The following is a 50,907-nucleotide window of genomic DNA, read 5'->3' as shown; positions in this document are numbered from 1 at the left end:
TGAATTTTCGCCTTGTTGAACTGATATAGCGTATCCTTGGATAAGTGTGGAGCTTCGATGCTAAGTCCGGATTCTGTGATAGAGAGGTAGCCGTTGTTGTCATAACGTCGGTCGTAATACTCATCATAATCCGATCCCATACTGAAGGCTTCTTTCGGCGTGATATCCTTCCACGCTTCGTTCGCTGCCTGGTGCAGATAATCGGTGAATGTTTCCAGCTCTTTAGGTGTAAAAGGGTAGGCGAACCGGGACTGCGTCTCGGGTTTTCCGTCAGCATTTTCTAAAATAATGGCGGATCGGCGGTGCTTGACCACCAGTCCGTTTGAGAATGTTTTGGATTTCATAGGGTCAGGCTCCTTTTTTCAGTGATTTTTCCATACATGTACCGCAGGACACACGCCGAACGTTATCCTGGCTTTTTGCGATGAGCGTTTGGCCGCAGCCGTCACACTTGTACAGGACGTGTATTTTTCCAGACATGTCAGGTCATACCTCCTGTTCCAGTTCCGTTATTTCAGCTTGCAGGCGGGCAAGCTCCTTGCGTTTGCGGGCGAGTTTTTCTTTTCGGTTTTGCTTGATCTCGTCTGTGGTGATGACGGGTATGACGTGCGGGTTTTGGGACATATTCGCGCGACCGTCTTTATCGATCAGAACACCACCGCATTTGGCGCAGGGGACGTTCACAGATTCCGGTTTAAAGCTATTTAAAGGATACGTTTGCTGGCATTTTGGTGTTTGGCAGACCACATATGTCATAAGGCATTCCCACTTTCTCTTATATTCGTTGCGGTATAGCGTATCTCGTACTCGATGTCGACGTTGAACGTTTCGTCACAGACGTCACAGGTAATACGGTGAGTTCCGACCTCATGAAGTTCCTCGCGCTCGTTTACCGATGCACATGTCGGACAGATAATGCTGTCCTCATAAGAGCAGTCGATCTCGGAGTGGTTCTCCTCCCGGGCCTTGGCCAGCGCTTCGGCTTTTCTGTCGGCGTGTTCTTTCTCTGCACATGGTTTACACTGGAAGCCTGCAAGGCGCCCCCATGGGGCATCGGTCAAGTCTTCCCGATGTGTACCGCAGGTGACGCAGCGGTCATGGTCGTGGCAAACAATATAGGAATACACACCCGTATTTCCATGGCATACCTCACAACCGCATACCCAGTACCAGCCGCCTTCGAAGCGTACAGCGTATAGACCTTGTTCCGGAGGTGTGAGCGATATTTCTGGTTTGTTCGGATCATCTGAGTCATGATTCCAGATATTCCTGTGACCGGAGCGGGTGCGATCCGTCCAATGCTTCGGGATTTCCGGGATAAAGAGTTTCGTATCTTTTAATGCTGGTTTCATCATCAATTCTCCTTTGCTAATAAAATACCGGACAGTGAATTCACTGCCCGGTTTTCGTTACTATTTGTTGTACCATACTATTGTCAGGTTTCCGTGGGTCTTTTGAATGTCGAGAAGCTGCTCCCGCACACCTTCTTCCAGGTCACTCGGAGAAAATGGCTTATCCGAGATGATACGGCCGTCTAAAATAACTTCAGAAGCATGTCCGTCATAGTCGATAAACATACCGCCGTCACAACACTCCAGAAATTCATTAAGCGGCATTTTATCTCCGATGTTATCGGTATACCTCTCAGTACTGTTTAAATCTACTGGTAGTTGTCTCATTGCCAGAAACCCTCTTTCGATTCTATTTTTTCTGCCGCTTCGCGTTTTGCGCTTTGACGTACTCATACGCCCGTTTGGATGTGTACAACAGCCACGGAAGCCCGTCTCGGGTTTCATCGTGCTTTTCCCGGTGCGGTACGACTTCTTTTAAAATCAGGTATATAGCATAAGCAAGGTCTTGCTCGGTGAGGGACTTAGCCATGTCTTTAAATGACATCGTGTCTTTCGCCAGCTTATGTATACGGATCGTATGAAAGGCGATCCCGTTGGCGACGCTCATTTCATAGCGGGAAGCATCTCCTCCGAAGTCACTCACAGTTTTGCTCTCGGCTTGCTCTTTCGTCTTTTCGAACGGTTTAATCGAAATAAAGGATTCAATCACTTTCTCCTTTTCCTCATCGATAATGTTTTTCATCATCCCGATGCGGTACTGCTTGGCGAGTTCCCGCTCTTTCTTTCTCTGTGTATCCATCCGGACAATGTTGTCTAAGAAGTCAGCGAGCTTCTTCTTGGCTTCAGGGTCCTGGTTATAGTCTACACATGGTTTTTGTGTGAGCATGCGTTTAGTGAATGTCACGAAGTGATCGTTAAACAAGACTTCGAAGTGAGCCCCTCGCGGTTTTTCGTCCGGGTTTTCCGGTTTCGGAACAGGCTCTTTAAAGACAGATAGTTCCTCGAACATGTACCGGTTTTCTGAATGAATTAAGTCCTCCGGTACGAGAATTAAGAGGTGGACACCGCCGTTTTTAGAGAGTTCCGTGAAATGGGCCGGAAACTCTAACACTTCCTGTTTCATGGATTCCGGTGCGCTCGGCTCCACATCAATAGCAATAACGCGGTTTTCTCTTGCCCTTAAACGATACGCACGATTCACCGCCTGCAGGTTTTGGTCGGCGTCCAGTTCCTGGAGCGTAGTCAGCGGCCATTCTCCATCGAATTTCGCGTTGTATACGTTTCCCGTATCAAGCAGTAGCCGGGCGTTTACAGGGCGTTTATTATCATCCGAAACGGTCCAGTAGGGATCTTCAGATAAATGTTTAATCAGTGGGTTTTGCATGAAAGTGAATGGATGTACCATCGGGTATTGCATAAGTAGGCTCCTTTCGTTTCGGCGTAGTTCTCGTTTGTAGTTGCAGAAGCTGTTGTGTCGTTTTGCATTTGGTCACATTTTCCATTATATAAAAAAAACGAGAGGCAGTAAGCCCCTCGTTTAGTTATTTCTTACAATCACGCGTATGGGCTTTTGCCTCTCTGTCCGCTATTGCCGAACGGGGACCCTTGGTCTGACATAGCACCTTCTGGAACACCGAATGGGTTAGGGCTTGCGCCGTTTGGTTCTGGAGCCGGTTGACCGAAGCCAGCCTGACCCTGATCTTGCGGTGCTGCCTGTCCGAAACCTCCAAAACCGCCTTGATTTCCTGCAGGCTGGTTAGGATCACCAGCAGGTGCCTGTCCGAAACCGCCACCGCCGAAGCTACCTTGATCCGCTCCAACACCAGCACCAACTGGGGTCGGTTTTTCCTGTGGCTGTTGTGCTTCTCTTTCTGCGTTTGTCATGCTCTGTACAGGCATGTTCATTGCTTGACCGAAACCAGCAAGGCTGTTTCCTCTACCTTCATAGAACTGGATCGGTCCCTTTTCGAATACAACCGTGTCAAACGTGGAACCAAGGTTGTTAAATCCTTTCGCTTTGAAAGCGGTAATCAGCAGATAAACAACTTGTCCTTGAGCCGGGTTCTTTTCCGGATCAGCGATTTCCATAATCGTACCGTTTTCCTGTATGTGACCATAGGAAGGTGCATACAGAGATTTTGTCTCGAAGGACATTGTTGGCTTTCCTGTGGATTTGCTATTATACACTTCTTGGCCGTGGAACTGAGCAAGCGCTGTTCCGTCACCCTGCACGATTTCTGGTTCTTCAATGGTTACACTGCGGAACGGTTTCGTGTGGAGCATACCCATTCTCGCGCGGCGCTGGTTTTCACTTACAAGCGCCTCGCCGTCAACTGCTTTGTCCAGGCGAGCGAAAGTCACTTTTCCTTTCAGAACGATTTGATCTCCTTCTTTTACTCCTAATTGTTCGCGTGTCTGTTTTGCCATGATACATCTTCTCCTTTTGCATGGGTTTTCCATGCGTTTAATTTTTTTTGATTATGTTTTTGATAGGGACAATGTATCCTGTTATACGTTTAATTATACTTTAAAAACGCTGTATGCACAACGTTTTCAATAATATTTAAACAGGTTTTACATCATCATTGAGGAACTTTCTCTCAAACTTTATCTAGGCGAAAAGGTCGCTTTTCGCCCTGAAAGCAACCTGACCTTTATGAAAGGTCAGGTTGTCTTCTTTCCGTTGTATGCTTTTTTGTATCAAAGCGATTTTTGCATTTCTTTTTAAGTATCTACGCCTGATGGAGCGTACCGAACGTTTTGGATGCGTGAAGCGGGACGAACAGCCCGTTTTCGTCTAAATGTTGTTCAATATACACGCTGGCTTCCTGTTCGGAAATGTGTCTCAGGTTCCCATCGGCCCGCGCCTTTTTCCCGCGATAATCCGGATCGTCTTGATTTAGATTGTCATACCAGTTTTGCAGAATTGTCTCATCGTAGTTGGCTTCTAAAAACATACAGGTATAACGCCTGTGCTGATCGAGACCTGTGACATGCTGCGTGTTGCCGTAACAGTCGATGAATGATCTTTCTCCGCCCAAATTATCTAAATCTGAGGCATAGAGAAATTCGAATTCCAATTCCGGATCGCTGATTTGCACGGCAATATTTACGATATCCCCGTGCTTCACCGTGAGCGGCTCAAATAAAAACTTTTTCCCGTCATGGGTGGTGAGCGTCTCGGGGGCAGCTGTCCTAAATTTGGACCGATGCTTGAAAAACTCAGGAGCCCATGCGGATGGTTTCTTAATACGCTGTCCGCTTGTGTCTGTCCGGTATACCGGATCGTGACCGAATGGTACCATTTCTCCTTTTTCCCGCTTTTGGTATTCAGGTTTAAAATCATCCGAGGTAATCATGTTCCACATAAAATCAGACAGAATAATGCGGATGTGCGGGTAATTCTGAATCACACGATTAAGTGTAGACGGGTTCAGGTGATCCCCGTGATGGTGCGTTAAAACAAGGTAATCCACATCCAGGAAGAACGTCGGGCTGTACTCCTGATAAGTTTTATACGTAAGCCCCAGGTCAATTAGCGTACGGTATGGTTTGAGATACACTGAGTTCCCCTCGGACCCTGATCCAAAGACATGCACCGGAATGCGTTTTCCGAATTGGCGCTGGCGCCATTTGTTATAAATACTTTTTAATTCTTCATTCTCGGAATGATAAGCCGGGTGGTTAATATATGCGAATGACATTTCTTTAAAACCCCTCTCTGTTCAGTGATTTATAATTATATTTTAACTTATTTATATTGTTATTGCCAATATATTCCAGTATAATTAGCAGTAGGAAGGGAGTGATATCATGAGATCCAAAAGGACAAAAATCACGGATAAAACAAGTAAAAAACAGGACGAACCTGTCATGCAGAAGGGAGGCCCTGTCGAAGCGCAGGCAGACGAACTTGGCTTCCGCATGTTGTCGGGTATATCCATCGCCGCGGTGATCGGCTCGGTATTGATTCTCACATTTTTCTTTTCGTCGGATGTGCAATATAAAATTTTGGCTGCGAAAGCCACGCCCGTACAGGCGGAACGTGTCAGTGCTCCGGAAATCGCCGGGGGAGAAACCGATTCTGGTTTCGCACCGACGCCGGATCTTCCCTCTGCTGTCATTGACCAGAACGTGAGCAGGGAAGAGGTAGTGTCTCATATAAGCCGTATGAGCGAAGAAGATTTCCAGGACTTTATCCTAACGATCACAGAAAAATCAGGAACAGAAGGGGAGTCCGTGCAGGGAGATATTGAGTTACATGTCTCTCTCAAGCAGGAAGATTCCCCGGAGAAATCCGATATGATGGATCACCTGAACGAGATGGATAAAGCCGAATTCGATGCTCTGATTAACACGCTCATAGAGGTTGCAGGCCAAGAAAACCTTACGGAAATATCCTCATTAGAGGAATCACTTCATATGACGATCGAAGACGCTTATGCGGAAGCGGAGCAGTTATACCCGGGACAAATCGACGGTTCAAAGCGGTTGAAACTGGTGGAAGGCTTAAACGCCACGGGTTACATGTATTACGTAGCCGAAGAAGGGGACACGCTGATTAAGCTCAGCCGTGCCTTCCACGTCCCGCTCGGCCAGCTTATGGAACTAAACGGCATCCGAGATGCGGATGTGATTCCTGCAGGGATGATCCTGTTATTTCCGTCAGACACCGAACAGCCGGACATCAAGTAATAAAAACCCATCTGGACATCCAGATGGGTTTTTTTTTGTTTAGTAAAAAGAGGCTTCCGGCTCCGCTTTGACCTCGACGTCCTCATCATAGATGTCTGTTTCATCAAGGATGATTTCGGTCCGGTCGTAATATAATTTGAGCAGGCAGACTTCCAGTTTGTTCAAATCACGAAGATACCTCATAGGTGTCTCCATCCTGGTGAGGTCGTTATCTCCACGGAGTACCCGTGAAACTGATTCTTTGGTATTTACACGCTCAACACTCTCGATGTGCCAGGCATTATCCGATAAATCGGTCCAACGCTTAATGCCGACAATAACGGTCATGGATTCGTCTTCTTCACAGGTAAATGCCAGGGATTTCTTTTCAAGGGTGGCGATACTACTCGTATTATCTTCAGAGCTTAGTTCAGCTGTCAGGTTCCGGTACGTTGGTTTGTCATCATAATCAATGTCGAGTTTATTCGTATCGATATTTTCACTGATATAGGACGTGTACTTATCGAACAGCTCACTGGTGCTGACTTTCGCCACAGGTTCAGTTCCCATCATGTCACGTAAATTCCGAAGGAGTGTATCCTGATCTTTCGTTACTCCCGTAATGAGCTGGCTCAGTAAGTGTTCGAGCTTTATCGTATGCTCGCTAAAATCATACGCTTCGATATAAGGGTTCATGGTTTCTTTCAGTTTCGTTTTAATTTGTCGTGACACCTCCCCGTAATTGCCGAACAGATCGTCGACAACCTCTTTGACCATGTTATCAAAACGCTCATCGATGGCTTTTTCGATGGCGCCTTCGTTCAGTTTGCTCGTAATAATTTCCTCTGCGCTCCGTTTTTCTACACTCCGGTCATCCCGCACCGGTATTTCTTTATTTTCCTCCGGTTCTTCATAGATCCGTAGAAGCAAAATACCGATGACCACAGCACCAGCTGCGACGAGCGGGTAAGGGTAAACGTTTAAAATAGCTGCCAGTGTCCCGATGCCGAGCAAAAGGCCGATGTCCCGTTTTGTTAGTTTAATAAACCGTCTTTTTGATTGATTCATGAGTGTCACTCCTGTTCTGTGTGATTGGTTTCTTGTGTCAGCTGTTGGAGCGGGTCCTGGCTGACAGGTAAATCCTGCTGCTCTTTCCATTTTTCCAGCCCCAGCTGGTTCAATTTATTGATCGTGAACGCCTCCAGCTCTGCTTTCGCTTCCTGTGTCGTCTTGTCCATCTGCTCGTTATACGACGATGCGATGAAAGGCATATTCGAAGCAAGTTCCCGTTTCAGTGCGTTCAGCTCATTTAAGATAGTGTGTCGATCAGTTTTATTTACGGACTTTTTATTCCTGAGAATATCTTCGGCTTTCTCGGTCAAGCGGGCGAGGTGACTTTCAAGGTTTTCCATACGCTCTTTAAATTCCTGTTCAAACTGCATGCGCTTACTGGTAAAACTCGGTTTCTCCATCAATTTTCCGTTTAATTCACGAAGGGTGACAGGAACGCCAGACCCCATATTCATGCTGGTGATGGCTTCAGCGAATTGTGCTTGTGACATTTCCACTTCGATGTAAGGCTTTCTTTCCGCATAATAATGGTCGTGATTTAGACTTCGTTCCACGACACCGGGATGAATGGACAGCCGGATGGTGTTGCGGTGCGGGATGCTGCTGCCAAATAAAACGGTATCATGGCCTGAAAGACGGCTGATGCTCAACATGCCGTAGCTTTCATGGGATTCTTTGCTGTTTTCGTCCATAACGGATTCCTCCTTGCTGATATAAAAATAGGAAGGGTGCACATAGCACCCTTCCATCAAGATTTGCGTTTACGCTGTTACACCTTGCATGGTTCCAATTTCGGCTTTCACAGCGTCAATCAGTTCCTGCTGGACGACTTTTTTATCTAAAAGCGTACTGATAACCCGGTCTTCCACCGTCCCGCGCATTTTCAGATAATGGACAATCACCGGTTCCGTTTGCCCGTTACGGTCCAACCGTCCGATCGACTGCAAATAAAGCTCAAGGGAGGTGGGTACCACAAAGAACACCAGGATGTGACCGCCGTACTGGAAATTCAAGCCGTGACCGGCGCTTGCCGGATGGGCGAAGAGTAGCGGGATTTCTTTATTGTTCCAGCGCTTTAGCTGTTCGGGATCTCCGGTGAACACCTCGGCGTTAGGGAAATACTTTTCCAACCGGATGACGTCGTGCTTGAACCAATAGAAGCAAAGAATCGGCTGTCCGTTTGAACCTTCTACGATTTCCTCCAACGCCTTTAATTTATGATCGTGGAGCTCGATGACTTGCTTTCGGTCTTCATCAGCATAAATGGCGCCGTTAGAAAGCTGCAATAAGGCTCCGGATAACACCGCGGCGTTTGCCGCTTCAATCGCTCCTCCGTCAATAAGAGGGAGGACTTTTTCTTTCTTGAGCTGATTGTAAATCTCCCGCTCCTGTTTCGTCATCTCCAGCTCGATGACGTTATGTGTAACAGGAGGGAGGTTTAGGTAATCCTTTTTCATCATGCTGATGGCCACATCTTTAATGGCGTGATGAATAAATCGGTCATGTCCCTCGATCAACAACCACTCGTAAGGATACCCTTCTGGTGTTCGTCTCCCTGGGACAAAGTGACGGTTACGATATTCGGTGATGTTCCTGCCGAGCCGCTGACCGCCGTCAAGCAGGTGAATCAGCGCCCAGATGTCTAAAAGACCATTAGGGGACGGGGTACCTGTCAATTCAATCCAGCGCATCGTATAGGGCGCGATGGATTGCAAGGCTTTAAATCCGTTTGTGCTGTACCCTTTAAAACTCTGCGCTTCATCAATCACTACGTTTAAGAATGGCCAGCTCTCCCCGGGGAAGCGTTTCACCAGTTTCGGGATGAGTTCCCGGTTGATAATATAGATTGTCGGCGGGTCGGTAGCCACACGATCCAGTGCTTCATCTCGTTTTTTCTTGGATAGTCCGGACAGCTGGGTGTATCGACCGTGTTTTGTATGATCCCATTTTGTGATCTCATCGGGCCATGTATTAATGGCAATTCGCTTCGGTGCGATGACCAGGACATGCCCTTGAAGCCGGTTTTGCTGGGCCAGTTCCACGAAAGCGGTCAGGGTGATTAACGTTTTCCCAAGCCCTACATCCAGAAATAAGCCACACCGGGGGACTTTTTTTATAAATTCCGCACAGTACCTCTGGTAGTCATACAGCGTCGCTTGCATGCGGCATCCCCCGTTCCTCCTGACCCTCATTAGGGAGTAGGATGTAGGCTCGTATCTTACTTTTTATTTCCTTCAACGATTTTTCCCCGATGCTTCGCATACGCACCAGTTGTTCTTCCGGTGTACGGATGAGGTCACCGATCGTCAGAATACCAGCGCGAGCCAGACAGTTGTAAGTGCGAGTGGATAGGTTCAAATCGCCGACGTGTTTATCTAAGTGCTCAGGTCGAACCATGTTTGCCAGTAAAATCACGGCATGAGGGTCGATGTCACAACTACCCAGTGCTTCTAGCACTTCTTTTAATTTTTCATTTTCCTTTTCCGCCTTCTGGTGCTTTCTTTTGACGGCGTCCAGCTCGGCTTTCGTTACGGTTTCGTAGTGCTTGGCGCGGGTGCGGTGGCGGAGTTTCCGTAAAGCCTGGTTTTTGATTTGCGTGATCCGCTGGGCGGAAACACCGAAATATTTTTCGCATTCTTTATACGTGAGGCCTTCTTTATAACGCAAAGATAAGACGCGCTGTTCTTTTTCATTCAGCTTGTCGATCTGTTCGAATAATCCTTTAATATAGGTCGTTTCCGTGTGGGTCGTATCTGATTCTTTATCTCCGTATATCGCTCGGATCAGGTTGAACGGATAGGTGTTATCAGTCATGAATTTAGTCCTCCTACCAAAAATCTATTTAATTACTATATTTTACCATTTTATTATACAACAAAACCGCTGTCAGCACAGCGGTTTATAAAAAGAACGGTTATTGAGGGAAAACATTTTTTCGGTAAATTCACCAGCTTTGGTGTTTTCCAGCGCTTTAGATACAGTATTCATTTTCGCGTCGATATTGTCGATCATGTGCAGCAGTTCCGCTTCTTGAAGGAGCGGTGTGCGTGCGCTGCCCCATTCTGGTTTTCCGTGATGGGAAAGTACCAGGTGTTGCAGGAGAGTGACTTCTTCACAGTCCTTATCAATCCCCAGGTTATTTGCTACTTCCTTGATTTCCGCCGCCATGATAGGGATGTGACCAAGGAGATTCCCGTCCCTGGAACGTGTCGTGTCAGTTTCACTTACAAATTCATGAATCTTTCCCCAGTCGTGCAAAATCACACCGGCGTACAGCAGGTCTTTATTTAGGCCCGGGTAAATCTCTGACAGAGATTTTGCGATACGGAGCATGGTTACGGTGTGGTAGGCCAGCCCGGAGATAAATGCGTGATGAATTGTTGCAGCTGCCGGATAGACAAAAAATTCTTGATTGTAACGTTCAACAAAAGAGCGGGTGATGCTTCGGATCGTTTCATTTTTCATATGAAAAATGGTTTGGTCGATCTCTTCACGAAGCTCTGCTTCACTAACAGGGGCTTTTTCCATGAAATCCCCAGCAGGCATTTCTTTTGCAGCGTCACTGATAAAAATTTGCTGGAGCTGCAGCTGGCGAGATCCCCGGAAGTCAATAATCGTAGCTTTGAGTTCAACAACCGCTCCGTTTGTATAGTTGGCGATATCGTTATCTGTGACATTCCAGAATTTCGCGTCGATACTCCCAGTAGCATCACTGAGCTGTAAGTTTAAAAAGGGAGAACCTCCGCTGGTTGTTCCTTTCGTTGCGTTTTTAATTAACAGGAACCCTTCAAAGGTGTCCCCAACGTTATAGTTTGTAATTCCTTGTGCCATGATTTGTTACCTCTCCTTTTTAAACAGGTCATCGTTATTCCATACCTTTAAAAAGGTTTTTAGACTGGATGACTGTTGATTTTTGATTGGATGTTGCTGATTCTTTCGGTTCTGCTTTTAAAACATCTTTAATAAAGGCATCCACGGCGTTTTCCGTATCAACGGTGTATACAGGAACACCCTGCTTGTTGATTTGGCTGTGAATGAGCACCTGGTTTGCCCGTGGGACCTCACCGGGCCGTTTTACTTCGACAAGGTGCATCGTCTTATTAAAGATAACGAGCTGATCGGGGACGCCATTGATCGTACTTTTAAACTTGTAGCACAATCCGCCGATGTTTTTGATTTGTTTTTTCAAATAGGTTTCTATTTTGGATTCGAGTGGGTTTTTACTCATACATGTCGGCTCCTTATGCGTGAACTAAGAAATTTTCGTTTTCTCCATACCGAAGCTGCCTGGATTATCACAAAATGCTTCGGTGAGGCACTCTTCATCACAGAACAGGCGGTCCTGGAATTCCACGGCGTTATCTCCGTCTTTTAATGATTCACCGCAAGGGCACATCGCGATGACGTTTTCTTGCTGGGTTTCGCCAGGATAGCCGGTACGATTGATTCTTTCTACAGTCGGATGTTCGAGGTTTAGCATGCTGGTCACACCCCTTTATTTCGTTTTTAGTTGCTGTGAGCGGTTTCTATCAAGTAGGCGTAGTAGTGAGCCACACCGTCGTATTTTTCGCCAGTGAGGTTCTGAATCACGTCGTTCAGTGTTTGCTCGACTTGATCGGATGGTACGTCTTTGAAATACTCACCCTTTTTTATTCCTCGGATGATTGCTTTTTGCGAATAGGTGTCGATGGTGTAATAACGCTCGGCGATAATTTTGATGTACTGAATGAGTTCATGATTGACCGCACCATAGTTGATTTTTCCTGTGACGGTCTTTAAAAATAAATGATTCATGCTGGAAACGGACTGAATAGCGGGTGTATCCTTCACGGGTCTGGAACTCCTTTCTGTTTTGGATTTCTTGTAGTTGATAGGCGACGGGTCCCGTAGGGGAGAAGATGGTGGAAAGAAGGTTATTCCTATAGACAGCGTCGCGACCTGAGAGTAAATAAAAAAAGCGAACTCCTGGATGTTTCTCAGGAATTCGCCTCTTTACTCTTAGTTTGTATATATCAATTACATTCTTTTGATGACTCTCCAACCTCTCGGTTTGTTCGTTAGATTTCCGGTGTAAACAATCGTTTCACGGAATCCCGTTTTCGGATTTTTCCGTTCCAGCTTGTATGTTGGCATAAGAATCACGCACCAATTCTCTGATTTTCGATTAAAAGGTTTACGTAAAACCGGGTTACTGCAGACATTTTACTCCCTGTAAGTCGTTTTACTGTTTCATCTATCATGTTTTTGACTTTTTCAATAGGTACACCTTTGAAATATTCCCCATCAATCATTTCTTTCTTGATGGCGTTAAGCAATTCTTCATCGAGCGTGCCGTGCTCTCCGGCAAGGTGATTGATAAATAAGGCCACTTCTTCCTCGATGATATCTTCGGTTGTTTTTCCCACCACGATCCGCAAGAAAAAGTAATTCATGCTTGAGATAGCGGCTTTTTGTATATTTGTTGCCACGATGTATTTCACTCCTTTTAATTCGTACAAGTTTCAAAATTCTACACCCATCCTCGTTGTTTTGGATACCCAGGGTACCATTTTTCGAACAATGACAATGAGCGTTTGTCCAGCTTGAATTCTTTCAGCGTTTTGACAAGGTGCGGTTTCATACCGTCGTAGAAACCATCACCAAAGGATAAGTCCACATCATATGATTTGGTGAAATCATCGTAGGTTTCAGTTTTGGAATAATCGAATTGAATTTCAGATAAATCAGGCGTGATGCCAAATACGAAAAACCAGCCTTTTTCGGTCTTTAATCTAATGGCAAGTCCGCCCAGGGCTGCCGGTCTAAATCCGACTTCCTTGTATTCTCTCATATTGACCCACCTCTCCTACGCGAAAGCACTTCGTTTATACGCCTGGTCGATCCACGTTGTAAAGATGTCATGCTTCCGGCAGGCGGTACGGTATTTCATTATTAGTCGGTCGATTTTCCCGGTGGAATCAATCGAGCGCATGTAGCTGACTTTACCAACGAAAGCGGATTTCGATGCGAATCCCCATTCGGCAAGTTCTTTATCCAGATCATCGGATTTAGAAAGAATATACAGCGCATGGCGCAGAAAGCGGTAATCGTCCCGGGACGGGGTCGTCTGGTTATGATGGTTAATTCGGATACCAGTTACTTTCCGGTACTGCTCTTTCTGCGTGCGTGTCTTATCGGCGTTTAATTTAAAAGAGAGGTCTGTTTTCTTTAACACCTCGTAAATCTTTTGCGTCAATGCGGGCACGGTAAACCCGGGTGGTGTCTGGCCCGTATAACTAAACGTCAAATCGTCTGAGTACTGGGTAAAACGAATGTTGTCAGGTAGACTTTTCGCCAGTTCTACCCAAAACGGAATGAGCGAGAGTCCTGCAAGGGCTCCCGAGACGGGCAGCCCTTGCGTTACACCACCCGTGTTCGGGTCGATCAAGAGCCGTTTAATCACATATTCGTTTTGATCGTCGAGCGTCGGATCAAGGTCACGGAGAGACTCCCTGAAATAGTCGAACTTACAGGAGTCATAAAATCCTTTGAAATCAAACTGGATGATGGGGGAGTAGAGATGTGCCTGCGCGTTCGTTTGAATCGACCGGTTCGGCAGGTACGCATGAGCAACGTGGCTGACGCCGTTTAGCTGCAGCTGTCGGACGTAGTAATCGGTAAGCGGCCCGTTCCAGGCTTTCAATATGGTTTTCAGCTCAGGAACCGGGTCATTGACGTCCCGGAGTTTCCCCTTGTTTTTGATTTTGAATCGACGAATTAAACGGTCATCAGCCAGATGTAACAGCTGGCGACCGTCCTGAAGTAAGGGGAGGGAGTACGGGTTGTTATTATTCATCGCTCTCCCTCATTTCCTGATCGTAATTACTTAGCGGATCTTCCTTCCACTGTTCTTCGAGCATTTCTTTGATTTCGTTTATATTTTCTTTCGTTACTCTTTTAATATTGTATGAGTCACCGAATGTGCCATAATCCACGTCTTTCGGGTAATAAAAATAATCCCCTTTTGATTGGCGTTTCACTTTAGGGGTTTTCCTCACATCCAGTGTGGCACAGGATACGTCGTCAATCGCTTGCGCTTTCGTTTTAAATGTATAGCTATTCATAGCCCAAAGACCGTCTTCTGTGATGACGACCCAATCGCCAATTTTGATTGCGGGCAATTGTTCCATTCCAGGCCACCTCTTTTTTTTGCTACTCGCTTTGTGCGTCCATATTGAAAACGATTTCATTGTGTTATTTCGGGCAATAATTTGGTGTTAATATTACAAAAAAAGCCTGGGTTTCCCAAGCTTTTGAATATACTGTTGATTCGAAGTGTGAGCTAGATTAAATATCCCAAACTCTAGTAATATTTATTTTAGGAAAATCTAATAATTCATCATAGACTGTACTTGGGATACTTGTCGCATCTTCCCAATCATATTGTTTAATATTATTGCTATCAGCCCATTCAACTGGAACTGCATAAACTTCTGCCGAAGCATCACTGCCTTCTCGAATTAGATTTACTAATACTACATCTTCTGAGTTAAATGTTAATTTATCCATTCTTGTCATCCTTCCATATTTCATTTATTTTGGTCTTATTTTCATAATTTTAATTTTACTACCAAACGAAAACAATTGTTAAAAGTAGGGTTATTTTTATTGTTATTTGCTATGCGGTTTCATTGTCAATGAGGGTTGGATTTGGGTTGTTATTATCCTTGCGAAAGGACAAATTGCCTCCCAAAACCGAACCCGTTAGTCTTTCAGCCCTTTTTTTTTCGTTACGAAAGCGAATTCTGACATCAATTATCGTTTTCAGTGCCCTCTGAGTCCGTGCTCAAGTTCAAGGACCTCATGATTTGGTTTCGACCGCCTGCTGCACTCCAGAAGGACCCTGGAGATCATGTCGATCGGCATCTGCAGTTGCCTGCTCTGGATCTGGATCATTCTCATCGAGCTCCTCATCCGATAGAAATCCTGGATACCAGCTGATTACGAATTCTCCATTACCTCTTCGTCAACATCTACGCGATCACTCTCAAGTTCCTGCTGCGGAGCAAGTGATAGAGGTATTACCATCAGGGCCACCGCCTTCAAGATCCTGGAACTGGCGTTCCCGCGAAGATCTGGAGATGCTCTCCCCTCAGCTGATCTGGAGTTGACTCCGACGGCCGCTGCTGGCCACGCCGACCCTCAGCCTCTCTGGGTCGAATACCTGCACCAACCCACACAAAATACAAAACCTTATGTGTGATATATACACCTACGTGTGGGTTGGATTTTTCATTAAGCGTCTGTCACTCAATGTTTATATTCATGAATTAGAATATGAGTTTGATATAAATTATCAAAACGATAAATCAGTAAACCTTTAAGGGTGGTGCTATGGCAGTTGATGTTGTCGTAAGGTGAGCCATTGGCATAAAAGTTTCAGACAAATGGGTGTATTGAACCTACGGTTTATCAGCATTATCATAGACGTGACCCCTTTCGTGATTTTTAATCCGAGTCTTCATCAGGCCCATAATAACAATCTTCACAAAGCAGTAGTGGTCCGGAAGTTAGTAATCGGGTTTCTTCTTTTCCACATTCGTCACATCTTCGCATGCGACCCTTCCTTTCGGTCTTTATTTTTTTTTTTATTTTTTTTCCAAAGCGATAAAAAAAAGCAGGTCATGGCATTACCACGTCCCGCTGACCCCTTGTACAACTTGGCACATGGGTTGTTTTTAGAATTATCCGGGCTGGTAGGGATCGAACCTCATTCACATATTGCCTCACCATCATTTCAGCAAGCAAACTGCCAGTGATAGAGGATGGGTCGCACAGCACCCGGATCATTGTTTTTGACTCCTATTTCGCCCGTATCACCCTCGGCGATGTGAGTGACCATTAGGTGTTGGTCGTAACATGATACGTAGAAGTCTTTTCACAGATAACCAGTCTGTTTGTGATTCGCCCCAGTTGCTCACGGTTGCGACGAAAACCGTGGCTCACTTCCAAAGTCAAAGTCTGCGAATCTTCCCGATATTCTCTCTCATTTACTTTATTGGTGTTCCTTTCTCAGAGATTTCTGAGTGAACACAGGGTTTTTCTTTGATCTTTAGAATGCTTTTTTTCTGCTCTTTTCTTTTTCTTAACTGGTACGTGGCAGCACCTACAATCAAGCAGACACCACTTGCAGTGACTCCAGAGAGGGTGGCGTACATAAAAAGCCCAGTATTAGTGGATAACTCCGATAGCTTAAAGAGCGGTCCGTACAGGGTGTGAGCGATGGTATATGTGCCACCGAACAAGAGGCACAAGGACCCGAATATCGGGTCGGATATGCCTGTAGTAAATAACAGGCTGTCTTTTTTAACGATAATACACACCTGTAGAAGCGCTCCGATCATAAATAAGATAATTCCTATTAATATCATCGTTTTCGCTTACTCTTTTCTATTTTATGATTCGTTCGGGATAACTGATTCTTCTGGCTTAACCATAAGCCGCTCAGTCGTTCCAGTTCATCACGTATGACTCTATCGGCCAATTCCAGGTCTTTCATGGTCTGGTTGAATACAGAATGCGCTACCATTTTATTGCGCTCCATTAATCTGAGGCTGGAAATTCTGCGGTAGCCGAATGTGTTAACTTCGACGTATCCGGCGGATGTATCCGAGGCTGGCTCGTCGATATAGACCGTCCATCTGTCAAAACCATCGTAAATAAAGACAGGGCGGTTATTTTCCCGTTTGCCGCCGTGGACAGCCATCCAATAGCATATCTCATAATAATAATCCCTCTGGACGTCCAGCTCCCCGGAACCATAATCGAATCCGAGAACAGGTTCTGTGATATTTCCGGCGTAACTCAGGTCGTCGCTTGGCGGCTCGTTGTTCATGTAGCCGTCCGGTACATCCGGGATGAGGTCTTTCAGCGGCCGGTAATGTTGTTTAAGAAATTGTTGCATGCGGGCTTTTTCTTCTTCATTTTCAAATGGAATACAAATAGAGTAACCCATGATGATACCCACTCCTTTTTCTAATAAAATATAGATCAATCAGACTTGATGGTTCTGTTTATGGCGCGGTATGTGTTTTGTGCGGCTTCTGTGTCCTGACTGTCACGAAACTGCAGATAGCGGTCATGCTGGAAATCATCAGGCAAGTATTGCTGGTCAGTAATCCCGTACGGATAATCGTGCGGATATTTATATCCGACACCGCGTCCGAGCTTAGCAGCACCCTTGTAGTGAGCGTCCTGTAAGTGAGATGGTACGGTTAAGTCCCGACCGGTTTTCAAGGCTTCGGTGGCAAGATCCAGCGCTTTGTAGGCCACATTGGATTTCGGACTGAGTGCGAGCCTTACAGTGATCTGCGCGAGCGGGATGCGCGCTTCCGGGAAGCCGACCCGTTCCGCCACTGTGACAGCGGCGAGCGTTTCTTGACCGAGTTCCGGGTTTGCAAGACTGATATCTTCATAGGCGATGACCAAAAGCCGTCTCATAATGCTGACGAGATCACCCGCCTGAATCAGCCGTGCCAGGTAGTGCAGGGCGGCGTCTGCATCCGACCCTCGTATAGACTTCTGGAATGCCGACAATAAATTATAATGCGAATCTCCGTCTTTATCCCCGCCGATTTGTCGCTGCTGCAAGCACGTATTAATCACGTCCCGGCTGACCATTCGAATACCGCTCTCAGCTGGAGTCGTTGACGTTACGGCTAAATCCAGTGTGTTTAGTGCGGCACGAATATCTCCGTTTGTCTGTTCGCCGATATAAACGAGCAGGTCATCAGCGATGTTTACGTCCACATCCCCAAGACCTCGATCCGTATCTGAGAGGGCCGCACGAAGCCGTACAGCGATGTTCTCCGGCGTGACAGGTTTTAGTTCAAAGATATGGCTTCGAGAGCGGAGGGCGGGGTTAATGCTGATATACGGGTTCTCTGTTGTGGCTCCTACCATAATTAGCGAACCATCTTCAATCTGCATTAATAGAAAATCCTGTTTTGGTTTGTCCAGCCGGTGGACTTCGTCAATTAAAGCAATAACAGGTTCACCAGGTGTTCCTTTTTTCGCGATGTCCTGCAGGTCTTTTTTCGGGTGAACTCCGGCGTTGAAATACCCGAAGGGGACACCGAGGTCGCACGATAAGGCATGGGCGATACTCGTTTTGCCGGTGCCAGGCGGTCCGTAGAGCAGGATCGACGTGATTTGTCCGGTGTTGACCATCCGGGTCAATATCTGACCGTCACCGATCAGATGATCCTGACCGACAACCTCCGTGAGTGTTGCCGGTCGCATGCGGGTAGCGAGGGGTTGTTTGGTTTTTGTCACAAGGCATGCTCCTTTTTATTCATCTGCTTTTTTAAACTCGCTTGGATAAAAATTGGGTCTGTTCATTGGGCGCACTTCGATCAGTGTTTTCGTTCCGTCCTCGTTATGCTTAAACAAGTAGGTTCCCCAGCTCAATCCATTTCGGAAATATTGCTTTCCGGAATACTCATCGAGCTTCTTCCGTGCTTGTGCTTCTGTGGCAAATGCTGATCTTCCTCCGCCACTATATGATGAGATACAGGCTACATACGGTTTTTTCATATTTTCTATTCTTTTGAGTTTTTCATCGATGGTGCCGATGCGTACAAGTAATTTTTCTTTTTCCTCAAGTAATTGTTTTTCGGTCACGATTGCGTTCTCCTTTCATGTATGTTTGGCTTTACGCTCGGAGCTGGATGCGCCCCGAGATGTCTTTTTCGAGTAAATCTGTTTTATAAAAATGCGCCTGTACGGACGGTTGGTTATAGTCCATGTCCCGATAGCTGGCATACCCGAGCCGTCTGGCGATTTGATCGTCGTCAATATCTCCGTCACCAAATGGTTGTTTTGTTAACGGATTGATAGCGTTCCCGGCTTTTGGGATGTATCCTCGCGGGCGCCCTTTGTCATCGAGATAAAGGACGGCGTAAAATGGCGTCCCGTAATCCGTTCCGATTAAGATGCCAAGACACCTCACCTGTCCGATCTGTGTCACACCCAGAAGGTGATAGACCGGATGGGAGGGAGGTGTGGTGTTTTTTAAGAGAACATTCTCAAAATAAAACTTGGATAGGTCTTTCTCCAAGAGGCTTGTGCCGGTACATTCTTCTGCACAAATAAGTAGGTTTTCAATGTCATCTGCGAGATCCTGATTTTTATGGATAAGTTGGTCGATCGTGTCAGTCAGATCCTTGGCTGTGACTGGCTTCGTATATCTTGGCATGGTCATTGCTCCTTCTATTGAATTTTAGATGTCACACCGGTTCTTCGATATAGGCGGCGTCCTGGTAGTTGTAATAGCCATACACCCGACGGTTGTCTTTTTTGGCGATGTACGACGTTACATGGTTGTTGCCGTTCGTGGACATGGCTTGCAGTCGGTAACCTTCTTTTTGAAATTGATCCGGTTCTTTCAGGTTGCTGAAATCAAAGTGCGGCATGAGAATTCCTCCTTGGTATTATGAGTTTTATGCGGAAGCCCGGACTGCCTGGCTCATGATGCGGTCATAGGCCGATGGTATTTTTCCTTGATTTAGTTCTTCAAAATCGATCGGGTTGAGCGCTTGATACCACATTTTTAATTTTTTACTATATACAAGAATGGTTTCGGTCCTGATACCAGCGCCGTAATCCCACCACGTCTCACTGATTTTGGCGGAGACACCTTTTTCCTGTATATCGCGGACAATTTGTTCGGCCCCAAGGTACCCTTTTGCATTAAAGGTGCGCCTTTGTCTCAGTTCTGGCATAAGAGTTCACGCTCCATTTCGCTAAGCAATAAAACAAGCCGATAGATTATCGGCTTGTTTGGCTTATTGTTTTTTCACATTGGCCTGATACTGCTTGGACATTTCTTTTAGTCTATGAATCAATTCCGGTACGATCGTGTGAACCAGCGCATCGTTATACGTCACATATGGGTAACCTGAATCGGAACATTGAGACAGGTAGCGTTCAGCGGTTCTAAGCAGTGCCGTATCGGTCATCTTCGGAGGAATTTTCATTCTGGCATACGTTGTCATTGTCATTTCTTTTAAATCTTTCGTCGTGACTGACCGGTCCTTCATATCCGAGATATGAACTTTACCACCTTTGAATTCTACTTGCGCCATGTCGTATGAACCTTGTATGTTGCTGTTATTTTCAGGAATATTGGAAATAGTCCCCATAATACCCATTCTCCTTTAGTTGTTGTATTTTCGTTTGACTGATGGGGCGTAGCGACTGGTGTTACCTAAAGCTATTAAGAACTGATTTTTTCTATATACTCGACACTTTTACCGGATCGCTCTCTGAGCAGGTCGATAGCATCTGTCAGAGAAAGGTCGTATTCGCCGTGATGATACCCCTCATAAGAGGTTTTTTCCTCTCCAGTAAAATAAGAGGTCCATACGATTAGGGATTTATCCCGGATTCGTTCTGCCAGAATATGCGTGTTGCCGTGACGGTCCTTCACAATTTCCAGTGTGCGGACACCAAGTACTTTCTCCCTTGACTGGACGAGATTATTGAGTTTTTCAGATACTTCTTCTTTCGCATCGATTGCTTTAATCGCTGGCATGTGACCTCACTCCTTTATCGTTAGGGGATTTCTTCTTCGTATTGCTCATCTATTAAAAATCTCTTCCAGCCACTTTAACCAACTATCTAACAAATCTATTATAAACATTGCTAAATATGGAGATACAAAAGCTATTAAAACAATAAGTGATACACAAAAAAGCAACTCCAAAAGAATAAAAATTTGTTTTTTAATAAAAGCCCCCTTTTCAATACGGTCAAGCTTTTCTTGCGATGTTACATTAGGTAAATGAACAGGTTCATATTCGTAACTCTGACTTGTTAGAATCATAACTTTATATATCTTTGCTGATTCATCATCCACATTTTCCTCCATGTAATTGTGAGCGACATAAAATGTTGGAAATAAGCACTCTCCTTCTAGGTCAGACTCATCCACCCATCCACCTGCCTCAGCGTTAAACCAAGAATCATTATCTTCGTTTCCAATGGCATACATTGTTAATTTTAATTCCATTTCAAATCCCTCTCTTAGTGAACTGTTTGTGTTTATGATTCAGTAAGTTTTGGACGTTAGTTGATTTCTTTAATCGAAATGTCCAGCACATCCAGGGTGAGCGCCATGGCTTCTGTCCATGCGGCACTATGACCGTAACTGAACTGCTTGCCGTATAGGTGCAACACTTTTAGTTTGGTATCACGGTCAATGCTCTCGTCAGTGACGAGAGCATCCGTGTTGTAATCATCATTCAAGTCATTTAAGCGGTTTACTAGTTGATTTTCAACGCTTATAGTTTCAGCCATTTAGGACCGACCCTTTAGTTTTGTTCGTAGTTCCATCAGGATCTTACCGAGCTCGTTGCGACCTTCTCCGTTACAAACACCCCAGAACCTGTCGTTCCACCAGTTCCCTTCGATGAGCGTCGCATCACCAGTAGCCAGAAGTCTGTCTTTGAGGTAAGGGTTTCGTTCAAACTTGGCGGTCACGATGTCTCGCATGATACCTATCTTCACATGATCCCAGTCGGCGCGTAGTTTTACCCTGCGACCCAGCCTTTTGGCTTCGTTTGGCGGGAGCGGGGAGAATTCATGCGCCCGTTCCGGTTGTTTCTGCGCCTGGAAGGCCGCTTCGGCGTTACGGTATTTAATACCGTTATACACGATTGGTGACTCGTAAAAATTGCTCAAAAAGTGGTACTCCCCGTTAAATTCCGTTATGTTGTTTTGATTTTTCATAGCAAACACTCCTTTTTTTGTATCTATATCGTTTTTTGGACAAGGCTGTCAGGAGAGAGTATCTGTCAGGCTCTTAGTAGCAGGGGAGGGGAGTTAGCCGTTCGGCTGAGTATAATGCTTTGTCTGCGCATACCAGTCTGTTACGGCAGTTTGCTCCTCCAGCCAGCGAACGATCTGAACGATTCCTCTGACGGTTGTCACGTCTTTTCCCGGTTCGATGAGTTCCGGCTCGGTATGCTGCTTGTTCCAGACGATGTCATACTCTTTGTCGTCCGCCATCTTGACGCTTAGTGGTTGTTTGATTAACACCACCATCGTGATAATCGTATTTATCGTAACTTCCGTTAATCTGTTTCCTGTTTGTTGTTCCTGTGTCATGCTCTGTCACTCTCCTTTTTGATTTCACTATAATTTGAATAGGTGGAGGGGGCGTTTCACAAAAAATAACGGTGGTATTCGCTTGAATACCACCGTTTTTGTTCACTCCACGATTTGATAAAAGTGGGCGTAGCTGCCGAGTCCTTGCGTATGGACGCGGAGCCCCACTTCGAAATTGTCTACTCTTTCCTGAAAATCCCGGACGTTTTTCGCTTCGAATTGCATCCCGAGATGCCACCCGTCATTTATATGAGCCGGGTTCACCCGATTTCCGCAAATAAAGCCCCGAAACGAACCTTTTTCACGGATCACTTTCCTAACCTGGGCTTTGGTTACTTTTTGCAGCGTCAACCCTCCGCTGTTTAAAATAACGGCCTGATTAAGACTCATGGTTTTTACCTCCTTCTTGGCATGCTGCCAGCTCGGACTTCAGTCGTTCAACTTCGATTTCTAAAGCGATACCCTTCTCGATCTCAAGCAGGATCGGCTCAATCGTGGTTCTGGCAAAGAAGAAGAAGTTACTGTACCGCACATACTGATTTCTGCATGCTTTGAAAAACGGAATGTAGAAGTCCCGTGTTTCTTTGACCTGCTTGGCCCGGTGGACTCTGGATGAGTTTCTCATCGAACTGAAATTGTGAATTCTATCAGCCGTCTTTATTAACGCGCATTCGTACATGTCTGCAATACCGCTCAGATAGCGATCCATTTCTCCCAGGTCGGTTTTATAGTCCACATCTTTTTTCTTGGTGAGCTTGAGGACGATGTTGGCCACACGGATATTGAATTGATCTTTGACGTATTCAAATGTTCCCCAGTCCACATCTTCAATAAAGTCATGCAAGAGGGCAGCGGTGATGATGTCCTGATCTTTGATGCCAAAGTTTAATAGAATCTGAGCCACATCCACCAAATGATAATAATAGTGAAACCCGTCATGACGTTTGAACCCTTTTTCCGCGCTCATTTCCGTTAATACCAGGTCAAAGGCTTTAAGCGCCTGGTCGAACCCCAAAGTCGTAAGCTCCTGTTCTAAGTGCATTACACGGCTGGATTTCTGCAGATTGCTCGTATCAAAGGCCGGTAGAATATTTAGTGCGTTCATTGTGGTCATCCTCCCATTGGTCTTGGTCATATTCGTGGATGATGCGTCTGGTCTCCTGTTTTTCAATAAGGCGCTGTTTGCGACGGGTTGTTTGTTTGAACATCTTTTTGTATTTACGCTTTGTCTTTTTGTCCATGATTTTCTCGGCGTGTTTTAGAGTAGTTGCTCCAGTAGATTTCGCTTTACTCGGTTTCTGTGTCAACATGGTCATTCGCTCCTATTCGTCTTTTGCTGGATAGAGAAAAGACGAGATACCACGAAGGGTCGCTCGTCTTTAACTGGTAAGAAGTATTGGTATCTTAAACGATATGCGAGTCTGCCCAGAAGCCATTTTTATGGCCGTTGGCTTCAATGTTTTGCATCATAAACACATTGTAGTTGTTACCGTAACGTATTTTCTTGTCCTCTCGGTCTTTTAAAATTTGACGGAGTAGACCCTGGATATCGTCTGCTGGATAGAAGAACCGCTTCGTTTGACGATCATATCTGTACGTCTGAATGTCGGTTTGGATATTATAGCGATAGTTTAGGTGCTTTTTCCCTTTGTGATCGCTAATCCGGACGCTTTTGGATACACCGTAATCTAGTTTTAGGTAAATGCTGCGCGAAGACAGCGAGTCATAACGCTGTATGATAACGCCGTGGGATTTAAGCTCCCGGATGATCGCATCAGCGATGTGCTGGGTTTTCTTCATGGCGCTCATGCTCACCATCTCTTTCTATTGGATTCTTTCTCTACACGGATGACCGTCCCGAATTCATCGTTACATTCGAACCCGTCAAGAGGGAGGTTGTTATCAAGGACGTATTTCATGCGCTCCATGTCCCCGAAATTGTTCGGAATAAGTGTACCCAGACATTTGTCATGCTGGGTGACTTCAAAGGCGTACAGTGTGTCATCATACTGCTGTGTCTGAACCCGGACCCCGTGGGAGAGTTCCCACGTTAGGTCTGAAAAGTCGTGCGGGTTTGGCGCGGTGGGGGTTGGTGTTGCTGATCCGTTATCTACCATGCGGGAAGAAACCTCCTGTATTATCTGTTTTTAAACAATATTACTATTACATATTACGTAATATTTTATCTTTGTTTTGATAAGCGTCGGTAAGATGGGGGTGATCCCAGCTGTTTCCGATGAGTACTGCTCCTTTATGGAGCAGGTAGCGAATAAAGAGCATGTCCACACCGGTTTCTCGCCAGACCTCGGATTCTCTATTCGAGAGGGAATTCGGCTCGTAAAATTCATGCTCTGTGACTGGACGCCCGTCTTTTAATAAATACAGGATCGCTGTCATTGGTTCGTGACCTTGAGGTGACAGGTGGAGTTGTATATCATCCACGCCGATATCCCTGGCTTTTTTTCCGACACCGGAACCCCAGAACCCGTCATTTTCGTCCAGGTCTTTTGGTTTGAGGGAGAGGATGTCGTTTTCGTATAACGGCTGGCCTTCTTTCGTTTGCTGATTATACGGCTGCATACGTTCTGCGTGCAGCAGGGCAGGGTGGGGACTTTCCAGGATTTCCGCCCAGCTGAGAATAACAGTGGCTGGTACACCTGATTGAGTAATACCGAACCGGATGCTGTCAGTTTGTTTCGTCATCATTGCTACGCTCCTTTGTTTGGTTTGTGGCATCATCCGCAACAAATACGTTCATGAACTGGGGCTTATCCATAACAATTACCTGCGGGTGATAGGACCCCGTTTTGATGATGTCATCCACTTCGTCTTCGGAGATTCTTCTCTTGTTAAACAGCGCTACCATTTCAAAGGCGTGATCCCCTATGTACTTTGTAAATTTTATTTTCACCACGTTTTCTTTATCGATCATTTTTATCCCCCCCTTTCTGAACGACCGATTGTATAGAGTGGGGGAGAGGTGGCACCCTTATGACAGAGCGCCAACTTTCTTCTCCAGGGATTCCCGCGCAACATAAAGGTCAACGTCGCATGGTCGTGTACCTTTGAATTCGTTTTTGATAACCCATTTTTTCTTCGTTTCATCCCGGATCATAAAGTCATATCCGAGTTCATCGAGGGTGCGCTTATCATCCGTGGTGGAATACGAGTCGCAGCTGCATTTCGTCAGCTGCAGGTCTTTCGGGATGCGGACTCTAAGAGCCGTCGCTCCGTGATAAGGGGCTGACATATTGTTGCCGGCAATCAGCCGAAAATGGGTGATCGGATCAGAACCGACAACCGTGCCGTTTGTGATATAGCGATAGCGGGATCGTTTTACTTTTTGTCTTGGCATGGTTTCTCTCTCCTTTTAAGTAAATTTAAAACGCCTGCCACGAAATCAGGAGCGTCTTTTTTGCTCTTATGTGACAGGCGTTATTGTTTTAGGTTGTCCTCGTACTGTGCATCAATCTGGCAATTCACCTGTTTCCGCAAACACTTGTAGGATTGGCAATAACTCCCTAACCTGCTCTTGTGTTAAGTGCATCCTTGTAGTAAGTAACACATCTTTAGGAATGTCATAAGTAACCCACCCAGTACCTCCTTCTTTTGTCTGGGAAGCCATTATCTTAGGTTCAGCGTCATTTATACCAAACCAAATTGCATCCTCTGTAGCTAAAGAAGATTTCTCTATGCTACACTCAGCACCATATCTATCTTTAAATTCGATGTTTCCAAAACCTCTGTTTGAATGTCCTTTTTTAAAATCCAAGTCTTTTCCTCCTTCGCAGTTTTGGTCTAATGTTCAGCATCTTCGAAATGTTCATTATCCTTATGGATAAAAAGTGAGTTTCTTTTGCTGTTTGACTTCAAACAGATAAATATTGTGTTCGCCTATATATTTGTTGTTTTCTATATCAGAAACCGCATCTTTATAATCTTTCTCGGCTTCTTCTAATGTGTCATAAAAAATCTTATCTTCTGAGGAGTCATCATATACCATCCATTTTTTACCCATACTTTTTCTCTCCTTTTGGTGAATAGTTTATGTCTGAGCTACTTCATCGAACTGTTCAGTAACGCCCATGCTTCTTTAAAAATTCTTCGTTGTCTCTAATCCTCACCATTAAAATATTACTTTCGTGCCAATCCTCATTTGATTCTTCCTTGATTCTTAAAAGTATTTCTAATTCGTTTTCGGCGCTATCAAGTTGACCATCTAAATAACCTCTATCATATCGCTTCATTCGTGCCATAATTTCATCCCCTTCTTATTGCACTGTTTGTGTCTTAACTACAGATTCATGTTAATCTTCGTAAAGTGTATTACGTTTTGTTTTTGATAGATTCCATTAGGATGCTGTTTAATAATTCATTATCAATTTCTTTATCGTTTTCAAGAGCCTCTAAAATTTGGTCAAAGTTATAACCTTTCAATTTGTACCAAGCCCATTTTTCGTGTATCATCTGCTTTTCTATTGACCATTCCACCTGCTCTCACTCCCTCGTAATTTGCGTCTGGAATGCTTCTAATTGCTGTAAATCATTCAATAGCGTGAACAAACTTATAGCATTCGTGACATAAGAAACCTACAAAGTAACCGCAAGCCATAACCACAACAAATTTCTTATTGCACCTTTCACAGTTTCCTATTTTGGATTCCTCTTTAATCAAGGTATTTCCTCCTTCGCAGTAAGCGTTTCGGGCTACTTTCAAGTTATTCGCTGATTGGTTTACAACCATTCTTCCAGTGGCTGATACCCTCCGACGAAATCGAAAGTTTCCAGGATAAACGCATCCACGTCTTTTCGTGACATACCGTTGTGTTCGTCCAGTGATTCATACATACTCAGGAAAGTTAAAGCCTCCCTGTATTTCGGGTACTTTTTCTCTAGGATTTCTAAGAGTTTATCCCAATGCTCAGCAGTTTCACAGTCGTAGAATGAGCGATCTGAGAGGTCGATAACACCGAGTCCGGTTCGACCGTACCCGCGCCGGTTAAAATCGAAGAGGAGTTCCTTGTATGTTTCCGATTCGTAAATACACTGAAAGATGCGCTCCGCTTCTTCCTCTGGGTTTTCGAACGTAATTTTCGACAGGTTTTCTTTTTGAGCGTATTCGCACAGGAGTTCACGTAGTTTATCGTCTGTCAATGTAGGTTTAGTGAGATACTCATAGCGGGCAAACTGCACGGCTTTTGAGTCTAACCCGTCCCGGTTTTCTGCGTATTTGTTCAGTATGATCCGTACGAGGGTTAACGGTTCGCAGGTGAAGGGGATAGCTTTCATGTTACTCATGATTATCCTCCCCCTTCATTCCGCAATACAGTTCTCCGTTTTCGTCATACAGAGGAGATAATCCACCACCATACCCATTTTTGAAGAATAAGTATTTACATCCTGTTTCTCCATCAGTAATGATGGTCGTACCGTTCACCCCGAAACGTTCTGAGGCGGGTTCAGACCCTTCAGTGGGCGAAGCGCAGGCCGGAAGGAGCATTAATAAAAAGATTAATATTAATTTTTGTGACATGTTTATTTCTCCTTTCGTTGTTTTCATACTGCGCTCGTTACTCATAATTTGATAGGGTGGTGAGACACTCTTCAATGTCATCTTCATCCGCAAATCCTAATTCCTCTAAAGCCTCTATCACTTCATCCGGTTCATTCGGAAATTTATTTGCTACTTGAACCTCAAATACTTTGTCATCTCCGGTTTTCCCATCCTCGTCGGGAACCATGGTGTAAGAGAAAACTTCATCTTTGTATGTAAGTTCGTTCTTTACTTTTCCATCGGGTGTATATGTTACAACTAATTTGGCCATGAACACTCGCACCTTTCTTTTTCATGATTTGTACCTGAATACCAGGACGCTTTTGAATTATTAATTTTTTATTGTTTCATTCGTTTTAATCTTTCCTGGTGATACCCTTCACTCACTGTTCCCATGTAATCTTTGTACTTCATGTTGAACCAATGTATCGCAAAATAGCCAAGCCTAATACCTTTACAGTGCTTTCTCCAATCAATACCCACGGTCCAGTCATTATCAATTTCGATAAGGATAAACATGCAAGCCCTCCTTTGTAAATTGTGCCCGGACTATATATTGTCTTAAAACAATGCACTACACACGTCTTAGAGAAACTCTTATTGACAAAGACAGCCTGGGATTTAATATTAATCTATCTTTATCGAAAGGTAGTGTTGTTATGAAAAAAGAACGTATTATTGCGGCAGTCAGAAATGAGTCGTTTCCGCCTTTTTCTCCAGCGATTGCTCATGTGGAAGGGGAGAAGAGGGGGACATCATGTCTGAATTAACGCTCGATGAAAAAAGGCGCTTTAATAAAATCGTAAATAGTGCGGGTAAGGATTTATGGGGGAGTTAGCTCCCCCTCTTTAGCACGGGGGTAATGTTAAATAGTGATAGATACCGATACGGTTAGGTTGATCGGAGTATTGAAGGAATACACACCGAAGATAGTCCAGTTATCGGACGGCCCCATCTTATTTTCAATCAAATCATAGATGTGATTTTTCATTTGATCCTCCGATGAAAAGGTATCTACCGTATACTCTTGATCCTCTGTAGTGTAGATAACAGTGAAGGGATTTGAGAAGCTGGGAATCCCATTATCTATACTAATATCATTAATGATTTGCTGTGTTACTGGAGAAGATACAATTTCAAACTGTCTCATTAATCAAGCCTCCCGTATTAATTCTCAACTGGTCCTAGACGAATAATTTATTAAAATAAATGATTTAATTGGCACGGGCGGCAGGAATCGAACCTGCCACATTCGGTTTTGGAGACCGTATCGCCAGCCTTGGAACATGCGCCCATACATAACGCGGAGATTAAGGGTTCCCCGCTGACCTTTTCAGACCACTTACGCTGCGTAAATGGTAGTTTATAATTCACAAGAAAAGCCGGTTCTCCTAACCCTTACGCTTGAGCCGGTGGGTGTGGTGTGTGTGGTCACACGCACAGCGTTTTACAAGGATGCGCTCAACCACGTTAGCGCACCGGGAACGTCAGTCTGTTTATCGCGGCTGGTAGTCGTGTCAGCCCTACGACTCAGCCGGGTCCTTATTTATGTAACTAAATTCTGTTTTGATTCTTTCTGCAAAAACCTTTTTTCCAGCGTGCGCTGGTATTTTGACCGGAGTTTTTTATCTTTCCCTTTGACTCTCGGTTCAGGGAATTGTCCGTCTTTCCCGTAGTCAATTACATCAAAGGATTTATTCGTTTCTGCTTTGAGCTGCCTCTGGAATGTGGCCATGAAGTTTCACCTCACCCGCTGTTTAATAACATCTAACATAAGGTTTATAGCAAAATTCTACCTTGAATTCTTTCTTGCAATGCTCACAGATATGGGGGAATTCACCGTCCATATCTCCTGCGTCCATGGTTAAATCGTGGATGTCTTCGTTTTGATCTTTCTTACATGCAGGGCAAGTTATTTTTGATGTTTGATTCATAGCCATTCCTCCTTTTGTACCCGATTTTGGTTCTATCTTGCAGGTTATCATTAGGATTGAATATTGTAAAAACTTCATCTACGATTTTCTGAAACTTCTTGATATTAAATTCTCTTTTATAGTGTGAGAAAAATTCTCTTTTCCTTTTGGTTTGTATGAACTGAAAGCGCTCACTACATACTCTTGTTCTATTTTTGGTTTTTTGTCGCAAACTTCAGTTATTTGAATTTTTACATTTTCTTCTTCACCTATAAGAACAAATTTATCACCGATATTGAATCTTGGCATGAGACTCCTCCTTATTGCACAGTATTTGTCTGAACTACCTTATCGTACTGCGAACAAGAATTTTAAAATTCATTACCTTCTTCTAATTCTTCCACGAAATTTGCGAGTTCCTCATTTCCTTTTAACGATTCAATGATGCCCATAGCCCTTTCTTGAATGTCTTTTTTCATATTTTCCGATACCATTAGAAATTGCCTCCTTCACAGTTTTTGTCTAAACGGTAGGTTTTCACCAAATTAAAGGGTTACTGACCCCTAAAGATGTATCAACCATTTAACCGTTCCGTTTCGTTCGGCCTATTTTCAATCACTTTTCTTTCGATCTCTTTTTCATGGATACTATCGCCAGCACAAGCCTTATCCATCGCTTGTTCTTCAGAATCGGCTTTAACGATCGCTTCGCGAGTAATAGTTATATCCTGCTGATAAATTACTTTGAATCTCATACTTATCACCCTTTCTTTTACAGTCGAATCACTAACTCTTATTACCCCACGTCTGCCAGTCCGCCTCTGTCATGTGACCGCTGTCTCTGGCGTGTAACTTGTTTTCTTCCTCTCGAACGGCAACTACACAATCGTCACAGCACGTTTTTCCGCCGTAGTTTTTGTAATGTCCTACATGACCGCCGTGCATCGTGTGAAAGGCTGTCTTATCTTTACAGATGGAGCAGGTGACAGGGTGTTCTCTAAAATTGCCGTTGGGGTCTTTTATTCTTTTTCGTCTGAATGCCATACCTGATTCCCCTTTCTATTGTTTGGTGTCTTTATACAGATTGGATTTTAGTACAACCTATTAATCTTCCACTAATGCCTTTATTGCTTCTAACCTGTCATTTTTAGCGTCAACCATAGCGAAAAGACCAGCTATCTCTTCTGCTGTAAGTGCATCGCCTTTTTCCCATTTTTTCTTTACTTCTTCATATTTGAAACCTTTGAATTTTTTAAGCATGTGAAATTCCCCTTTCTGTATTTTTAAGTTTTTCTTCCGTTCCCTTATTAACCGAACCTGTCAACCAAAGCAGCCGTGAGTAGGAGTGTGAGCAGAGCTACGTACTCCGTTTCGGCAAATCGATATAGACCAAAGTAAAAGGATACGAAAGCCAGCAATCCTATACTAAATCTCACCGCGAACAGTACTGTGGATCTCCCTTGCGTTTCTGCTTGAGCTGCCTTCATCTCGCTTCATCCTTTCTATTAGGTCGTGGAAATCAGGTTATGAAACAGCAACCGTAAATCATTGAATAGTTCACCATTAATAATTAGACCGTTTCTCTAAGTGTTGGATATTTTTTACTCACTTCGTAGGATTGAATAACGTTATCGAAAAGACCCATAAGTATGTCGGATTCCTCTTGCGTTATGTCCGAGCCGTTAATCGTATCTATGAATTCTTTTCTGTCGTCTTCTACGGATTTTAATGTGATTTCTAACATTCAGCTCATCCTTTCGTCATATAGGTGCAAAAAAAATAATCCTTTATTTGTTGCCGCTCACTTATCAACGATAATGCATGTGAGTAACAGTATGAGCAGCGCCTCAAAAGGGAGTTCAGCAAATAGATACAGACCAAAGTAAAAGAATGCAAAAGCTAGTGATCCTATAATAAATTTTCCAATAAACTGTCCTGTGGATTTCCCTAACCTTTTTACTTGAACTTCCTTCATCTAATTTCACCCTTTCCATTACCAATTCCATCCATTTTTATTCTTTATTATTCAAGCTCCTCAGCTACAACAAGCCCTTCGTTGACCCACATGCTTGGAATCAGGTATGGGTTACCCTGTACAACGGTGCCTGGTTTAGTCTTGTGGATGCGGGCCCCTTTTTCTGTAAAGACCCAATAGGAGTGGGGAGGGGCGGCTGTAAATGGGTTTTGTGTTTCGATAAGGGGTTTGATAGCAGGGGTTGCCATAGTGCACCATCCAATCTTTTCTTGTTTTATTGGTCGTCAGCGCCAAGTACTCGCAGCTGACGACGCATGATTAATTTTGGTCGGCCAACACCATCGGTCCGAGGTCGGCCAGAAATTGATGAATCAGGTTGGCCTGAATGCATAGTTCCTGAATTTCTGCATTCATGGCCAGTTGATCGTCGGGGTCAGTCGTAGCTTTCAGTTTTTCCCGGAGCTCCTTGATGCGGGCGCTTGTTTCTTTGTAACGACGACTCCATTCGTCATGCAGTGAGCGGGGCGTATACAGAATCGGAAGCGTGCTGGTTTTCATGACGAACACTCCTTAATCCTCTTTGAGTGAGGGGTAAATTGCTTCATGCGGTTGTAAAAATTGATCGTTTAGATGCTCCCGCAGCAGTTTATCCGCTTCCTGGATGACTTCCTTTGCATACGGATCGATTTGTGCGTCAGGGTTATGATAAGACAGGTAGATATGAGACTTGCCGTCTTTATTAATACCAACGAGCTTGGCGATTACCTCTGTTTCTTCGTTGTCATCATCCGTCCTCCATGCGTCTACATGGAGGACGTGAAATACACCATCTTCTTCGATATAGTCGTTACGGATTTCTGCCCATTTACTTTGCTGGCTCATTTGGATCACGCTCCTTTATAGTCTGAAAGAATGCCTCCCGCTGGGGTTAGCGGGGGATGGTCTTACATCCCTTTGACTTGGGTTTTGTCAAACAGATCACTGCCTATGGCTTGGTTTAACAGGTTACGGAGCCGTATGGCGTCTTGTTTGGTGAAAGTCATCAGCGAGCAGTCATCCTCCTCATCGCCATTATCATAAGAAATCGTGAACAGTAATCCTTTACCGTTACCTGACCCTCCAATGCAGGCGCGAAGGGTAGCACCGTTATGTTGGATGAATAACGGTGTCAATTCATCGCGGATCTCCACCGGCTCGATCTCGTCCACAGACGGCTTGTTATACATGGTCCAATACGCAACGCTGAGCGCGTCACCGAGGGCATAACGCTCCGGTATTTTACTCCGGTATTTTTCGCAAAGATCCTTTTCTCCAGCGAAGTGAAGCGAGCGCCAGATATCGATGCGTCCGCTCAAATAACGACCCATCAAGTTATCGCTGTAATCTTTTTGGAAGTTGGCGTAGGCGGGATTGCGAAACATCCCCCAGATACTACAGATATGGCGTTTGTGGTGCCACGCAGTGTACGTTTCAATGATTAAAGTGGCAAGTGCCGGGTTTCCTGTGCAGGCTTCCACAAGTTCCTTTTTGAACTGAGCCCGGGGGACCCTGTATTTTCGTTTAATACGGCTGCTCATTTATCTCATTCCTTTCTCGAAGCATAAAGAACGCCCCCGCGAGAACAGCAGGGGCGTTGACGCTTCTTTTAATTAAATATTTGACCAGGACTTAAAGGTGTGTTCCAGAATGTCCGTATATGCTTTCACATCCAGCATTTGAATCATCTGGAGCGCCTGGTCGTCCGGCAAGTCTACAACCGACTGGTTGTAGATGCCGACGTGCTGGTTAGCCGGCATGGTACGAATCTTCATGGTTTTCGCTTCGTCTTTGTGATGTGCTGATGCCGGATTTTGATTATGTTCGTTTAAGTCAAGGCCGTTTTGCGCCAAGATATCAAGTGCGTCTGCATCATGCTCCCATAGGTCATTGCGCATGCGCTCGCCGTTTTTGTATTCTTTTTCCCGCTTCGTCCATTTCTGCTTATCAATCACGCGGCGTGTGGCGAGATATAATTCCTGACGGATCGGTTCACCCGTCTCTTTGATTAAGAAAATGCGGTTATAATGCTGTAAGTTCTTAATCGCGATTTCGCCAGTGTGCTTGTTTACCAGTTTCGCATAGTGATAGCGGTGAGTACCGGTGGAGCTTGCGACGATCCACTGGAAGAACTTCAGCGCTTCCTGCGGGGTGCCATTTTGGACATGTTCCTGAATAAACTCCTGGAACATTTTTTCTGCGTGCGCCCGGTCGAATTCGTGATCCGCTGGATTTTCCAGTCGCTCATCGGCCAGGTATTTTGCTAAGATACGGTCGATGACAGCAGCATGGTCCAATGATTGCGTCGGTTGCGGACCACCCCAGGAGTTAAGCGTGCCGCCTTTTGCAGAGGTTATCTTACCCTCATAGACTTCGAGACGATTGTTTGAATCCTTAGAAACAAAGCGGTCTAATCGTTCCGGTTCAATCCCGATGTACATATCCTTGGAGATTTCTTCTAAGATACGATCGTTTACCTCTGCGGAAATATCCATCGTATACAGGCCATCTGTGTTTGTAGACGGTACACGGGCGCCGGCAAGGGCCTGGGCCTGTCCAATGCGCCATGCAAAGAGCTGCCCGATAATACGCATCGAGATCACGGCGTTATTTGCCCGGATATTGTTATCAAATGTAGCGTCACCGGCACCTGATGCCGCGTTAATTAAGAGTTTACGAGATTCCTGCTCGATGTTTGCTAATTCACGAATGAGTTCGGATAAGTTCATATTTTTTGCTTCTTTTTTCTTAATTAATCGCTCCTGGAACATGTCATCATATGGATCAGCCGGATCACCGTTGTCCTTATAGCCGTGATAGCTCGGATTGATGAACACGGATAATCGTGACAGTAACAGCGGATAGTATGACGTAAAGTCTTCGTGATGGCTTTCTCCCACACTCACAAACTTATATTTGTCCTGGACGTGCCAGCTTCCTGATGTACCCTTTTTGAACAGGTCTACGCCAGGAACGTCTCTCCAGGTTGCCTTCGCCTTGGTGGAGCCTGACTTCACGAAATCACGGATTTTAATCGTACCGTCGTCTTTGACCTTCTTTTTCAGACGATCCGTTAGAGGAAGGTCAGCAGGCAGTGTGACATACGTCGGGCCGTTCAGCGCCTCGGTGGCGGAATCATATAACCCCTCGACGTAATCCTGAACCGCACGTTCGTTTTCGTACTCCGTCACATCCTGGTTAAAGAGCGTCGTGTTCACTTCCGCCCCGTGAATCCCTCCGATCGAGAAGTTCGCCAGGCAGGAGGAACGGTATACGCTGCCCTGCTCATCTTTATGGTGATAGAACAGGTTGGTGTTGTACGTAGACATCAGCTGTTTAATATACTGATTCGTTTTTGGTTCCTGAGCACCGCTGCCGTAATGCTGTTGATAGGCTTTAGACGAATTAAAGTTGTGACCGCGGATATTATCATAGAAGTTATAGATTTCCATGAAATCTTTATGGGCCTGATGGGACGGATCTGCTGTTACGTTTTCCTCGAAGAATTTCTTCGTATCTTCTAAGATGTCCGTCCGCTCGATACCGAGCTTCTTCGCTTCGAGTTCTGATGGATAGATAAATGATACTGCCGGAATGTCCTTAATCGGCTGGTATGGTGCGATCGCGTATTCAACGAACTTGGCACTCGTCGAGTCACGGGCGAGTCGGTCTTTCCGGATATTCGTGTAATTCCCGTCATCTACGGGCATCTCCCGGCCGTTCTGGGCATACCCCTTCTTCTGTCCGTAAACCGTCTGAGGATAGGTTTTAAGGAGCTGTCCGCGTACGTTAAAGGAATTCTGATAGACTTTATGTTCGAACAGGAGCTGCAGGTTCACAACATCAGAGATGTTGTAAGCCAAAAGATCCGCAAATTCTTCTAAATTATTGATTTTTGTATTGTTTTCCAGTTTCTCAGATTCCATAATTTGAAGTCCAAGCATACCGAGCAACCGTTTTAGTCCCACTTTTTGCAGTTTCTCGTTCAGACGGGACACATCGATGTAGCGTCCGGAGAGAAGCCAGCCTTTTCGTAAAATCCATCCGGGCTTCTTAAAATCCCCGAAAGAGTCCGGATGAGAGCCTGGAGCATGCGCGAGCCTCATCGCCATCTTTGATTTCCACGCATCTTCGAATAACTCATCGTTAAAATCACGAAGCATGCTTGCCGTGAACGGAACGTTTGAATCCCATAGCACCGGTCGGTTCGTGTAATCGGCACCAAAATGGCAGTCGTGCAGGGCAGATAATAAGTGAGCCAGGATCGTTAAATCGTAGTTCGTGGAGTTGTAACCAAATCGGTAACCGTGGCTGTTTTCGTCATAGTCAGGATCTGTCTGCTTTACCGGATAATAAGCCGGATCGTATGTTAGGCCGCCACCTTCTTTATGGCGGTCATCGATGCGAGCGTTTAAATACGTCGATTGGTTGGCCAGACCCAAGCGCTTCGCGAAGCTCTGCATGCCAAGAACGCTGTGGGTATTGCCGTTTGAACCGACAAACTCATTGATACAGCCGGTATGTTTAATGTTTTCGAAAACAATCTGAGTTCCAGCGGCTTTCAGTCGCGGGTGTAATTGATAGATATACTGGCGGATATATTCTTCATCTGCCTCACTCTGAATAATACTGTCATCATCGAGGTAAGACAGAATAATCGCATTCATGTCGGGGTGGGGGAGCCACCAGGCGACGGTAAATACATTGGATAGTGATTCCACATCGTAAAACATGTCGTCTTGTTTGTAGGTATAGGCCATGCGTATCGTTCCTTTCGGTGCTTTTTGGTTTATAAAGAATGAATGTAATAGTAAGAAGTAAGGTGCGGCATACCGTGGCGGTATGCGCGCCCTTCAAGCTATAACGTGTTATAAGCGAATAATGCCACGGTACGTCTTTTTACGCGGAAACTCCCGCTTTTTCTGATCGTTTGTTCCGTTGTACCCTGGATTCACCCAGCAAGTCGGATTTCCGCCCCTATCCGGTTTATCGAGACCATATTCCGTAATAAGAGGCTCATCTTTATCCATTCTACCGGCGGAACGGACTTTGTCGTTCTGCCCTGTTTTCACTTCCCAAGGTTCTTCCAGGGTATGGATCACATTGGCTAAGGTATCGCTGAATGACCGCTTGGACATTATCTTTCCGCTGGGGTTGTTCATATCAAACCACTTCGCGAAAAGGTCATATAAGAACTGTGTCGGTACCAAATCCCACTTGAAATCCTCTTTGAACTCGTTCCAGAATTCCAGAACCGGGTTGTTCTTCTCTTTGTATGATTCCAGTAGTTCTGCGGAGCTTTGCGGTGTGATGTACTCATCAAAGGTCATGTTCAGCGCCTTAAACAGCACATACTGCAGAACGGCAGTCTCATGGATGTAGTCGGTCTTGATGTATTTTCTCTCCCCATTATTGGTGAAGGACTTTAAGAACGGTACAATAATCAAACGTCTATAAAAGGAGTCGGATTTATCCTTTGTTTTCGGCAGTCCGTTCATCATCTGGATGTTTGTCCCAAGAAATTGAATCCGGAGCGGTTTTTCGTACTTTCGGTTGATGTTGATGTCATCGCCTGTGACACTTGCTTTGTAATCTTTAATTGAATCAATAAAGACATCTACATCATTTTCATCGGAGATGTTCGCTGCAGAACCGAGAAGGGTCTCTTTTAAGAACTCATGGTTGAAATCCCCCACGGATAACGAGGCGTAGTTACCTTTTCCAAGCAGGTTCTTTATAAGCTGACCAATTGTTCCTTTCCCGTTATTCCCTTTTTCTGAATAGAACCAGATGGATTTATGACGGGAGTAATGCGGCTGCAGGCAGTCTGCGATAACCTGCCAGATGAGTGTAGCGGTATCCTCATCCACGGCGAGCTCTTTAATCCATGATTCCACATCCCAGGAATAGCCGTCCGCCGCCACAAGGATCGGGTTGATCGGGTTAGGGACGTAATCGACCGGGATCTTGGTCAGATACACGTAATCCGGGCTGAAAGGATAAAGTTCTTTCGTGCGCTGGTCGTAAACGCCGTTTTTAACGATGAACAGATGGCGGTCTGTCGTCTGTTCTACGGTTGGAGCGGAACGTTCGATTTTATCGATCACGTCCTGCATGTCTTTATTTTTGAAGTTCGGTACGATACGCTCCATGATTTCATACATGTATTTGGTTGTTGTGACATAGGTGCCGTATTTATCCGAAGACTCTTCGTCGATATAGATGCCAAGCAGGGTATCATCCGTTCGTTCGGTCATCTGTATGTTTTTGAAGGTGAATAAAGTCATCATGATAATGGCGACCTCGTCAAAGGTGAGTCGATCGGGGATTCGTTTCTTTCCCGATGTGAGGATCATGTTGAATTCCTCTGTGTGTTGTATTTTGGCTCTTAGAGCGCCAACGCCTAAATCAAGAAGAAACGACATGTCGATCCCATCAGGTACAGTCACGCCTGACAGGTGGGATGTCAAATAATCCGCGAGGTATTCAGGTATATAGATAGAAGCCGGAAGTGACACTTGTTTTGTCGCAGTAGCAGTAGGCATATATCGTTTCGTCTCCTTTCTCATTATCGCGCCCTCCGCGAAATGACGGGCGGATCTTTCCGGACGTTTCCGTCCTGTTTGGTGTATTGAGGTTACTGTTAATTAAACGTTTGTTTAAAACGTCTTGGGTCCCGAAGCGGGCTGTCTGCCCGTGCGTCTGTTCTTCTTTGTTTTATCACCCGGGCCTCATACGCGGTGTAAAACGGTGCTAAATCCAGTTCGTAGAACGAATAGCCGTAAATCTTTAGCAGATCGTCCACATGAATGACGTTTGGAATGGCTGCCCCTTTCTCCCAGTTCAAGAGGGATCGGTAGGAGACACCGCAGATGTCAGCCACTACCATGCCGGAATAACCGGAGGTTTTTCGCATCTCATATAAAGTAAGAGATTTCGGCGGGCTGCTCACTGGTGTGCGTTTTCGAGCTGCCGCGGCGATTCGTTTTTGTTTTTCGTCTTGGTGTGGCTGCGACCGGTAAAACGGTGCGAGAGCCAGTTCATAAAAGGAATACCCATAGATTTGTAATAAGTCATGGATGTTTACAATGTTAGGTACAGCTGCTCCCGTTTCCCAGTTACGGAGCGACCGGTACGTGGTCCCGCACAGCCGTGTAATCCCTGATCCTGATTTTCCGGAAGCCAGGCGCATGTCATATAGAGATAATCGTTCAAGTTCCAGGCTGTCAGATGGCACTGGTAAGACACTCCCTTCGTTGCGGTTTTCTTTGTCAATTACAGTCGATACGTATAATTTTTGGTAATTTCTTTCACCCTACCAAGTGTAAAGGTTAGGGGAGGATTTGCAATGAAATTTCATAAAGAATCTTTCACAAACGTGCAACTATCGTCCCGGTTTCAGGGTTGACAAATTCCTTTATTTGGTTATATCCCACTCCTTATGGGGTGCTCACAAGAATTGAAAACATAACGAAACACCCTTCTTAACAGAAGGGTGTTTTAGGAATTAACACGCGGTGTTTAATTAGCTTCAAATGACCGACTAGCCGGTGAATCGCTCTTTTGTTCCTGCTTTCTGCCAATAAAAAGGAACAGAAAAACCCCTTTATATCAAGGGGTTAACCGCTTTGTTCCTTTGTTCCTCCTTTAGATAAGAAAGTACTTCATAGATTTTGAATGACATACCTTCTTCCTGTGTAGTCGTGGCTGCCGTCAGGAAGGGGAGGCTCGTTTTGAAGTCGTTAATGATCTGAGATTCGAAGCGATTTTGATTGTTAAACAAAATACACCTGCATTGAAACATTCTTTTCTGATTTTAGGTTTAAAAAGGGGACTTGTTATATTTCTCTTTGGCTTCAGTGACAGATATGATATCGAACTGGTTGTAAATGGCTCTGGTGAGCACTTTGATGTCCTCCTCGCGGTACCCGAGGGCTTTAGCCCCTAAGAGAGCATAGCCAAGGCAGGCGTTGTTATCCCACCGTGATTCCGGTGATTGTTCCTGGTTAATCAAACGCCGCAGTAGTTTGGATCGGTTCCCTTTAGCTTGTTCCTCAATCCATTCCCAGTCTTCTTCCGGAAGGGTGAGAGATACTTTTTTCGTTTTTCCAAGAGATGGCCTACCGGCGCTCTTTACGCTGGTTTTACTTGTCCACAGTTTCACACGGCAATCTACACATAGGATGATTTTTTCATCTTCAATGTAAAAATCGATAACATCATTCGTAGATTCACAGCTCATACATACCATTTTAGTTAGCCCCCAATAATAAAAGTTACTCCTATTATAGAATAAAAGTAACCTAAATAGAGGGACTATTTTTGTTCCTGGTTTGTTCCTTTTTAGGGTCAAAATGTTCCTTTTTCGCCCCAAATGTTCCTTTTTTAGGGTCATTTTTGCATGCGTGCAAGTATTATTTAAGATGTAAGCGCTTACAGAATTGAAAAGTAGTGATGCTATTTTTGCATGTATGCAAGTAAAATTGACCAATTTGTTCCTTTTTATGCCGAAATGTCCCTCCAATGTCCCTGGAGTCACAGGCAAAAAAGGAACAGCTAAATCCTTTCATACCAAGGGGTCACGCAATTATGTTCCTTTGTTCCTCTTTTTTTTAATGAAAGACTATATAAAAAAATATATATATACATACGTGTTACACATATAAAGTTTTCTCAAATAAACCAGGAACAGAGGAACATTTTCGAATTTTAGAGAGGTTTCTAAGAGAATAGGGAAGGGGGGCTATCCCCCTTTATCCTTGTGACTTACCTCGTACTAATAAAAAATATTCCATGGATTCAGTTTCCATGGAATGTGAGGCGACCGATGTGGTTTCGGATGCTGTTCATACGTGCCATTTCCTCGGAGCAGTCTTGTTCGCCCTTGTTTTCGAGGACGTATGCTTCGAGGTCGCCATATTCCGATTCGAGCAGTTTGACGAGATATGCGTTCAGCTTCTTCGGGAATAGTTCACCGAAAGGTGTATCCATTAGTTCTCCGTCATTTACAATGGCGATCATCTGCTCATCGGTAATTTCTCCGTTATAGTTCTTTCTTATAATAGCCGCTTCGTCTAATTCTCCACTTGGGTAGCCATTTTTCCTCGCTTCTTCGTACCAGGTCTTTTGGTGGTCGATCATGCTGTCGCTGTCGGAATAAAGGAAGCTGGTGTCGGAAACGACTTGCCCGTCTTCTTTAAAATAAATTCCTTCGATTTCGTAGGACGGTTTGGTTGCTATGGCATTAGTCATATAAATCCCTCCATTGATTCATGTCCCGTGGACAAGTTTTGGTGGTGTCTGATCTTCTCTGTCTTTATCGGTATTTAGAACCTCCCTGGGAGGTGTAATGATTGCTGCGGTGAAATCTATTCTAAATACAGGTTTTTCCTGGCTACCTGCAAAGAAAGAAACCTGCTTTCCTGTTCACTGAGCAAAACGCTCTATGCACAGTGTTTTTAATATGCTATAATAAAATTACCAAATTTTGTAAAAGTGTGCGGACGGAAAAATATACCGAATGGATAAGAGAGGTGGATGCGATATGACTACAGCGGAGCAACTTATGGCGCCTGCACAGAACCCGATCATTCGCTCGTTTTTAAACAGGCGTGAACTCACGGGGCGGGATGTCACTTATTTATTACATCCGAATGAGAACCATCAGCACGATCCGTTTTTATTGAAGGGGGTCGGACGGTGGATTGATTGCCTGCACAGCGTGAAGGGGCTTCCTGTGGCTATCATTCCGGACTATGACGCCGACGGCGTCTTATCTGGAACACTGGCGCGTGTGGGGTTGTCTCTGTTCGGATTTGGAGATGTTTACCTGTATCCACCGAAAACACATGACGGGTATGGATTGTCAAAGAAAAGCGTGGATAACGTGCTGTCAGCCAGGCCTGATACCCGGGTGATCGTCACGACCGATAACGGGAGTAACGCCCATGATGGTATCCGGTATGCGAAAGAGAAGGGGCTGACCGTTCTCGTTACGGATCATCATCTGGCGGATGCTGCACCCTGTGCGGATGCCATTGTCAATCCGAATGGTCATGGAGATAATACGTACCCATTCACTCATATCAGCGGTACAGCGGTCATTTACAAGGCTCTCGCGGCGTATGCTCACAAGTACATCGTGGACCCTCATATACGGCGGGATTTTCGCTCCCTGGTGCTCCTTGTAGGTATTTCAACGATCAGTGATGTCATGCCCTTAATCAATGAAAACCGGTATTACGTCACGGAGTCGGTGAAGATGCTTCAGCACTTTATCCATGGGTACAGCGAAGAACATGCCCTGTTGTATGACGATACTCCGCTCCATCAGTACTACCGGGGTATAGGCTTACTTGTAACAACCTTAAATCAAAACGAGAAGTTGAAATACGGCATTGACTCCGATACGTTTGGCTTCTTGATCGGTCCGATGCTGAATAGTCCGCGCCGGATGATGGGGAATAGTGAGCTGGCATTCCGCTTGTTTCAGACGAAACGAAGCGATTTCTCAGATGTGCAGTATGTGCGTCCGAGCGACGAACTGTATGCCGTGAATGAACAACGCAAGGCTTACGTCCAGAGCCTCACATCCAGACTTTTCACACATATTAAAGAAGAGGGCGGGGGACCCCTTGATTACATGGTATTTAACGCACGGATGAAAGAAGGGGTTGCAGGGCTTCTCTCCGGGAATTTCACGCAGAAGTTCGGACTGCCGAGTATTGCTTTCGGGATGGACCCGGAAGGGGCACCTAGAAAAGATATAATCAACGCTGATGTCACTGGAACGTATTCGCTGACTGGTTCAGCCAGGTCTCCCGAGACGTTTGATTTACATGGGTTTTTATCAGCGATTGACGCGGATTATCCGGGGTTGATCGCAAAATGGGGCGGTCACGCCCAGGCTGCCGGAATCACGGTGCTGGCGGAGAATTACGAGCGGTTTAAAGAGGTATTCACCAACCGGTATGTGGCAATCATGAGCGAGCGGATGGCCGATCAGGAAGAACCGGCGGTTACATCACCGTTTGACGGGGAGTATGTCTTGACGACCGAGGCGTATGATCGTCTGGTGCAGGCAGGTGTCACACACGAAGGGGAGAGGGTTCCGCTTCATGGTCATACATCGGTTTTCACCAATAAAACGCTTTGGGAAGCGGTGCGGTTTTTCGAAGAGCTGGAGCCGTTCGGTCACGGGTTCCCGAAACCAGTATTCAATGTAGCGATTGCGATGCGGGATGTGCCGCGGATCTTTCATATGGGGGCGGAGAAGCAGCATGCGAAGCTGATGCTTACGAATGGGCTCTCCGTGATTCACTGGCAGGGAGCTGAGCTGTTCAAAAGACCTGAACCGGTCGAGATGGACAAGGCGGGGAATCCCGTGCCGGATAACCGGGTATTTATCGTCACAGGAGAACTTGGTATCAATGAGTATGCAGGAAATGAATCCCTCCAACTCATCGCAACAGATGTTTGTGAGATAGATGCCGTTTGACATAAAAAAGCAACTGTTTACCGGTTGCTTTTTTTTATAATTCTACTTAATGCGCTTAAATCGCATGGCGAACCGTCTGAATTTCATGTAGCCGATGGTTCCATTCTCATACTTGATTTCGATGTCGTTTTCCCCATTCCAATCGGGGTCGATGAAACCGTCTATGACGGTACATGTCATGCCGTATGCGTCCATATATTCGGCCGTACAGAGCCACTTGGTTCCGTTTAAGGATTTTTGTTTATTCATGTTCATTCCTCCTTTATAGATCCGATGCGCAAGTTTCATACATTCAAAAGGAGCAACCTTCACTTAGGCTGCTCCTTTGTTATATGAACGTATGTATGATTTCCACACAGCATTCAACGATTTTCGGTGGTGCCTCATCGCGCATTTTGAAATTTCTCGCCTTCCAATCAACGCTTCTTACCTGGTCGGTTAATATATATCCGGAGATGCTTAAATGGTCGGGTAGAGGTACTTCAAACGGCCAGTCTCCGCTTCGGGACCGAATCGGGCAAACGATAGCGAGTCCGGTTGTATGGTTAAATGATTCTGGACTTAAAATGAGACAAGGGCGATTACCGGCCTGTTCAACACCTGATTGCGGGTTGAAATCTAAAAAGCCAATCTCGCCCTTTTTAGGAACATGTACACTCAAAGCATTTCCTTCCCTTCTGGTCGGCCGAAGTCATAATCCAGGTGCGGATTAGTTTTACCTTCTGCTTTTGCTAACAGATCGTCAAGGGTAATCTTGTTTTTAACGGGCTTAACGATAAGTTCATCCGAAGATAATTCAAGCTCGACTTCCGATCCGTGTTTTACTCCAAGATTCTTTGCGTATTGGTTAGGAATACGTACAGCCAAACTGTTACCCCATTTTTGAATGGTGGTCATATGACTCACTCCTTTTTTGGTACTTCCGTGCCCTTTAGTTTCTTTTTTCGCCTGTTCTTTTCTGTTTGCGGGGTTTTCTTCGTCTTTGAAGCTCATTGTATCATCTCGTTTCTACAATGTATATACCCCATGTTTATCAATTTAAATAAAAAATATCCGCAAATCAGGCAAAAAGGTACGAAAGTCCGGGACGCTCAGGGACGAAGGGTACTGGCTCGCTACCCGATTCTCTCGAAGCGCATAGCGAACCGTCGGTACTTCATGTAGGCGATGGAGCCATCCTCATATTTGATTTCGATCTCGTTTTCCCCGTTCCAGTCGGGGTGGATGAAGCCTTCTATGACAGTGCAGGTCATGCCGTATTCGTCCCTATTTTCATCGGTACATAGCCACTTCGTTCCATTCAGGCTTTTTTCTCCATCCCTGCCGTTCCCATCTTCAGGTTCGGACGCGTTTTTCGTCCACTCTTGTATATTTTTACATTTTGCTCCGCAGTTGTTGCAGGTATAACTGCTCGTATAGACGCGGCGGTCGTTAATATTATGTTCCAGCTGTTTATCAAAGCGGATGTCCAGACTGCTGCAATACGCGCAATTCACAATAACTCCATCTTTTATTTCTTTCAGATATTGACGGAATATTTTCCATTTCAGGCGAAGGGTTAGCGGTTTACTCATACCGCTGTTTTTTCCTTTTCCCCTGCTGATGTTTCCGGATATTCCCTTGCCACAAGCATTCGTGCTGCCTGTTTCAGTGTGCAGACGGTGTTACTGAGTGAAAGCGTATTGACGCCGATACGGTGGAAGTAGGGGCGGAAGATGTTATGCATATCATCCCACTTCTTGATTGAGATCGTATTAAGGTGGGGATCTTCCTCCAGAGCGTCACGCAATTCTTCTATACTCACAGGCATAAAGGTGGCGCAGGTGTCCAACCCAATCCCGTTCACGACCTTTGTGTAAAGTTCTTCGTGTGTCATTTTCTCTCCGTTAGGTTTTTCATATACAGAGTTGATTCCAGCAAATTCTTTAATATTCATGAAAATTCCTCCTTTAATATGTGCACTCTCTGGTCAATCTAATGAATAAAGTGAACCATCTACCCGTCATTCATCTTTCAGTGTAAGTTCCATAATGTAGTGGTGTTCGTTTTCACAGGTTACTCCACAGTATTCTTTATAAAAATCGTTCTCGTTTCTTATAGGTTCGTCGCAATTAAGACAATAAGTGATTGGTACATGTAGGCGGCAGTCAAGGGGTAGAGATTTAACTAACGTTTCATATTGGATTATCAAAGACGAACCCTCCTTTTTAATTTCAAACCTATGTGAACAGGTAAAGCAAAAAACCCGAGCGTTAAAAATAAACGCTCGGATGGACAACGTGTGTCACAAGATTGGTCTCTTTGGCATACGCCACGGCATTCCCGGTTCCTCCTGAAGATCCGTCGTGGAGTGCCAGCAGGACGTTAGAATGGTCGAGCATACCTTCGTTTCTGAGATTCAGAAATTTCGCAGCGAGTCCCCGGCGTTTGTGTTCTTCTACGCCGTCCAGCGAGCCGTATACCGATGTGAAGTCGGCGCGTTCGACCTGTTCATGCCAGAAATCGATATCTGATTTCTTGAACCACGCGCTCGCCTGTTCCATCATCGGTATTTCTGCGTGAAATTGCACCCGACCAGGGTATTTCTCTTTCATCGCGAGAATGGCCTTCGACCAGATGGTATCTCCGCCAAGTGCAAGGCCCGAATGACCGACAACCATATCGAACACCTCAAGATTTCGTTTGATATATGTTTCGAGGTCTTCCTGCAGATTCAGGTATCCTGGTGCCGTGAGGTCATATCCGCCGAGTTTGTTTGGTCTGTGACCTGTGAAGCCGATATGAATCACGGTTTTTGATTCATGGCTTGTTGAGGTCACAGAGTCAAGTGCATCCGCCAATTCTGCGAGCACGTCGCCGTGACAGGCTTTGGGCTTGCAGTAACAACAAAGTTTCTTTCCTTTGAGTTCATGCAAGTCCGCAAGAAGATCGGGCTGTGTCTGAATCCATTCCCGATAACTGGCCACGGCTTCCTCGCGAGTCTCGGTTTTGTGCTTGGCCTTTGTATCACTCCGATGTGAGAATGGATTTCCCCATTTAGAGCCGCGCCCAATGTACACATCGAATGCCTCTTTATGATGTTTGTTCACAACCGTTGTTTTTTCCATAATTTCCGCCCCTTTTTTTGAAATTAAATAGCAAAGGGTCTATCGTTTATTTTTGCTGGCAGGGCGGTTTGTTTCTAAAAATAAAAAAGCATGGCCCGTATAGGCATGCTCTTTGTTACTGCTTGATTTGCTCGCATCTTTTGTTATTGCGTGACCACGTACCGTTCGGACGGATTGATCTTCCCCTTCTCTACAAGTGTTCGTTTGTAGTCCCTGTATTTCTGCATGTTTTGCCGGCTCTTTTCTTTGTCATAGTAACGGCCATCCTTCCGTCTGGCGCTTGCTTGCTTTTTATGGCGGGCTTCACGCTCCGGAAACAGAACAAATTGAATCAGTCGGCGATCAACACCATAGGTGGCTGCAAGCCATGTCATCGTCGGTCGTTCGCTCTCATGAGTATTAAAATACTGCGACCGGATGCTTTCTTTATCTTCAGCTGTCAGTTTGACGCGCCGGTCTAGTTTTTCGTCAACCCCGTGTTTTTTAATCGTCATTTTGTCTACGAGTGCAGGCACGGTTTCTCCAACCCCTTTTCCGCAAAAAGATTTAATCACAATGTTAAATAACAGTATTACGTAATATGTAATACTAATCAGGTAGCAAGTGTTTCAGTTCTGATAGATCGATGAATCCAAATCCGATTCCGAGACATACAATTCCTGCGATAAGTAATAGCAAAGCGAAGTCGTGATCGAATTTTGATGCGCTCCTGCTGTTGATGGTGGCGAAGCTGCCGAGAAGCATGAGTGCTCCGACACCCAGGACAATAATATTACTGTCGATGTGGCTTAAAAACCCCATAGTGTTTCACTCCCTACATTTTTGTATAAAAAATGCTTCCCATAACGCTTTGTATCGAGGCGAATGAGAAGCATGTTGTATATCCATATTATACCAGTTAGAAGGTGGGAGGGGTATGTTTGCAACGGTATGAATGTTGAAGTTCACTCTGTGTAACGGTACAGCGTCACGGGATAATCCTTGAAGACTTCTTCAATAATGGTCCGAACCTCGTTCCAGTCACCTCCACCGCGTCCGCAGCCGATACCCTCGGGCATAGCAACGGATAAGCCGTCCATCTTGGCGAATTCCGCCAGATGTTCAAGAGCCTTTCTGAGCGCCTTTTCGTCCGTTTGTTTAGTGGAGGTCCCGATGCGGGCCTGACCGAATAAATTGCTGATAATTTTAGCTTTACCGGCCTTATCAAATTGGTACACCGGTCTTCCGTCGGTCACAATCATCAGGTTCTTGCCAAGAAGCTCCTCCGGGGACGTGTGATTATCTACAAAGGTTTTGTACCTGCGGTAAACGCCTGGGTAGGCTTGTTTGATTTGTCTTGCCACACCTCCACCCATGACACCGAGTCCGTTGACCTGGTGGGCGATGATATGTTCGTCAGCATTAATAATGGTTCCGTTTTTGATCGTGATTGTCATAGATCAGCACTCCTTTGGTAAATGAGGAATCATTTGTTTAGTTTAACATTAAGGGTTTAAAACAGGTTTCAAATTCTTTCTTATAGAAGATGTGCGGGCGGCCACGCTTGTCACGGACGACCGCTATGATGTCTTTTTGCCACATACAGGTATAGGTCTGTCCTTTTTCGAAGACTACTCCATTATCTCCTTGACAGGTTTCCACGCATTGGACATCGAACATGGATATCTCATCCTTTCTATTAGATTTTGATTCATTATCTTTTTTATCGGGCGAAGCCTTGTTGGATGGTCAATTGGACCATTTCTTATGACCATTGGAAAACGTTCCTATATCCATTTTTTGAGATTATTTTCAAATTTATTGAAAATAAAGGAGGATTACCCAAAAAGATGTAGAAATATACCCATGTAATAAAATAAACATTTTAGGAGGTTTTGTATGAAGAAACGTATGTCTCAGGTTTTGGTATTAGTGCTGGCTTTGTTGCTGCTTGCCATGCCAGCAGCAGCTAGTGCCAATGGTTCGGCGGGAAGTGGGGATGTGACTCCAGAATTGGAATTGGTAGTGATTGATGATGGGGTGGAACCTATGCTTGCGCCCGTAATAATTGGTATAGCAGTGAGAGCGCTAATTTCACTAGGAAGAACAGAGTTAGCGCGATACTTAGCGGACAATGGTGCTAGGGCCTACTGTAATAGGTATGGTAGCAGCGGTCCGCAGCTTGTTTCGAATATGATTTGTAATTAAATGCAAAAGGGGATTATCTAATTAGATAATCCCCTTTGTACGTCAATAAGGCTTATATGTCCCTTGTAATTTCCTTTTGTACCGCTCTAGTTTCTTGATTTTTCTGAAAGTTAGAAAAGAGCATATGGTGATAACAATCAGCGCCCATTCATGATCTTCTCCACGATTGTCAATTATCTTCATCCTATCCCTCCAAAATCCATGCTTTCTTTCAGTTTATCACAATTTTCCAGGCGGTCGGTGTTCATGTGGCAGAAACCTCAGCGATAATCTCTTTGATTGCCGGAACCGTTCGCCATTGGTACTTAGCAACCATAACATCGTATTCGTTTTTGCCGCCATACTGCTCCTGCTTCCAGTCGGCAATTTCTTTGGCAGCCAGATGCTCTTCGCGCTTGCTGTCTAAATCGAGACGACTTCTCCGCAATTCTGCGAACTCGCGGTTTGAGGCATGTTTGCTGTTGCTATGTTTTTGATAGAGTTGCTCCTCAAGGGCCAGCTCCTTCATACTTGGGAATAGGCTGAGCTTATTGAATTTCTTCCGGTAATGGTCCATCACGGCAGCCTCTTTATCCGCTTCGATATTGGCTGATCGATATATCTTAGTCAGGTATTTTTGGTTGATATCGAATTTGCTCACCAGCATGGTGATGTTGTAATACGCCATGTGGTCGCTGATTCTTCTCCATGTAAAGAATAGGCAGATGGAGTAAACAATGAGTAATAGCTGAATACCAGCCGTTGGGGCTGTATATTCATCTCCCAATACGGCAATCGATAGGAGATGGATGCCGAACATGACTCCACTCAGGAGGAGGGCAGGCCAGCAATAGATGAGGATATACTTAATATAAACACCTGCGATGAAGAAAGGATTTACCGTGAAATAAATATCGTTTCGAAAATCGCCTTTCTTGAACGCCTCCGAGAACGGAGCATCGATGTGATTATCAAAGTTCATCTTTTTTGGTAGTGCAATTTTCCGGTATTTCATATGCTTTTCTTTTTGATTCATTTCGTTTCTGATTTGTCTTACATTCTTCCTTAGCATCATTGTTCTCACCTCTTGTTTTGTCTTTTTAAATATATAAATGGTCCCGCTACGGTTTAGTTTTAGTGTTGTACATATTAATTTTTGATTATTTTATATTCATGCCTTTTTTCGGACATGGGGTCACAAGCGAAGACATCTATGCCAGATTGGAACAAACTGGGGAGTGACACAACATGTCATGACCTTTTTCAGAATAAGGAACGAGTCCCTCTTTGTTTCGATGTACCGTATTCAAAAAAAAAACACACAGCGGATTTCCGCTGTGTGCTGGTGGTGGGATGTTACACATCCACACCGAATTCGGCTTTGATCTTAGCTTTCATGGTTTCCGTAACGCTTTCGTCACGGATCACGTCGCCTTGCCACTGTTTGAAAAACATTTGAGCCAGGGAATCCTTTGACATGGCTTGAATTCCTCGGATTTCTTTTTTTAGTTCCTCGTTATAGTGCGCTTGGGCGTCCTGCCTCGTCTTGAACAAGTATTTCCGCTTCCCCTTTGTGGCTTGTGTGAAGAAACCCTCGGTCAGTTCAAACTGAAGCGTCTCATGCCCCTGTTCAGCGTAAGCGATTGTCTTTTCCTCTTCCTCCATCACTTCCATCTCGACAATCAACGCCTCGGGATCGTTCACGCTCCATGCGTTACGATCAAGAAAATAAATGTATTCCAGGTCCTTGATGTTCTCTATATCCATCTCTATCACTCCTGTGACCATATATTTTTAGACACAAATATGTTTTTACTCCATGTCGTTCATTGGACATGTCCCTGACATGTCTATTCTGGGGTTGAACGGTTTGGGTCTGATCTATTGATTATGCGTTGTTGCTGAAATCGATTCACTTGTAAAGGTTCAATCAATACTGATGTTTTGTCGTATCTACTACTTCTCCGTTTTCCAAAGTATAGAGACCTGTAGTTTCATCAAACTTCTCAACTTTTTTGTCGCAGTCGTCACAAAGACTGAATCCGTAAATCACATCGACTCCGCACATTTCACAAGGTTCATGCTTCGGATACTTCCCCATAATGAACTCCCCTTATCTATTACTCAGATGAGCAAGTTTTTAATATACGAAAATGTTTTTGATTCATTCATGTCGTTCATTGGACATGTCCCTGACATGTCTTGTCTGGGCTTAAATGGTTTGAAGGGTCTGACAGTTTTAGAAAAAAAATACGCAGCGGATTTCCGCTGCGTCTGTCCTACTCATCCTACATGAACCTTGAACTCGTTCTTAATCTTCTCCCTCATGGCTTCGTCGATCCTGATATCATGCATGTACTCCCCGCGCCATTCGTTAAAAAATAACTTAATCAGTTCTTCTTGTGACATATCGTGA

85 protein-coding genes and 1 pseudogene (2 of these 86 only partly in view) are annotated in these 50,907 nt (G+C 44.9%); 4 read left to right on the top strand and 82 right to left on the bottom strand.

Annotated elements, in window-relative coordinates:
• The 8 genes from BK582_RS26010 to BK582_RS25980 form a co-directional block, all read right to left on the bottom strand.
• Nucleotides 1-344, bottom strand: the 5' portion of a protein-coding gene (locus BK582_RS26010; protein ID WP_078598652.1) for a hypothetical protein. It extends 55 nt beyond the left edge of the window; the window shows 344 of its 399 coding nt (coding positions 1-344); the start codon lies at nt 342-344; the stop codon falls past the left edge of the window.
• 4 nt (nt 345-348) lie between these two features.
• Nucleotides 349-480, bottom strand: coding sequence for a SprT family zinc-dependent metalloprotease (locus BK582_RS28195; protein ID WP_276328237.1), 132 nt, complete (start codon nt 478-480; stop codon nt 349-351).
• Between the two features lie 6 nt (nt 481-486).
• The gene (locus BK582_RS26005) at nt 487-756 is read right to left on the bottom strand and encodes a hypothetical protein (RefSeq protein ID WP_078598651.1); all 270 of its coding nucleotides are present in this window, start codon (nt 754-756) and stop codon (nt 487-489) included.
• The gene (locus tag BK582_RS26000; RefSeq protein ID WP_218190785.1) at nt 753-1,355 is read right to left on the bottom strand and encodes a hypothetical protein; all 603 of its coding nucleotides are present in this window, start codon (nt 1,353-1,355) and stop codon (nt 753-755) included. Before BK582_RS26000 ends, BK582_RS26005 begins: the two co-directional genes overlap by 4 nt.
• A 57-nt stretch (nt 1,356-1,412) precedes the next feature.
• Nucleotides 1,413-1,679, bottom strand: coding sequence for a hypothetical protein (locus tag BK582_RS25995; protein ID WP_078598649.1), 267 nt, complete (start codon nt 1,677-1,679; stop codon nt 1,413-1,415).
• A gap of 22 nt (nt 1,680-1,701) precedes the next feature.
• On the bottom strand, nt 1,702-2,769 hold the full coding sequence (locus BK582_RS25990; RefSeq protein WP_078598648.1) for a hypothetical protein: 1,068 nt from the start codon (nt 2,767-2,769) through the stop codon (nt 1,702-1,704).
• Nucleotides 2,770-2,906: 137 nt separating this feature from the next.
• Nucleotides 2,907-3,779, bottom strand: coding sequence for a hypothetical protein (locus BK582_RS25985; RefSeq protein ID WP_078598647.1), 873 nt, complete (start codon nt 3,777-3,779; stop codon nt 2,907-2,909).
• 305 nt (nt 3,780-4,084) lie between these two features.
• Nucleotides 4,085-5,056, bottom strand: a complete 972-nt coding sequence (locus tag BK582_RS25980) for an MBL fold metallo-hydrolase (protein WP_078598646.1) — start codon at nt 5,054-5,056, stop codon at nt 4,085-4,087.
• 109 nt (nt 5,057-5,165) lie between these two features.
• On the opposite strand from BK582_RS25980, the gene BK582_RS25975 reads away from it, so the two are divergent.
• Nucleotides 5,166-6,047, top strand: coding sequence for a LysM peptidoglycan-binding domain-containing protein (locus tag BK582_RS25975; protein WP_078598645.1), 882 nt, complete (start codon nt 5,166-5,168; stop codon nt 6,045-6,047).
• A gap of 39 nt (nt 6,048-6,086) precedes the next feature.
• Here BK582_RS25975 and BK582_RS25970 read toward each other — a convergent pair whose 3' ends face one another.
• The 61 genes from BK582_RS25970 to BK582_RS25695 form a co-directional block, all read right to left on the bottom strand.
• Nucleotides 6,087-7,094 carry a hypothetical protein gene (locus tag BK582_RS25970; RefSeq protein ID WP_078598644.1) on the bottom strand — a complete coding sequence of 336 codons (1,008 nt, stop codon included), beginning with the start codon at nt 7,092-7,094 and terminating at the stop codon, nt 6,087-6,089.
• A 5-nt stretch (nt 7,095-7,099) separates the two neighbouring features.
• Nucleotides 7,100-7,789, bottom strand: coding sequence for a hypothetical protein (locus BK582_RS25965; RefSeq protein WP_078598643.1), 690 nt, complete (start codon nt 7,787-7,789; stop codon nt 7,100-7,102).
• A gap of 69 nt (nt 7,790-7,858) precedes the next feature.
• Complete coding sequence (locus tag BK582_RS25960; RefSeq protein WP_169911354.1) at nt 7,859-9,259, bottom strand: DEAD/DEAH box helicase; 1,401 nt, start codon at nt 9,257-9,259, stop codon at nt 7,859-7,861.
• Complete coding sequence (locus BK582_RS25955) at nt 9,240-9,911, bottom strand: DNA-directed RNA polymerase subunit alpha C-terminal domain-containing protein (RefSeq protein WP_078598641.1); 672 nt, start codon at nt 9,909-9,911, stop codon at nt 9,240-9,242. Before BK582_RS25955 ends, BK582_RS25960 begins: the two co-directional genes overlap by 20 nt.
• A 72-nt stretch (nt 9,912-9,983) precedes the next feature.
• On the bottom strand, nt 9,984-10,928 hold the full coding sequence (locus tag BK582_RS25950) for an HD domain-containing protein (protein WP_078598640.1): 945 nt from the start codon (nt 10,926-10,928) through the stop codon (nt 9,984-9,986).
• A gap of 34 nt (nt 10,929-10,962) precedes the next feature.
• The gene (locus BK582_RS25945; protein WP_139368366.1) at nt 10,963-11,325 is read right to left on the bottom strand and encodes a PDDEXK family nuclease; all 363 of its coding nucleotides are present in this window, start codon (nt 11,323-11,325) and stop codon (nt 10,963-10,965) included.
• Between the two features lie 24 nt (nt 11,326-11,349).
• On the bottom strand, nt 11,350-11,577 hold the full coding sequence (locus tag BK582_RS25940) for a hypothetical protein (RefSeq protein WP_078598639.1): 228 nt from the start codon (nt 11,575-11,577) through the stop codon (nt 11,350-11,352).
• Nucleotides 11,578-11,603: 26 nt separating this feature from the next.
• Complete coding sequence (locus tag BK582_RS25935; RefSeq protein ID WP_078598638.1) at nt 11,604-11,927, bottom strand: hypothetical protein; 324 nt, start codon at nt 11,925-11,927, stop codon at nt 11,604-11,606.
• Between the two features lie 308 nt (nt 11,928-12,235).
• On the bottom strand, nt 12,236-12,565 hold the full coding sequence (locus BK582_RS25930; RefSeq protein WP_078598637.1) for a hypothetical protein: 330 nt from the start codon (nt 12,563-12,565) through the stop codon (nt 12,236-12,238).
• Between the two features lie 41 nt (nt 12,566-12,606).
• Entirely contained in the window at nt 12,607-12,927 is a 321-nt protein-coding gene (locus BK582_RS25925; RefSeq protein ID WP_078598636.1) for a hypothetical protein, read from the bottom strand.
• 15 nt (nt 12,928-12,942) lie between these two features.
• On the bottom strand, nt 12,943-13,932 hold the full coding sequence (locus tag BK582_RS25920) for an RNA-dependent RNA polymerase family protein (RefSeq protein ID WP_078598635.1): 990 nt from the start codon (nt 13,930-13,932) through the stop codon (nt 12,943-12,945).
• The gene (locus BK582_RS25915) at nt 13,925-14,266 is read right to left on the bottom strand and encodes a hypothetical protein (protein WP_078598634.1); all 342 of its coding nucleotides are present in this window, start codon (nt 14,264-14,266) and stop codon (nt 13,925-13,927) included. The genes BK582_RS25920 and BK582_RS25915 overlap by 8 nt, the downstream gene beginning before the upstream one ends.
• 157 nt (nt 14,267-14,423) lie before the next feature.
• Nucleotides 14,424-14,645: a hypothetical protein gene (locus tag BK582_RS25910; protein WP_078598633.1), complete on the bottom strand. Its 222-nt coding sequence runs from the start codon at nt 14,643-14,645 to the stop codon at nt 14,424-14,426.
• Nucleotides 14,646-16,126: 1,481 nt separating this feature from the next.
• Nucleotides 16,127-16,480, bottom strand: coding sequence for a hypothetical protein (locus BK582_RS25905; RefSeq protein ID WP_169911352.1), 354 nt, complete (start codon nt 16,478-16,480; stop codon nt 16,127-16,129).
• A gap of 23 nt (nt 16,481-16,503) precedes the next feature.
• Nucleotides 16,504-17,091, bottom strand: a complete 588-nt coding sequence (locus BK582_RS25900) for a hypothetical protein (protein ID WP_078598631.1) — start codon at nt 17,089-17,091, stop codon at nt 16,504-16,506.
• Nucleotides 17,092-17,126: 35 nt separating this feature from the next.
• A complete protein-coding gene (locus BK582_RS25895) occupies nt 17,127-18,377 on the bottom strand; it encodes a replication-associated recombination protein A (RefSeq protein WP_078598704.1) in 1,251 nt (416 codons plus the stop codon).
• A gap of 48 nt (nt 18,378-18,425) precedes the next feature.
• Nucleotides 18,426-18,758 carry a hypothetical protein gene (locus tag BK582_RS25890; RefSeq protein ID WP_078598630.1) on the bottom strand — a complete coding sequence of 111 codons (333 nt, stop codon included), beginning with the start codon at nt 18,756-18,758 and terminating at the stop codon, nt 18,426-18,428.
• A gap of 31 nt (nt 18,759-18,789) precedes the next feature.
• Nucleotides 18,790-19,332: a hypothetical protein gene (locus BK582_RS25885; RefSeq protein WP_078598629.1), complete on the bottom strand. Its 543-nt coding sequence runs from the start codon at nt 19,330-19,332 to the stop codon at nt 18,790-18,792.
• A gap of 31 nt (nt 19,333-19,363) precedes the next feature.
• Nucleotides 19,364-19,549, bottom strand: a complete 186-nt coding sequence (locus tag BK582_RS25880; RefSeq protein WP_078598628.1) for a hypothetical protein — start codon at nt 19,547-19,549, stop codon at nt 19,364-19,366.
• 27 nt (nt 19,550-19,576) lie between these two features.
• Nucleotides 19,577-19,858: a hypothetical protein gene (locus tag BK582_RS25875; RefSeq protein ID WP_078598627.1), complete on the bottom strand. Its 282-nt coding sequence runs from the start codon at nt 19,856-19,858 to the stop codon at nt 19,577-19,579.
• Between the two features lie 63 nt (nt 19,859-19,921).
• Nucleotides 19,922-20,278: a hypothetical protein gene (locus BK582_RS25870; RefSeq protein WP_078598626.1), complete on the bottom strand. Its 357-nt coding sequence runs from the start codon at nt 20,276-20,278 to the stop codon at nt 19,922-19,924.
• A gap of 74 nt (nt 20,279-20,352) precedes the next feature.
• On the bottom strand, nt 20,353-20,670 hold the full coding sequence (locus BK582_RS25865) for a hypothetical protein (RefSeq protein WP_078598625.1): 318 nt from the start codon (nt 20,668-20,670) through the stop codon (nt 20,353-20,355).
• A gap of 45 nt (nt 20,671-20,715) precedes the next feature.
• The gene (locus tag BK582_RS25860) at nt 20,716-21,147 is read right to left on the bottom strand and encodes a hypothetical protein (protein WP_078598624.1); all 432 of its coding nucleotides are present in this window, start codon (nt 21,145-21,147) and stop codon (nt 20,716-20,718) included.
• A 56-nt stretch (nt 21,148-21,203) separates the two neighbouring features.
• Nucleotides 21,204-21,434, bottom strand: coding sequence for a hypothetical protein (locus tag BK582_RS25855; RefSeq protein ID WP_078598623.1), 231 nt, complete (start codon nt 21,432-21,434; stop codon nt 21,204-21,206).
• Nucleotides 21,435-21,866, bottom strand: a complete 432-nt coding sequence (locus tag BK582_RS25850) for an NADAR family protein (protein ID WP_078598622.1) — start codon at nt 21,864-21,866, stop codon at nt 21,435-21,437.
• A gap of 93 nt (nt 21,867-21,959) precedes the next feature.
• Nucleotides 21,960-22,244, bottom strand: coding sequence for a hypothetical protein (locus BK582_RS25845; RefSeq protein ID WP_078598621.1), 285 nt, complete (start codon nt 22,242-22,244; stop codon nt 21,960-21,962).
• A gap of 102 nt (nt 22,245-22,346) precedes the next feature.
• Nucleotides 22,347-22,634 (bottom strand): hypothetical protein, encoded by a 288-nt coding sequence (locus tag BK582_RS25840; protein ID WP_078598620.1) that lies wholly within the window; start codon nt 22,632-22,634, stop codon nt 22,347-22,349.
• A complete protein-coding gene (locus BK582_RS25835; protein WP_169911350.1) occupies nt 22,624-23,349 on the bottom strand; it encodes an HD domain-containing protein in 726 nt (241 codons plus the stop codon). The genes BK582_RS25840 and BK582_RS25835 overlap by 11 nt, the downstream gene beginning before the upstream one ends.
• Nucleotides 23,318-23,554: a hypothetical protein gene (locus tag BK582_RS27520; protein ID WP_169911348.1), complete on the bottom strand. Its 237-nt coding sequence runs from the start codon at nt 23,552-23,554 to the stop codon at nt 23,318-23,320. The genes BK582_RS25835 and BK582_RS27520 overlap by 32 nt, the downstream gene beginning before the upstream one ends.
• A gap of 94 nt (nt 23,555-23,648) precedes the next feature.
• Nucleotides 23,649-24,044: a hypothetical protein gene (locus tag BK582_RS25830; protein WP_169911346.1), complete on the bottom strand. Its 396-nt coding sequence runs from the start codon at nt 24,042-24,044 to the stop codon at nt 23,649-23,651.
• 11 nt (nt 24,045-24,055) lie between these two features.
• Nucleotides 24,056-24,361, bottom strand: a complete 306-nt coding sequence (locus tag BK582_RS25825; RefSeq protein WP_078598617.1) for a hypothetical protein — start codon at nt 24,359-24,361, stop codon at nt 24,056-24,058.
• Between the two features lie 46 nt (nt 24,362-24,407).
• Nucleotides 24,408-24,950: a hypothetical protein gene (locus tag BK582_RS25820; protein WP_139368364.1), complete on the bottom strand. Its 543-nt coding sequence runs from the start codon at nt 24,948-24,950 to the stop codon at nt 24,408-24,410.
• Nucleotides 24,931-25,176 carry a hypothetical protein gene (locus BK582_RS25815; protein WP_078598615.1) on the bottom strand — a complete coding sequence of 82 codons (246 nt, stop codon included), beginning with the start codon at nt 25,174-25,176 and terminating at the stop codon, nt 24,931-24,933. The genes BK582_RS25820 and BK582_RS25815 overlap by 20 nt, the downstream gene beginning before the upstream one ends.
• 57 nt (nt 25,177-25,233) lie before the next feature.
• Nucleotides 25,234-25,599: a hypothetical protein gene (locus BK582_RS25810; RefSeq protein ID WP_078598614.1), complete on the bottom strand. Its 366-nt coding sequence runs from the start codon at nt 25,597-25,599 to the stop codon at nt 25,234-25,236.
• 111 nt (nt 25,600-25,710) lie between these two features.
• Nucleotides 25,711-26,016, bottom strand: a complete 306-nt coding sequence (locus BK582_RS25805) for a hypothetical protein (protein WP_078598613.1) — start codon at nt 26,014-26,016, stop codon at nt 25,711-25,713.
• A 60-nt stretch (nt 26,017-26,076) separates the two neighbouring features.
• On the bottom strand, nt 26,077-26,262 hold the full coding sequence (locus BK582_RS25800; RefSeq protein WP_078598612.1) for a hypothetical protein: 186 nt from the start codon (nt 26,260-26,262) through the stop codon (nt 26,077-26,079).
• A gap of 55 nt (nt 26,263-26,317) precedes the next feature.
• The gene (locus tag BK582_RS25795) at nt 26,318-26,500 is read right to left on the bottom strand and encodes a hypothetical protein (protein WP_078598611.1); all 183 of its coding nucleotides are present in this window, start codon (nt 26,498-26,500) and stop codon (nt 26,318-26,320) included.
• Nucleotides 26,501-26,570: 70 nt separating this feature from the next.
• Nucleotides 26,571-26,735 (bottom strand): hypothetical protein, encoded by a 165-nt coding sequence (locus tag BK582_RS27515; RefSeq protein ID WP_169911344.1) that lies wholly within the window; start codon nt 26,733-26,735, stop codon nt 26,571-26,573.
• Nucleotides 26,736-26,978: 243 nt separating this feature from the next.
• Nucleotides 26,979-27,542 (bottom strand): hypothetical protein, encoded by a 564-nt coding sequence (locus tag BK582_RS25790; protein WP_078598610.1) that lies wholly within the window; start codon nt 27,540-27,542, stop codon nt 26,979-26,981.
• Nucleotides 27,535-27,777: a DUF6440 family protein gene (locus BK582_RS27735; protein WP_078598609.1), complete on the bottom strand. Its 243-nt coding sequence runs from the start codon at nt 27,775-27,777 to the stop codon at nt 27,535-27,537. The genes BK582_RS25790 and BK582_RS27735 overlap by 8 nt, the downstream gene beginning before the upstream one ends.
• Before the next feature lie 37 nt (nt 27,778-27,814).
• The gene (locus BK582_RS25780) at nt 27,815-28,069 is read right to left on the bottom strand and encodes a hypothetical protein (RefSeq protein ID WP_078598608.1); all 255 of its coding nucleotides are present in this window, start codon (nt 28,067-28,069) and stop codon (nt 27,815-27,817) included.
• A gap of 68 nt (nt 28,070-28,137) precedes the next feature.
• The gene (locus BK582_RS25775) at nt 28,138-28,317 is read right to left on the bottom strand and encodes a hypothetical protein (RefSeq protein WP_078598607.1); all 180 of its coding nucleotides are present in this window, start codon (nt 28,315-28,317) and stop codon (nt 28,138-28,140) included.
• 346 nt (nt 28,318-28,663) lie between these two features.
• Entirely contained in the window at nt 28,664-28,948 is a 285-nt protein-coding gene (locus BK582_RS25770; protein ID WP_078598606.1) for a hypothetical protein, read from the bottom strand.
• A 396-nt stretch (nt 28,949-29,344) separates the two neighbouring features.
• Nucleotides 29,345-29,533: a hypothetical protein gene (locus BK582_RS25760; protein WP_078598605.1), complete on the bottom strand. Its 189-nt coding sequence runs from the start codon at nt 29,531-29,533 to the stop codon at nt 29,345-29,347.
• A 22-nt stretch (nt 29,534-29,555) separates the two neighbouring features.
• Nucleotides 29,556-29,732 carry a hypothetical protein gene (locus BK582_RS27505; protein WP_169911340.1) on the bottom strand — a complete coding sequence of 59 codons (177 nt, stop codon included), beginning with the start codon at nt 29,730-29,732 and terminating at the stop codon, nt 29,556-29,558.
• Between the two features lie 78 nt (nt 29,733-29,810).
• Entirely contained in the window at nt 29,811-30,020 is a 210-nt protein-coding gene (locus tag BK582_RS25755; RefSeq protein ID WP_078598604.1) for a hypothetical protein, read from the bottom strand.
• A gap of 62 nt (nt 30,021-30,082) precedes the next feature.
• On the bottom strand, nt 30,083-30,205 hold the full coding sequence (locus tag BK582_RS28190) for a hypothetical protein (protein WP_276328236.1): 123 nt from the start codon (nt 30,203-30,205) through the stop codon (nt 30,083-30,085).
• Nucleotides 30,206-30,285: 80 nt separating this feature from the next.
• Nucleotides 30,286-30,465 (bottom strand): hypothetical protein, encoded by a 180-nt coding sequence (locus BK582_RS25750; protein ID WP_078598603.1) that lies wholly within the window; start codon nt 30,463-30,465, stop codon nt 30,286-30,288.
• Between the two features lie 31 nt (nt 30,466-30,496).
• Nucleotides 30,497-30,754, bottom strand: coding sequence for a hypothetical protein (locus BK582_RS25745; RefSeq protein ID WP_078598602.1), 258 nt, complete (start codon nt 30,752-30,754; stop codon nt 30,497-30,499).
• A 60-nt stretch (nt 30,755-30,814) separates the two neighbouring features.
• Complete coding sequence (locus BK582_RS27500) at nt 30,815-30,970, bottom strand: hypothetical protein (protein ID WP_169911338.1); 156 nt, start codon at nt 30,968-30,970, stop codon at nt 30,815-30,817.
• Between the two features lie 310 nt (nt 30,971-31,280).
• Nucleotides 31,281-31,454, bottom strand: coding sequence for a hypothetical protein (locus BK582_RS27495; RefSeq protein WP_169911336.1), 174 nt, complete (start codon nt 31,452-31,454; stop codon nt 31,281-31,283).
• A 57-nt stretch (nt 31,455-31,511) separates the two neighbouring features.
• Nucleotides 31,512-31,685, bottom strand: coding sequence for a hypothetical protein (locus BK582_RS27490; protein WP_169911334.1), 174 nt, complete (start codon nt 31,683-31,685; stop codon nt 31,512-31,514).
• A gap of 47 nt (nt 31,686-31,732) precedes the next feature.
• On the bottom strand, nt 31,733-31,933 hold the full coding sequence (locus BK582_RS25735) for a hypothetical protein (protein WP_078598600.1): 201 nt from the start codon (nt 31,931-31,933) through the stop codon (nt 31,733-31,735).
• A gap of 70 nt (nt 31,934-32,003) precedes the next feature.
• On the bottom strand, nt 32,004-32,243 hold the full coding sequence (locus BK582_RS25730) for a hypothetical protein (RefSeq protein ID WP_078598599.1): 240 nt from the start codon (nt 32,241-32,243) through the stop codon (nt 32,004-32,006).
• A 12-nt stretch (nt 32,244-32,255) separates the two neighbouring features.
• Nucleotides 32,256-32,567 carry a hypothetical protein gene (locus BK582_RS25725; protein ID WP_078598598.1) on the bottom strand — a complete coding sequence of 104 codons (312 nt, stop codon included), beginning with the start codon at nt 32,565-32,567 and terminating at the stop codon, nt 32,256-32,258.
• Nucleotides 32,568-32,629: 62 nt separating this feature from the next.
• Nucleotides 32,630-33,262 (bottom strand): hypothetical protein, encoded by a 633-nt coding sequence (locus BK582_RS27960; protein WP_244895515.1) that lies wholly within the window; start codon nt 33,260-33,262, stop codon nt 32,630-32,632.
• Nucleotides 33,263-33,334: 72 nt separating this feature from the next.
• On the bottom strand, nt 33,335-36,481 hold the full coding sequence (locus BK582_RS25715; RefSeq protein WP_139368363.1) for a hypothetical protein: 3,147 nt from the start codon (nt 36,479-36,481) through the stop codon (nt 33,335-33,337).
• Nucleotides 36,482-36,589: 108 nt separating this feature from the next.
• Entirely contained in the window at nt 36,590-38,290 is a 1,701-nt protein-coding gene (locus BK582_RS25710) for a DNA primase family protein (protein ID WP_078598596.1), read from the bottom strand.
• A gap of 74 nt (nt 38,291-38,364) precedes the next feature.
• Nucleotides 38,365-38,958 (bottom strand): helix-turn-helix domain-containing protein, encoded by a 594-nt coding sequence (locus tag BK582_RS25705; RefSeq protein ID WP_078598595.1) that lies wholly within the window; start codon nt 38,956-38,958, stop codon nt 38,365-38,367.
• Between the two features lie 585 nt (nt 38,959-39,543).
• Nucleotides 39,544-39,972: a DUF2239 family protein gene (locus BK582_RS26655; protein ID WP_244895514.1), complete on the bottom strand. Its 429-nt coding sequence runs from the start codon at nt 39,970-39,972 to the stop codon at nt 39,544-39,546.
• Between the two features lie 548 nt (nt 39,973-40,520).
• Complete coding sequence (locus tag BK582_RS25695) at nt 40,521-40,973, bottom strand: hypothetical protein (protein WP_078598594.1); 453 nt, start codon at nt 40,971-40,973, stop codon at nt 40,521-40,523.
• A 268-nt stretch (nt 40,974-41,241) separates the two neighbouring features.
• On the opposite strand from BK582_RS25695, the pseudogene BK582_RS28380 reads away from it, so the two are divergent.
• Nucleotides 41,242-41,841 (top strand): annotated as a pseudogene (locus BK582_RS28380) (DHH family phosphoesterase); the annotation flags it as partial.
• A gap of 21 nt (nt 41,842-41,862) precedes the next feature.
• Nucleotides 41,863-43,218 (top strand): DHHA1 domain-containing protein, encoded by a 1,356-nt coding sequence (locus tag BK582_RS25690; protein ID WP_169911330.1) that lies wholly within the window; start codon nt 41,863-41,865, stop codon nt 43,216-43,218.
• A gap of 42 nt (nt 43,219-43,260) precedes the next feature.
• On the opposite strand, the gene BK582_RS25685 is transcribed toward BK582_RS25690, so the two are convergent.
• The 9 genes from BK582_RS25685 to BK582_RS25640 all read right to left on the bottom strand — a co-directional run bounded on the left by BK582_RS25685 (nt 43,261) and on the right by BK582_RS25640 (nt 47,761).
• Nucleotides 43,261-43,467, bottom strand: a complete 207-nt coding sequence (locus BK582_RS25685) for a hypothetical protein (RefSeq protein WP_078598592.1) — start codon at nt 43,465-43,467, stop codon at nt 43,261-43,263.
• Nucleotides 43,468-43,546: 79 nt separating this feature from the next.
• Nucleotides 43,547-43,879, bottom strand: a complete 333-nt coding sequence (locus BK582_RS25680; protein WP_078598591.1) for a type II toxin-antitoxin system PemK/MazF family toxin — start codon at nt 43,877-43,879, stop codon at nt 43,547-43,549.
• Nucleotides 43,876-44,211: an AbrB/MazE/SpoVT family DNA-binding domain-containing protein gene (locus tag BK582_RS25675; RefSeq protein ID WP_244895513.1), complete on the bottom strand. Its 336-nt coding sequence runs from the start codon at nt 44,209-44,211 to the stop codon at nt 43,876-43,878. Before BK582_RS25675 ends, BK582_RS25680 begins: the two co-directional genes overlap by 4 nt.
• Nucleotides 44,212-44,333: 122 nt before the next feature.
• The gene (locus BK582_RS25670; RefSeq protein WP_078598590.1) at nt 44,334-44,792 is read right to left on the bottom strand and encodes a hypothetical protein; all 459 of its coding nucleotides are present in this window, start codon (nt 44,790-44,792) and stop codon (nt 44,334-44,336) included.
• Entirely contained in the window at nt 44,789-45,154 is a 366-nt protein-coding gene (locus BK582_RS25665; protein WP_078598589.1) for a hypothetical protein, read from the bottom strand. Before BK582_RS25665 ends, BK582_RS25670 begins: the two co-directional genes overlap by 4 nt.
• Before the next feature lie 316 nt (nt 45,155-45,470).
• The gene (locus BK582_RS27480; protein WP_078598587.1) at nt 45,471-46,325 is read right to left on the bottom strand and encodes a DUF4326 domain-containing protein; all 855 of its coding nucleotides are present in this window, start codon (nt 46,323-46,325) and stop codon (nt 45,471-45,473) included.
• Nucleotides 46,326-46,468: 143 nt separating this feature from the next.
• Nucleotides 46,469-46,840, bottom strand: coding sequence for a hypothetical protein (locus BK582_RS25650; protein ID WP_078598586.1), 372 nt, complete (start codon nt 46,838-46,840; stop codon nt 46,469-46,471).
• A gap of 73 nt (nt 46,841-46,913) precedes the next feature.
• Nucleotides 46,914-47,126, bottom strand: coding sequence for a hypothetical protein (locus tag BK582_RS25645; protein ID WP_078598585.1), 213 nt, complete (start codon nt 47,124-47,126; stop codon nt 46,914-46,916).
• 143 nt (nt 47,127-47,269) lie between these two features.
• Entirely contained in the window at nt 47,270-47,761 is a 492-nt protein-coding gene (locus tag BK582_RS25640; protein WP_078598584.1) for a macro domain-containing protein, read from the bottom strand.
• A 442-nt stretch (nt 47,762-48,203) separates the two neighbouring features.
• Between BK582_RS25640 and BK582_RS25630 the strand changes: the two genes are divergently transcribed.
• Nucleotides 48,204-48,512 carry a hypothetical protein gene (locus tag BK582_RS25630; protein ID WP_078598582.1) on the top strand — a complete coding sequence of 103 codons (309 nt, stop codon included), beginning with the start codon at nt 48,204-48,206 and terminating at the stop codon, nt 48,510-48,512.
• Nucleotides 48,513-48,756: 244 nt separating this feature from the next.
• Here the strand turns inward: BK582_RS25630 and BK582_RS25625 are convergent, their stop codons facing one another.
• The 4 genes from BK582_RS25625 to BK582_RS25615 all read right to left on the bottom strand — a co-directional run.
• Nucleotides 48,757-49,527: a hypothetical protein gene (locus BK582_RS25625; protein WP_169911327.1), complete on the bottom strand. Its 771-nt coding sequence runs from the start codon at nt 49,525-49,527 to the stop codon at nt 48,757-48,759.
• A gap of 320 nt (nt 49,528-49,847) precedes the next feature.
• Complete coding sequence (locus tag BK582_RS25620) at nt 49,848-50,258, bottom strand: hypothetical protein (RefSeq protein ID WP_078598580.1); 411 nt, start codon at nt 50,256-50,258, stop codon at nt 49,848-49,850.
• A gap of 163 nt (nt 50,259-50,421) precedes the next feature.
• Complete coding sequence (locus tag BK582_RS27475; RefSeq protein ID WP_169911325.1) at nt 50,422-50,592, bottom strand: hypothetical protein; 171 nt, start codon at nt 50,590-50,592, stop codon at nt 50,422-50,424.
• A gap of 182 nt (nt 50,593-50,774) precedes the next feature.
• Nucleotides 50,775-50,907 carry the end of a hypothetical protein gene (locus tag BK582_RS25615; RefSeq protein ID WP_078598579.1) on the bottom strand. It continues 281 nt past the right edge of the window, so the window shows 133 of its 414 coding nt (coding positions 282-414); its start codon lies beyond the right edge, outside the window — the gene reads right to left on this strand; it ends in the stop codon at nt 50,775-50,777.

This window comes from Evansella clarkii (assembly GCF_002019695.1).
Taxonomy (GTDB): Bacteria; Bacillota; Bacilli; order Bacillales; family Salisediminibacteriaceae; genus Evansella; species Evansella clarkii.
Note: the sequence above shows the minus strand (reverse complement) of the source record. Positions and strands in the feature narration are given on the sequence as shown.

Coding starts and splice junctions, on each gene's coding strand:
- BK582_RS25995 (WP_078598649.1), bottom strand. CDS start 1,679: ATGAGACAACTACCAGTAGATTTAAACAGTACTGAGAGGTATACCGAT.
- BK582_RS25775 (WP_078598607.1), bottom strand. CDS start 28,317: ATGTTTATCCTTATCGAAATTGATAATGACTGGACCGTGGGTATTGAT.
- BK582_RS25955 (WP_078598641.1), bottom strand. CDS start 9,911: ATGACTGATAACACCTATCCGTTCAACCTGATCCGAGCGATATACGGA.
- BK582_RS25830 (WP_169911346.1), bottom strand. CDS start 24,044: ATGAAGAAAACCCAGCACATCGCTGATGCGATCATCCGGGAGCTTAAA.
- BK582_RS28190 (WP_276328236.1), bottom strand. CDS start 30,205: ATGGTATCGGAAAATATGAAAAAAGACATTCAAGAAAGGGCTATGGGC.
- BK582_RS25840 (WP_078598620.1), bottom strand. CDS start 22,634: ATGAGTCTTAATCAGGCCGTTATTTTAAACAGCGGAGGGTTGACGCTG.
- BK582_RS25810 (WP_078598614.1), bottom strand. CDS start 25,599: ATGCCAAGACAAAAAGTAAAACGATCCCGCTATCGCTATATCACAAAC.
- BK582_RS26000 (WP_218190785.1), bottom strand. CDS start 1,355: ATGATGAAACCAGCATTAAAAGATACGAAACTCTTTATCCCGGAAATC.
- BK582_RS25695 (WP_078598594.1), bottom strand. CDS start 40,973: ATGACTAATGCCATAGCAACCAAACCGTCCTACGAAATCGAAGGAATT.
- BK582_RS25675 (WP_244895513.1), bottom strand. CDS start 44,211: ATGAGCTTCAAAGACGAAGAAAACCCCGCAAACAGAAAAGAACAGGCG.
- BK582_RS27520 (WP_169911348.1), bottom strand. CDS start 23,554: ATGTTGACACAGAAACCGAGTAAAGCGAAATCTACTGGAGCAACTACT.
- BK582_RS25990 (WP_078598648.1), bottom strand. CDS start 2,769: ATGCAATACCCGATGGTACATCCATTCACTTTCATGCAAAACCCACTG.
- BK582_RS25900 (WP_078598631.1), bottom strand. CDS start 17,091: ATGGGTTACTCTATTTGTATTCCATTTGAAAATGAAGAAGAAAAAGCC.
- BK582_RS25640 (WP_078598584.1), bottom strand. CDS start 47,761: ATGACAATCACGATCAAAAACGGAACCATTATTAATGCTGACGAACAT.
- BK582_RS27495 (WP_169911336.1), bottom strand. CDS start 31,454: ATGTTAGAAATCACATTAAAATCCGTAGAAGACGACAGAAAAGAATTC.
- BK582_RS25870 (WP_078598626.1), bottom strand. CDS start 20,278: ATGGGGACTATTTCCAATATTCCTGAAAATAACAGCAACATACAAGGT.
- BK582_RS27500 (WP_169911338.1), bottom strand. CDS start 30,970: ATGCTTAAAAAATTCAAAGGTTTCAAATATGAAGAAGTAAAGAAAAAA.
- BK582_RS25885 (WP_078598629.1), bottom strand. CDS start 19,332: ATGCCAAGATATACGAAGCCAGTCACAGCCAAGGATCTGACTGACACG.
- BK582_RS25620 (WP_078598580.1), bottom strand. CDS start 50,258: ATGGATATAGAGAACATCAAGGACCTGGAATACATTTATTTTCTTGAT.
- BK582_RS26005 (WP_078598651.1), bottom strand. CDS start 756: ATGACATATGTGGTCTGCCAAACACCAAAATGCCAGCAAACGTATCCT.
- BK582_RS25835 (WP_169911350.1), bottom strand. CDS start 23,349: ATGAACGCACTAAATATTCTACCGGCCTTTGATACGAGCAATCTGCAG.
- BK582_RS27735 (WP_078598609.1), bottom strand. CDS start 27,777: ATGTCACAAAAATTAATATTAATCTTTTTATTAATGCTCCTTCCGGCC.
- BK582_RS25980 (WP_078598646.1), bottom strand. CDS start 5,056: ATGTCATTCGCATATATTAACCACCCGGCTTATCATTCCGAGAATGAA.
- BK582_RS25875 (WP_078598627.1), bottom strand. CDS start 19,858: ATGCCAGAACTGAGACAAAGGCGCACCTTTAATGCAAAAGGGTACCTT.
- BK582_RS25895 (WP_078598704.1), bottom strand. CDS start 18,377: ATGCGACCGGCAACACTCACGGAGGTTGTCGGTCAGGATCATCTGATC.
- BK582_RS25735 (WP_078598600.1), bottom strand. CDS start 31,933: ATGGCAACCCCTGCTATCAAACCCCTTATCGAAACACAAAACCCATTT.
- BK582_RS25920 (WP_078598635.1), bottom strand. CDS start 13,932: ATGAATAATAACAACCCGTACTCCCTCCCCTTACTTCAGGACGGTCGC.
- BK582_RS25865 (WP_078598625.1), bottom strand. CDS start 20,670: ATGCCAGCGATTAAAGCAATCGATGCGAAAGAAGAAGTATCTGAAAAA.
- BK582_RS25860 (WP_078598624.1), bottom strand. CDS start 21,147: ATGGAATTAAAATTAACAATGTATGCCATTGGAAACGAAGATAATGAT.
- BK582_RS25985 (WP_078598647.1), bottom strand. CDS start 3,779: ATGGCAAAACAGACACGCGAACAATTAGGAGTAAAAGAAGGAGATCAA.
- BK582_RS25925 (WP_078598636.1), bottom strand. CDS start 12,927: ATGAGAGAATACAAGGAAGTCGGATTTAGACCGGCAGCCCTGGGCGGA.
- BK582_RS25745 (WP_078598602.1), bottom strand. CDS start 30,754: ATGGCATTCAGACGAAAAAGAATAAAAGACCCCAACGGCAATTTTAGA.
- BK582_RS25845 (WP_078598621.1), bottom strand. CDS start 22,244: ATGACACAGGAACAACAAACAGGAAACAGATTAACGGAAGTTACGATA.
- BK582_RS25915 (WP_078598634.1), bottom strand. CDS start 14,266: ATGGAACAATTGCCCGCAATCAAAATTGGCGATTGGGTCGTCATCACA.
- BK582_RS25800 (WP_078598612.1), bottom strand. CDS start 26,262: ATGGGTAAAAAATGGATGGTATATGATGACTCCTCAGAAGATAAGATT.
- BK582_RS25715 (WP_139368363.1), bottom strand. CDS start 36,481: ATGGCCTATACCTACAAACAAGACGACATGTTTTACGATGTGGAATCA.
- BK582_RS25665 (WP_078598589.1), bottom strand. CDS start 45,154: ATGAATATTAAAGAATTTGCTGGAATCAACTCTGTATATGAAAAACCT.
- BK582_RS25760 (WP_078598605.1), bottom strand. CDS start 29,533: ATGGCCACATTCCAGAGGCAGCTCAAAGCAGAAACGAATAAATCCTTT.
- BK582_RS25730 (WP_078598599.1), bottom strand. CDS start 32,243: ATGAAAACCAGCACGCTTCCGATTCTGTATACGCCCCGCTCACTGCAT.
- BK582_RS25855 (WP_078598623.1), bottom strand. CDS start 21,434: ATGGCTGAAACTATAAGCGTTGAAAATCAACTAGTAAACCGCTTAAAT.
- BK582_RS27475 (WP_169911325.1), bottom strand. CDS start 50,592: ATGGGGAAGTATCCGAAGCATGAACCTTGTGAAATGTGCGGAGTCGAT.
- BK582_RS25750 (WP_078598603.1), bottom strand. CDS start 30,465: ATGAGATTCAAAGTAATTTATCAGCAGGATATAACTATTACTCGCGAA.
- BK582_RS25975 (WP_078598645.1), top strand. CDS start 5,166: ATGAGATCCAAAAGGACAAAAATCACGGATAAAACAAGTAAAAAACAG.
- BK582_RS25950 (WP_078598640.1), bottom strand. CDS start 10,928: ATGGCACAAGGAATTACAAACTATAACGTTGGGGACACCTTTGAAGGG.
- BK582_RS25945 (WP_139368366.1), bottom strand. CDS start 11,325: ATGAGTAAAAACCCACTCGAATCCAAAATAGAAACCTATTTGAAAAAA.
- BK582_RS25940 (WP_078598639.1), bottom strand. CDS start 11,577: ATGCTAAACCTCGAACATCCGACTGTAGAAAGAATCAATCGTACCGGC.
- BK582_RS25905 (WP_169911352.1), bottom strand. CDS start 16,480: ATGATCGGAGCGCTTCTACAGGTGTGTATTATCGTTAAAAAAGACAGC.
- BK582_RS25645 (WP_078598585.1), bottom strand. CDS start 47,126: ATGGGGTTTTTAAGCCACATCGACAGTAATATTATTGTCCTGGGTGTC.
- BK582_RS25755 (WP_078598604.1), bottom strand. CDS start 30,020: ATGCCAAGATTCAATATCGGTGATAAATTTGTTCTTATAGGTGAAGAA.
- BK582_RS25790 (WP_078598610.1), bottom strand. CDS start 27,542: ATGAGTAACATGAAAGCTATCCCCTTCACCTGCGAACCGTTAACCCTC.
- BK582_RS28195 (WP_276328237.1), bottom strand. CDS start 480: ATGTCTGGAAAAATACACGTCCTGTACAAGTGTGACGGCTGCGGCCAA.
- BK582_RS25725 (WP_078598598.1), bottom strand. CDS start 32,567: ATGAGCCAGCAAAGTAAATGGGCAGAAATCCGTAACGACTATATCGAA.
- BK582_RS27960 (WP_244895515.1), bottom strand. CDS start 33,262: ATGAGCAGCCGTATTAAACGAAAATACAGGGTCCCCCGGGCTCAGTTC.
- BK582_RS25850 (WP_078598622.1), bottom strand. CDS start 21,866: ATGAAAAATCAAAACAACATAACGGAATTTAACGGGGAGTACCACTTT.
- BK582_RS25825 (WP_078598617.1), bottom strand. CDS start 24,361: ATGGTAGATAACGGATCAGCAACACCAACCCCCACCGCGCCAAACCCG.
- BK582_RS25670 (WP_078598590.1), bottom strand. CDS start 44,792: ATGAGTAAACCGCTAACCCTTCGCCTGAAATGGAAAATATTCCGTCAA.
- BK582_RS25820 (WP_139368364.1), bottom strand. CDS start 24,950: ATGATGACGAAACAAACTGACAGCATCCGGTTCGGTATTACTCAATCA.
- BK582_RS25795 (WP_078598611.1), bottom strand. CDS start 26,500: ATGGCACGAATGAAGCGATATGATAGAGGTTATTTAGATGGTCAACTT.
- BK582_RS25815 (WP_078598615.1), bottom strand. CDS start 25,176: ATGATCGATAAAGAAAACGTGGTGAAAATAAAATTTACAAAGTACATA.
- BK582_RS25960 (WP_169911354.1), bottom strand. CDS start 9,259: ATGCAAGCGACGCTGTATGACTACCAGAGGTACTGTGCGGAATTTATA.
- BK582_RS25965 (WP_078598643.1), bottom strand. CDS start 7,789: ATGGACGAAAACAGCAAAGAATCCCATGAAAGCTACGGCATGTTGAGC.
- BK582_RS25625 (WP_169911327.1), bottom strand. CDS start 49,527: ATGAATCAAAAAGAAAAGCATATGAAATACCGGAAAATTGCACTACCA.
- BK582_RS25780 (WP_078598608.1), bottom strand. CDS start 28,069: ATGGCCAAATTAGTTGTAACATATACACCCGATGGAAAAGTAAAGAAC.
- BK582_RS25770 (WP_078598606.1), bottom strand. CDS start 28,948: ATGAGACAGTTTGAAATTGTATCTTCTCCAGTAACACAGCAAATCATT.
- BK582_RS25880 (WP_078598628.1), bottom strand. CDS start 19,549: ATGCCGCACTTTGATTTCAGCAACCTGAAAGAACCGGATCAATTTCAA.
- BK582_RS27490 (WP_169911334.1), bottom strand. CDS start 31,685: ATGAAGGAAGTTCAAGTAAAAAGGTTAGGGAAATCCACAGGACAGTTT.
- BK582_RS26655 (WP_244895514.1), bottom strand. CDS start 39,972: ATGGTATGTATGAGCTGTGAATCTACGAATGATGTTATCGATTTTTAC.
- BK582_RS25910 (WP_078598633.1), bottom strand. CDS start 14,645: ATGGATAAATTAACATTTAACTCAGAAGATGTAGTATTAGTAAATCTA.
- BK582_RS25630 (WP_078598582.1), top strand. CDS start 48,204: ATGAAGAAACGTATGTCTCAGGTTTTGGTATTAGTGCTGGCTTTGTTG.
- BK582_RS27480 (WP_078598587.1), bottom strand. CDS start 46,325: ATGGAAAAAACAACGGTTGTGAACAAACATCATAAAGAGGCATTCGAT.
- BK582_RS25685 (WP_078598592.1), bottom strand. CDS start 43,467: ATGAATAAACAAAAATCCTTAAACGGAACCAAGTGGCTCTGTACGGCC.
- BK582_RS27505 (WP_169911340.1), bottom strand. CDS start 29,732: ATGAATCAAACATCAAAAATAACTTGCCCTGCATGTAAGAAAGATCAA.
- BK582_RS25710 (WP_078598596.1), bottom strand. CDS start 38,290: ATGAGAAAGGAGACGAAACGATATATGCCTACTGCTACTGCGACAAAA.
- BK582_RS25970 (WP_078598644.1), bottom strand. CDS start 7,094: ATGAATCAATCAAAAAGACGGTTTATTAAACTAACAAAACGGGACATC.